General features: G+C 42.1%; 51 protein-coding genes, 1 pseudogene and 1 other annotated feature (2 of these 53 cut by a window edge). Of the genes and pseudogenes, 40 read left to right on the forward strand and 12 right to left on the reverse strand.

Annotated elements, in window-relative coordinates:
- The 14 genes from ilvD to NST31_RS13285 form a co-directional block, all read left to right on the forward strand.
- A protein-coding gene (gene ilvD / locus NST31_RS13220; protein ID WP_339161146.1) for a dihydroxy-acid dehydratase crosses the window boundary here: on the forward strand, positions 1-546 show its 3' portion. Its footprint begins 1,119 nt before the window's first position; the window shows 546 of its 1,665 coding nt (coding positions 1,120-1,665); its start codon lies off the left edge, out of view; it ends in the stop codon at positions 544-546.
- Between the two features lie 3 nt (positions 547-549).
- Positions 550-797, forward strand: a binding site (T-box leader).
- Positions 798-953: 156 nt separating this feature from the next.
- Positions 954-2,675, forward strand: a complete 1,722-nt coding sequence (gene ilvB, locus NST31_RS13225; RefSeq protein WP_077109594.1) for an acetolactate synthase large subunit — start codon at positions 954-956, stop codon at positions 2,673-2,675.
- A complete protein-coding gene (gene ilvN, locus NST31_RS13230) occupies positions 2,672-3,190 on the forward strand; it encodes an acetolactate synthase small subunit (protein WP_077109593.1) in 519 nt (172 codons plus the stop codon). Before ilvB ends, ilvN begins: the two co-directional genes overlap by 4 nt.
- A 17-nt stretch (positions 3,191-3,207) precedes the next feature.
- Positions 3,208-4,242, forward strand: a complete 1,035-nt coding sequence (gene ilvC / locus NST31_RS13235) for a ketol-acid reductoisomerase (protein ID WP_077109592.1) — start codon at positions 3,208-3,210, stop codon at positions 4,240-4,242.
- Positions 4,229-5,776: a 2-isopropylmalate synthase gene (locus NST31_RS13240; protein WP_339161149.1), complete on the forward strand. Its 1,548-nt coding sequence runs from the start codon at positions 4,229-4,231 to the stop codon at positions 5,774-5,776. Before ilvC ends, NST31_RS13240 begins: the two co-directional genes overlap by 14 nt.
- 26 nt (positions 5,777-5,802) lie before the next feature.
- Positions 5,803-6,903 (forward strand): 3-isopropylmalate dehydrogenase, encoded by a 1,101-nt coding sequence (leuB, locus tag NST31_RS13245; protein ID WP_339161150.1) that lies wholly within the window; start codon positions 5,803-5,805, stop codon positions 6,901-6,903.
- Between the two features lie 10 nt (positions 6,904-6,913).
- Complete coding sequence (gene leuC / locus NST31_RS13250; RefSeq protein ID WP_339161152.1) at positions 6,914-8,329, forward strand: 3-isopropylmalate dehydratase large subunit; 1,416 nt, start codon at positions 6,914-6,916, stop codon at positions 8,327-8,329.
- Positions 8,326-8,913: a 3-isopropylmalate dehydratase small subunit gene (gene leuD / locus NST31_RS13255; RefSeq protein ID WP_339161155.1), complete on the forward strand. Its 588-nt coding sequence runs from the start codon at positions 8,326-8,328 to the stop codon at positions 8,911-8,913. The genes leuC and leuD overlap by 4 nt, the downstream gene beginning before the upstream one ends.
- Positions 8,914-9,311: 398 nt before the next feature.
- A complete protein-coding gene (locus NST31_RS13260; protein WP_339161158.1) occupies positions 9,312-9,749 on the forward strand; it encodes a MarR family transcriptional regulator in 438 nt (145 codons plus the stop codon).
- Between the two features lie 22 nt (positions 9,750-9,771).
- Complete coding sequence (locus NST31_RS13265; protein WP_339161161.1) at positions 9,772-10,932, forward strand: bis-aminopropyl spermidine synthase family protein; 1,161 nt, start codon at positions 9,772-9,774, stop codon at positions 10,930-10,932.
- A 58-nt stretch (positions 10,933-10,990) separates the two neighbouring features.
- Positions 10,991-11,407 carry an adenosylmethionine decarboxylase gene (gene speD / locus NST31_RS13270; protein WP_339161163.1) on the forward strand — a complete coding sequence of 139 codons (417 nt, stop codon included), beginning with the start codon at positions 10,991-10,993 and terminating at the stop codon, positions 11,405-11,407.
- Positions 11,404-11,613, forward strand: coding sequence for a flavin reductase family protein (locus NST31_RS13275; protein WP_339161165.1), 210 nt, complete (start codon positions 11,404-11,406; stop codon positions 11,611-11,613). Before speD ends, NST31_RS13275 begins: the two co-directional genes overlap by 4 nt.
- A gap of 221 nt (positions 11,614-11,834) precedes the next feature.
- Positions 11,835-12,398, forward strand: a complete 564-nt coding sequence (locus tag NST31_RS13280) for a TetR/AcrR family transcriptional regulator (protein ID WP_339161167.1) — start codon at positions 11,835-11,837, stop codon at positions 12,396-12,398.
- 89 nt (positions 12,399-12,487) lie between these two features.
- Positions 12,488-13,714 carry an MFS transporter gene (locus NST31_RS13285; RefSeq protein WP_339161169.1) on the forward strand — a complete coding sequence of 409 codons (1,227 nt, stop codon included), beginning with the start codon at positions 12,488-12,490 and terminating at the stop codon, positions 13,712-13,714.
- A 197-nt stretch (positions 13,715-13,911) separates the two neighbouring features.
- On the opposite strand, the gene NST31_RS13290 is transcribed toward NST31_RS13285, so the two are convergent.
- From NST31_RS13290 to NST31_RS13305, 4 genes and pseudogenes are all read right to left on the reverse strand, one after another.
- Complete coding sequence (locus tag NST31_RS13290) at positions 13,912-14,595, reverse strand: hypothetical protein (protein ID WP_339161172.1); 684 nt, start codon at positions 14,593-14,595, stop codon at positions 13,912-13,914.
- Positions 14,592-15,489 (reverse strand): annotated as a pseudogene (locus tag NST31_RS13295) (ABC transporter ATP-binding protein). Before NST31_RS13295 ends, NST31_RS13290 begins: the two are co-directional and overlap by 4 nt.
- The gene (locus NST31_RS13300) at positions 15,489-15,857 is read right to left on the reverse strand and encodes a GntR family transcriptional regulator (protein ID WP_339161175.1); all 369 of its coding nucleotides are present in this window, start codon (positions 15,855-15,857) and stop codon (positions 15,489-15,491) included. The pseudogene NST31_RS13295 and the gene NST31_RS13300 overlap by 1 nt, the downstream one beginning before the upstream one ends.
- A gap of 166 nt (positions 15,858-16,023) precedes the next feature.
- Positions 16,024-16,863: a YheC/YheD family protein gene (locus NST31_RS13305; RefSeq protein WP_339161178.1), complete on the reverse strand. Its 840-nt coding sequence runs from the start codon at positions 16,861-16,863 to the stop codon at positions 16,024-16,026.
- A 387-nt stretch (positions 16,864-17,250) separates the two neighbouring features.
- Here NST31_RS13305 and NST31_RS13310 point away from each other — a divergent pair, with 387 nt between their 5' ends.
- The 19 genes from NST31_RS13310 (at position 17,251) to NST31_RS13400 (ending at position 38,289) form a co-directional block, all read left to right on the forward strand.
- Complete coding sequence (locus NST31_RS13310) at positions 17,251-18,240, forward strand: Gfo/Idh/MocA family oxidoreductase (protein ID WP_339161179.1); 990 nt, start codon at positions 17,251-17,253, stop codon at positions 18,238-18,240.
- Positions 18,241-18,280: 40 nt separating this feature from the next.
- Positions 18,281-19,303, forward strand: coding sequence for a LacI family DNA-binding transcriptional regulator (locus NST31_RS13315; protein WP_205179773.1), 1,023 nt, complete (start codon positions 18,281-18,283; stop codon positions 19,301-19,303).
- Positions 19,304-19,389: 86 nt separating this feature from the next.
- A complete protein-coding gene (locus NST31_RS13320; RefSeq protein WP_339161183.1) occupies positions 19,390-20,595 on the forward strand; it encodes a diphosphate--fructose-6-phosphate 1-phosphotransferase in 1,206 nt (401 codons plus the stop codon).
- Between the two features lie 67 nt (positions 20,596-20,662).
- Positions 20,663-21,667: an inositol 2-dehydrogenase gene (gene iolG, locus NST31_RS13325; RefSeq protein ID WP_339161185.1), complete on the forward strand. Its 1,005-nt coding sequence runs from the start codon at positions 20,663-20,665 to the stop codon at positions 21,665-21,667.
- 19 nt (positions 21,668-21,686) lie between these two features.
- A complete protein-coding gene (iolD, locus tag NST31_RS13330; RefSeq protein WP_339161187.1) occupies positions 21,687-23,555 on the forward strand; it encodes a 3D-(3,5/4)-trihydroxycyclohexane-1,2-dione acylhydrolase (decyclizing) in 1,869 nt (622 codons plus the stop codon).
- Between the two features lie 28 nt (positions 23,556-23,583).
- Positions 23,584-24,393 carry a 5-deoxy-glucuronate isomerase gene (gene iolB, locus NST31_RS13335; protein ID WP_339161189.1) on the forward strand — a complete coding sequence of 270 codons (810 nt, stop codon included), beginning with the start codon at positions 23,584-23,586 and terminating at the stop codon, positions 24,391-24,393.
- A gap of 88 nt (positions 24,394-24,481) precedes the next feature.
- On the forward strand, positions 24,482-25,390 hold the full coding sequence (iolE, locus tag NST31_RS13340) for a myo-inosose-2 dehydratase (protein WP_339165555.1): 909 nt from the start codon (positions 24,482-24,484) through the stop codon (positions 25,388-25,390).
- 28 nt (positions 25,391-25,418) lie between these two features.
- Positions 25,419-26,459 (forward strand): Gfo/Idh/MocA family oxidoreductase, encoded by a 1,041-nt coding sequence (locus tag NST31_RS13345; protein ID WP_339161192.1) that lies wholly within the window; start codon positions 25,419-25,421, stop codon positions 26,457-26,459.
- Between the two features lie 157 nt (positions 26,460-26,616).
- Complete coding sequence (locus tag NST31_RS13350; protein WP_339161194.1) at positions 26,617-28,107, forward strand: sugar ABC transporter ATP-binding protein; 1,491 nt, start codon at positions 26,617-26,619, stop codon at positions 28,105-28,107.
- 69 nt (positions 28,108-28,176) lie between these two features.
- A complete protein-coding gene (locus tag NST31_RS13355; RefSeq protein WP_339165557.1) occupies positions 28,177-29,115 on the forward strand; it encodes an ABC transporter permease in 939 nt (312 codons plus the stop codon).
- Between the two features lie 24 nt (positions 29,116-29,139).
- Positions 29,140-30,123: a sugar ABC transporter substrate-binding protein gene (locus tag NST31_RS13360; RefSeq protein WP_339161197.1), complete on the forward strand. Its 984-nt coding sequence runs from the start codon at positions 29,140-29,142 to the stop codon at positions 30,121-30,123.
- Between the two features lie 35 nt (positions 30,124-30,158).
- Positions 30,159-31,184: an alcohol dehydrogenase catalytic domain-containing protein gene (locus NST31_RS13365; protein WP_339161200.1), complete on the forward strand. Its 1,026-nt coding sequence runs from the start codon at positions 30,159-30,161 to the stop codon at positions 31,182-31,184.
- A gap of 5 nt (positions 31,185-31,189) precedes the next feature.
- Positions 31,190-32,173 carry a sugar ABC transporter substrate-binding protein gene (locus NST31_RS13370; RefSeq protein WP_339161202.1) on the forward strand — a complete coding sequence of 328 codons (984 nt, stop codon included), beginning with the start codon at positions 31,190-31,192 and terminating at the stop codon, positions 32,171-32,173.
- A 289-nt stretch (positions 32,174-32,462) separates the two neighbouring features.
- On the forward strand, positions 32,463-33,488 hold the full coding sequence (gene iolG, locus NST31_RS13375) for an inositol 2-dehydrogenase (protein ID WP_339161205.1): 1,026 nt from the start codon (positions 32,463-32,465) through the stop codon (positions 33,486-33,488).
- Positions 33,489-33,509: 21 nt separating this feature from the next.
- Positions 33,510-33,680 (forward strand): hypothetical protein, encoded by a 171-nt coding sequence (locus NST31_RS13380; protein ID WP_339161207.1) that lies wholly within the window; start codon positions 33,510-33,512, stop codon positions 33,678-33,680.
- A gap of 309 nt (positions 33,681-33,989) precedes the next feature.
- Entirely contained in the window at positions 33,990-34,826 is an 837-nt protein-coding gene (locus NST31_RS13385) for a transketolase (RefSeq protein ID WP_339161209.1), read from the forward strand.
- A gap of 3 nt (positions 34,827-34,829) precedes the next feature.
- Positions 34,830-35,798, forward strand: a complete 969-nt coding sequence (locus NST31_RS13390) for a transketolase family protein (protein WP_339161212.1) — start codon at positions 34,830-34,832, stop codon at positions 35,796-35,798.
- A 264-nt stretch (positions 35,799-36,062) separates the two neighbouring features.
- Positions 36,063-37,256 (forward strand): MFS transporter, encoded by a 1,194-nt coding sequence (locus tag NST31_RS13395; protein WP_339161215.1) that lies wholly within the window; start codon positions 36,063-36,065, stop codon positions 37,254-37,256.
- A 226-nt stretch (positions 37,257-37,482) separates the two neighbouring features.
- Positions 37,483-38,289, forward strand: a complete 807-nt coding sequence (locus NST31_RS13400; protein ID WP_077111958.1) for a cytochrome c oxidase assembly protein — start codon at positions 37,483-37,485, stop codon at positions 38,287-38,289.
- 522 nt (positions 38,290-38,811) lie between these two features.
- Here the strand turns inward: NST31_RS13400 and NST31_RS13405 are convergent.
- From NST31_RS13405 to NST31_RS13420, 4 genes are all read right to left on the reverse strand, one after another.
- Positions 38,812-40,875: an MMPL family transporter gene (locus NST31_RS13405; protein ID WP_339161218.1), complete on the reverse strand. Its 2,064-nt coding sequence runs from the start codon at positions 40,873-40,875 to the stop codon at positions 38,812-38,814.
- Between the two features lie 40 nt (positions 40,876-40,915).
- The gene (locus NST31_RS13410; RefSeq protein ID WP_077112952.1) at positions 40,916-41,323 is read right to left on the reverse strand and encodes a hypothetical protein; all 408 of its coding nucleotides are present in this window, start codon (positions 41,321-41,323) and stop codon (positions 40,916-40,918) included.
- A gap of 74 nt (positions 41,324-41,397) precedes the next feature.
- Positions 41,398-42,774 carry a HAMP domain-containing sensor histidine kinase gene (locus NST31_RS13415; RefSeq protein WP_077112951.1) on the reverse strand — a complete coding sequence of 459 codons (1,377 nt, stop codon included), beginning with the start codon at positions 42,772-42,774 and terminating at the stop codon, positions 41,398-41,400.
- Positions 42,771-43,445 carry a response regulator transcription factor gene (locus NST31_RS13420; protein ID WP_077112950.1) on the reverse strand — a complete coding sequence of 225 codons (675 nt, stop codon included), beginning with the start codon at positions 43,443-43,445 and terminating at the stop codon, positions 42,771-42,773. Before NST31_RS13420 ends, NST31_RS13415 begins: the two co-directional genes overlap by 4 nt.
- 311 nt (positions 43,446-43,756) lie before the next feature.
- On the opposite strand from NST31_RS13420, the gene NST31_RS13425 reads away from it, so the two are divergent.
- From NST31_RS13425 to NST31_RS13445, 5 genes are all read left to right on the forward strand, one after another.
- A complete protein-coding gene (locus tag NST31_RS13425) occupies positions 43,757-44,983 on the forward strand; it encodes a biotin/lipoyl-binding protein (RefSeq protein ID WP_077112949.1) in 1,227 nt (408 codons plus the stop codon).
- Positions 44,967-45,647, forward strand: coding sequence for an ABC transporter ATP-binding protein (locus NST31_RS13430; RefSeq protein WP_339161225.1), 681 nt, complete (start codon positions 44,967-44,969; stop codon positions 45,645-45,647). The genes NST31_RS13425 and NST31_RS13430 overlap by 17 nt, the downstream gene beginning before the upstream one ends.
- Positions 45,644-46,858, forward strand: a complete 1,215-nt coding sequence (locus NST31_RS13435; protein WP_077112948.1) for an ABC transporter permease — start codon at positions 45,644-45,646, stop codon at positions 46,856-46,858. The genes NST31_RS13430 and NST31_RS13435 overlap by 4 nt, the downstream gene beginning before the upstream one ends.
- 510 nt (positions 46,859-47,368) lie before the next feature.
- Positions 47,369-48,670 (forward strand): hypothetical protein, encoded by a 1,302-nt coding sequence (locus NST31_RS13440; protein ID WP_339161227.1) that lies wholly within the window; start codon positions 47,369-47,371, stop codon positions 48,668-48,670.
- Positions 48,671-48,818: 148 nt separating this feature from the next.
- The gene (locus NST31_RS13445) at positions 48,819-49,283 is read left to right on the forward strand and encodes a DUF2628 domain-containing protein (RefSeq protein ID WP_339161230.1); all 465 of its coding nucleotides are present in this window, start codon (positions 48,819-48,821) and stop codon (positions 49,281-49,283) included.
- 354 nt (positions 49,284-49,637) lie between these two features.
- Here the strand turns inward: NST31_RS13445 and NST31_RS13450 are convergent, their stop codons facing one another.
- Genes NST31_RS13450 through NST31_RS13460 form a run of 3 tightly spaced genes read right to left on the reverse strand, consistent with a single transcriptional unit; the run spans position 49,638 to position 53,233 of the window.
- Entirely contained in the window at positions 49,638-50,066 is a 429-nt protein-coding gene (locus tag NST31_RS13450) for a (2Fe-2S)-binding protein (RefSeq protein ID WP_077112954.1), read from the reverse strand.
- Positions 50,067-50,092: 26 nt separating this feature from the next.
- Positions 50,093-50,911 (reverse strand): FAD binding domain-containing protein, encoded by an 819-nt coding sequence (locus NST31_RS13455; RefSeq protein ID WP_339161233.1) that lies wholly within the window; start codon positions 50,909-50,911, stop codon positions 50,093-50,095.
- 3 nt (positions 50,912-50,914) lie between these two features.
- A complete protein-coding gene (locus NST31_RS13460) occupies positions 50,915-53,233 on the reverse strand; it encodes a xanthine dehydrogenase family protein molybdopterin-binding subunit (RefSeq protein WP_339161236.1) in 2,319 nt (772 codons plus the stop codon).
- 423 nt (positions 53,234-53,656) lie between these two features.
- Between NST31_RS13460 and NST31_RS13465 the strand changes: the two genes are divergently transcribed.
- Both NST31_RS13465 and cyoE read left to right on the forward strand, forming a co-directional pair.
- A complete protein-coding gene (locus tag NST31_RS13465; RefSeq protein ID WP_339165558.1) occupies positions 53,657-55,288 on the forward strand; it encodes a methyl-accepting chemotaxis protein in 1,632 nt (543 codons plus the stop codon).
- A 187-nt stretch (positions 55,289-55,475) separates the two neighbouring features.
- The gene (gene cyoE / locus NST31_RS13470; RefSeq protein WP_339161239.1) at positions 55,476-56,387 is read left to right on the forward strand and encodes a heme o synthase; all 912 of its coding nucleotides are present in this window, start codon (positions 55,476-55,478) and stop codon (positions 56,385-56,387) included.
- A gap of 700 nt (positions 56,388-57,087) precedes the next feature.
- On the opposite strand, the gene NST31_RS13475 is transcribed toward cyoE, so the two are convergent.
- A protein-coding gene (locus NST31_RS13475) for a CoA transferase (protein ID WP_339161240.1) crosses the window boundary here: on the reverse strand, positions 57,088-57,671 show its 3' end. Its footprint extends 607 nt past the window's final position; the window shows 584 of its 1,191 coding nt (coding positions 608-1,191); the start codon falls outside the window, past its right edge; the stop codon is at positions 57,088-57,090.

A 57,671-nucleotide genomic window follows, 5' to 3' on the forward strand; every position in this document is an offset into this window, starting at 1 on the left:
TTATCCATCCTTTACGGAAACATCGCTCCAAATGGCGGGGTCATTAAAGTTGGCGCGGTGGACCCGTCGATTACAACATTCCGGGGTAAAGCGATTGTATTTGACTCTCAGGAAGATGCGCAAAAAGGAATTAACGACGGTACTGTACAATCGGGACATGTCGTAGTCATTCGTTACGAAGGGCCAAAAGGCGGACCCGGAATGCCGGAAATGCTCGCGCCTACGTCAGCCATTGCCGGCCGGGGACTGGACAAAGAAGTCGCTCTGATAACAGATGGGCGTTTCTCCGGGGCATCAAGAGGAATCTCGATAGGACATATTTCTCCTGAAGCTGCTGAAGGCGGACCAATCGCATTGGTGGAAAATGACGATGAAATTTTTATTGATTTGGAAAATCGGACTATTCAACTGCTGGTAGATGATGTTATACTTGCCGAAAGGCAGAAGAACTTAAAACCGTTTGAACCGAAGATCAAGAAAGGTTACTTGGCAAGATACTCAAAGCTGGTCACGTCCGCAAGTACAGGCGGCGTCATGAAAATATAAACCTTAAAGGCAATGATGAGGAAAAAGTGGATGAAGCCCTGCATTTACAGAGAGTCGGAACTGCTGGAAACCGGCAATGCAGTCATTCGCGACATCACCTTAGAGCCGGAATCCTGAAAGCGAAAGCGATTATGGATTCACGGGGATTACCCAAAGTTCCCGTTATCAATGAACAGCTTACCTGCTGTTCATGAGTCAGTGATTGTCACTGTAAAGTAGGGTGGTACCATGAAAGTTTTTTCATCCCTGCATAAAAGGTTCTCCTTTTGTGTGGGCTGAAAAAACTTTTTTTATTATAAAAAAAATGACAAGATGAGTTGCTGCCGCACTGGTAAAAGTTCTTATTAAAAATAATCATTCAATTCAAAATGAAAGGAAGGCGCTAAGAGGTGAGTATAGGTTTCCCGATGAAGACAGGCAACCAAAAACAAGACACGGAAACGCAAGAGCAAGTTAAGACTGGAGCAGACTTGTTCATAGAAGCACTGCAAAAGGAAAACGTCGAAATCATTTTCGGATATCCGGGAGGAGCTGTACTCCCGATTTACGATGCTTTATATAAAAACCCGATCAGGCATATTCTGACAAGGCACGAACAAGGAGCCATCCATGCCGCGGAAGGATATGCAAGGGTAACCGGAAAACCGGGTGTTGTCATTGCTACTTCCGGCCCGGGGGCTACAAACCTTGTGACGGGTATTGCCGATGCCATGATGGATTCCCTTCCACTCGTTATTTTTACCGGACAGGTCGGCAGTTCCGTGCTAGGAACAGATGCATTCCAAGAGTCGGACATTGTCGGAATCACGATGCCGATTACAAAACACAACTATCAGGTGAAAAAGCTGGAAGACCTTGGCCGGATTATTAAAGAAGCATTTTACATTGCGTCGACCGGAAGGCCCGGCCCTGTACTCATCGATATTCCGAAAGACATCGCGACGCAAACGGCAGGCGTTTATCCGGAAAAGCCAATTCATCTGCCGGGGTATCAGCCGACCACACGGCCAAACTATTTGCAAATTCAAAAGCTGGTCAATGCCATGGCCAGTGCGAAAAAACCACTTATACTTGCAGGGGCGGGTGTCCTGTTTGCAAAGGCCGCGGAAGCATTCCAGGCTTTTGTTGAAAACACAAGGTTCCCGGTGACGAATACATTACTCGGGCTTGGCAGCATCCCTGGCGACCATCCTCAATTCCTGGGAATGGCGGGTATGCACGGAACTTACGCATCCAACATGGCAATTACCGAATGTGATTTGCTCATCAACTTTGGAGCCCGGTTTGATGATCGCTTGACTGGAAACTTGGAACACTTTGCACCGAACGCAACAATCGCCCATATCGATATTGACCCGGCCGAAATCGGGAAGAACGTTCCCACGGAGATTCCGATTGTGGCTGATGCAAAAGCGGTATTGGAAGAGCTCAACAAAACGGATTTCCATGTTCCGGATATTTCCGAATGGACAGAGCACTTGGATGAGTACCAAACAAAATATCCGTATAAAACGCCGGAATCAAAGGAGAATGAGTTGTCTTCACCGCATGTGATCGAAATGATTCACGAAATCACTAACGGAGAGGCCATTATCACAACAGATGTCGGACAGCACCAAATGTGGACCGCCCAATACTATCGCTTTAAAGGTCCACACAAATGGGTTACCTCCGGAGGACTGGGATCGATGGGCTTTGGTTTTCCATCAGCGATCGGCGCGCAAGTTGCCGACCCTGAAAGGACGGTTGTTTCCATTTCAGGAGATGCGGGCTTCCAAATGTGTCTTCAAGAGTTGTCAGTCGTAAAGGAACTTGGGTTGCCGATCAAGATCGTTATTTTAAACAATAAATGTCTTGGAATGGTTCGCCAATGGCAGGAAAAGTTCTACGAGGAGCGTTATTCCCAGTCGTTGATTCCCGAGCAGCCTGACTTTATCAAACTTGGCGAAGCATATGGGATTAAAGGCTATAAAGTGGAAAACGCCGAGGAAGCGAAAGCCATTTTTGAAAAAACATTTAATACTCCGGAGCCGGTTATCATTGATTGCCGTGTCATCCAGGAAGAGAATGTCTATCCAATGGTTGCCCCAGGCACAGGACTACATGAAATGATTGGGGTGGGACAATGAAACGTGTTGTAACATTAACAGTCAACAATAATAGTGGTGTCCTTAACAGGATTACCGGACTGTTTTCCAAAAGACAGTTTAACATCGAAAGCATCACCGTCGGACCAACGATGAACCCGGGGATTTCCAAAATGACATTAATCGTTCCGATTGAAGATCCGGCGAAGATGGAACAGCTTTTAAAACAACTGCAAAAACAGATAGATGTTTTAAAAGTGACAGACATTACAGATAAGAGAATGGTCACAAGGGAACTGGCATTAATCAAAGTCACTTGCCCGCCGGCAATTCGCAGCGAAGTATACAGCATCATCGAACCGTTCAGGGCAACCGTCATTGATATGGGCAAGAACATTATTACCGTCCAAGTCACCGGCGAACCTTCAAAGGTTGAAGCATTTATCGACCTGTTGAAGCCGTATGGCATTAAGGATATTTCTCGAACAGGCGCTACGGCGTTTGTTCGGGAACATCAAATACAAGAAACATCAGAACAATCAATTTTACAATTATAAAAGAGGAGATGGAAATTATGGCAAAAGTATATTACAACAACGAAATCAACGAGGCAGTACTACAAGGAAAGAAGATTGCGATCATGGGTTACGGTTCTCAAGGGCATGCCCATGCAAGCAACTTAAAAGATAACGGATTTGACGTTATTGTAGGTGTAAGACCAGGAAAATCTTTTGAGCAAGCAAAAGAAGACGGACATGAAGTATATCCGGTAAAAGAAGCGGCTGCCCAGGCAGATATCATCATGATCCTCCTGCCGGATGAAAGACAAACAGCTGTATATGAAAATGAAATCAAACCTGAATTGACTGAAGGAAAAGCATTGGCATTCGCCCACGGATTCAACGTGCACTTTAACCAAATTGTTCCTCCTTCAAACGTTGACGTATTTCTTGCAGCACCAAAAGGACCTGGCCATTTGGTAAGACGTACATTCCAAGAAGGTGCGGGTGTACCGGCTCTATTCGCTATTTATCAAGATGCCACAGGCAAAGCAAGAGATATTGCATTGGCATATACAAAAGGAATTGGAAGTGCCCGTGCCGGCGTATTGGAAACAACTTTCAAAGAGGAAACAGAAACAGATCTTTTCGGAGAACAAGCAGTTCTTTGCGGTGGAACAACAGCGCTTGTAAAAGCTGGTTTCGAAACGCTTGTCGAGGCTGGATATCAGCCGGAATTGGCATACTTTGAGTGCTTGCACGAATTGAAATTAATCGTTGACCTTATGTATGAAGACGGATTGGCAGGTATGCGCTACTCCATCTCCGATACAGCACAATGGGGAGACTTCGTATCCGGTCCGCGTGTTATTGATGAAGGTACAAAAGAGCGCATGAAAGAGATCTTGAACGATATTCAAACAGGGAAGTTTGCAAAAGGCTGGCTGTTAGAAAACCAGTTGAACAGACCGGAATTTAATGCAATCAACCAACGGGAAAGTGAACATCTCATTGAAAAAGTAGGCCAAGAGCTTCGCGAAATGATGCCATTTGTCAAGGCCGGCAAAAAGAAAGCCGACAAGGAAGTGGTGACCAGTGCGAAAAATTGACATCTTTGATACAACACTTCGCGATGGAGAGCAGTCGGCTGGCATTAATTTAAATACAGCCGAGAAGCTTGAAATTGCCAAGCAATTGGAACGCTTTGGAGTAGATGTAATGGAGGCGGGCTTTCCCGCCGCCTCTCCAGGCGATTTGGATGCGGTGCGGCAAATTGCTTCCACCATCAAACATTCATCTGTTACAGGATTGGCCCGTTCAGTAAAATCTGACATCGATGCAGCCTGGGAAGCCCTCAAAGTGGCTGAATGTCCAAGACTTCACGTCTTTATTGCCACTTCACCGATCCATATGACTTATAAGTTAAAGCAAACTCCTGAACAGGTCGTTGAAACGGCAGTTGAATCGATTAAATATGCGAAGCAATTTTTCCCGATTGTGCAATGGTCAGCAGAAGACGCATTTCGCTCTGATCCGGCGTTTCTTGCCCATATCGTGGAACAGGCCATCAAGGCTGGCGCTTCAGTCATCAACTTGCCCGACACGGTTGGTTATGCGACTCCGCATGAATATGGAGTGATGTTCAAATATATGAAAGAGAATGTTCCAAACGTTGAGCAGGTTAAATTGTCTTCCCATTGCCACAACGATCTCGGCATGGCAGTAGCAAACACGCTTGCCGCAATTGAAAACGGCGCTGATCAAGTTGAGGGTACGATTAATGGAATCGGGGAAAGAGCCGGTAACGCGGCCCTTGAGGAAGTAGGAGTCGCTCTTTATACGAGAAAAGATGCTTACAATGTTGAAACAAACTTGACGCTGAACGAAATCAAACGCACGAGTCAGCTTGTCAGCCAATTGACCGGAATGGTCATCCAGGCGAACAAAGCTGTTGTTGGAAAAAATGCGTTTGCCCATGAATCAGGCATCCATCAAGACGGCGTGTTAAAAGAGCCGACCACATATGAAATTATTACTCCGGAGCTTATAGGCGAAACATCCAACAACTTGGTGCTCGGAAAACATTCCGGCCGCCACGCGTTCCATGAGCGCGCGAAAGAAATGGGTTTCCTCCTTGATAAAGAAGCTTTAAACGAAGCATTCAAAGAATTTAAACAATTGGCTGACCGCAAAAAAGAAATTACGAAAGAAGATTTGTGGACTATTTTGACGCACCAGCAGTTGAAAGCCGAAGAGGCAGCTATTTATGAACTTGAGTCTATTCAAGTTCAATACGGTACAGAACATATCCCCACAGCTACAGTACAGGTAAAAATTCCAGAAGGAACGGTCGTAGAAGATGCCTGCACCGGAGCCGGCAGCGTAGAAGCGATTTTTAACGCGCTCGAACGGATTGTAGATGGAAAAGTAAACTTGCTTGACTACAGGGTTTCTTCTATTGGCAAAGGAAGAGACGCGCTTGGAGAAGCCGTCGTTAACTTGACTTTTAATCATACTGAAGAACTAACAGGCAGAGGTACGGCGCAAGATGTATTGGAAGCATCGGCCAAAGCGTATTTGAACGCTATCAACCGTTCGTTGCTGCAAAAGCAAATGGAAGAGCTCGTAAAGTCATCGGTGTAATATAAATATGAAGGAGGAAACACGGGATGAAAAAACGGGTAGCTGTACTCTCTGGAGACGGTATTGGTAAAGAAGTAACGGAAGCGGCAGTTGCCGTGTTAGATTCAATTGGCCGCCGCTTTCACCATAAGTTTGAGTGGGTGTATGGTTTACTAGGAGGGGCAGCCCTAGACGAAGCCGGCCATCCCATTCCGGAAGAAACAATCAAGATTTGTGATGAAAGCGACGCTATTTTACTTGGTGCGATCGGCGGCCCAAAATGGGATCACTTTCCGAAAGAACTGCGGCCGGAAAAAGGACTTCTCCAAATTCGAAAACACTTTGAGCTAAGTGTGAACTTGAGACCCGTGCAAGCATACAAAACGCTTCTAGCCTTCTCCCCATTAAAAGAAGAAGTAGCCGAAGGTGTGGACCTTGTATTCGTAAGGGAACTAACGGGAGGCCTTTATTTTGGAGAACCGAGCTACCATACAGACGATCAAGCCGTCGATACGTTAGTTTACGGCCGTGAAGAAATCGAACGTGTCGTCAGATTCGCATTTGAGTTGGCAAAACAACGGAGAAACAAGGTTTCTTCGATCGATAAAGCGAATGTATTGGAGTCGAGCAGATTATGGCGAAAAATTGTGGAAGAAGTGGCTGCCGAATATCCAGAAGTAGAATATGAACATATGTTAGTAGACTCTGCATCTATGAAGCTAATCACTTCTCCCGCTTCATTCGATGTCATTGTCACCGAGAATATGTTTGGCGATATTTTAAGTGATGAAGCATCCGTTATTGCAGGCTCGCTCGGAATGCTGCCATCCGCAAGCCTTCGCGCAGATGGTTTCGGCTTGTACGAACCTGTACATGGATCTGCGCCCGACATCGCTGGACAAAATAAAGCAAACCCGGTTGGAGCCATCTTATCCGGTGCCATGATGCTTCGCAGTACATTCGGCATGAACCAGGAAGCAGCGGCAATTGAAGAAGCGGTCAGAAACGTTTTTGAAGACGGTTATTTTACGGGTGAGTTTAAAGTTGACGGCAGCAATGTATTAACAACAACAGAAATGACTGAAAAAATCATTGAAGAAATAGAAAAGGAACTTATTTCAGACCATATTTTAGCGGCTTATTCGTGAGGTGTGACAGTTGGGCAAAACAATTATTGAAAAAATATGGGAAAAACATGTAGTACACAGAGAAGAAGGTAAACCTGACCTTCTATATATCGACCTTCATCTTGTTCATGAAGTAACTTCTCCGCAAGCGTTTGAAGGATTGCGGTTAAATAATCGCAAAGTGCGCAGGCCTGATCTCACATTCGCGACGATGGATCATAACGTTCCAACACGCTTGAATGAAGAAGTAACGGACCCAATCGCCCAGAAACAAATGACTACGCTGGAGAAAAATTGCTTAGAATTTGATGTTCCACTTGCTGGAATTGGACATCCGAACCAGGGCATTGTTCATGTTATCGGGCCGGAACTCGGGCTAACACAGCCTGGAAAGACAATCGTTTGCGGCGACAGCCATACATCGACACATGGAGCATTTGGCGCTCTTGCTTTCGGTATTGGAACAAGCGAGGTTGAACACGTACTGTCCACACAAACATTGTGGCAGTCAAAGCCAAAAACAATGAAAGTCGAAGTAAAAGGAGATCTTGGGCCGGGCGTAACGGCAAAAGACTTGATCTTGGCCATCATCGCCAAATATGGTGTGAACATCGGAACAGGCCACATTATTGAATATACCGGGGAAGCGATCCGCAAGCTGACAATGGAACAACGAATGACAGTATGCAACATGTCTATTGAAGCCGGTGCAAGGGCAGGCTTGATCAGCCCGGATGAAACGACCTTTGAATATTTAAGAGGCCGTGAACATGTCCCCGCAGGTGATGCGTTTGATAGATTAGTTGAAGAATGGAAAGGACTCGTGTCTGACCCGGATGCACAATATGATTCAGTCATTGATATTGATGCCTCCGAGATCGAACCCTTTGTTACATGGGGAACAAATCCTTCCATGGGCGTCGCGATTTCAGAACCAATTCCAAAGCCTGAAGATGCCAAAAATGAAGCTGAAAGAGAATCCATTGAGCAAGCGCTCGAATATATGGGTCTTGAAGGCGGAGTAAAAATGACCGATGTGGATATTCAATATGTATTTATCGGATCATGTACGAACTCCAGAATGGAAGATTTACGTTCGGCGGCTAAAGTATTGAAAGGCAGAAAAGTAAAAGGCGGCGTAAACGCCATCGTTGTTCCCGGATCACGAACAGTCAAAGCCCAGGCGGAAAAAGAAGGTTTAGATAAAATCTTCCTTGATGCCGGATTTGAATGGCGCGAGACAGGATGCAGCATGTGTCTCGCCATGAATGCGGATCAAGTGCCTCCCGGCATGCGCTGTGCTTCGACGTCCAACCGGAACTTTGAGGGACGTCAGGGGAACGGCTCCCGTACACATCTCGTCAGCCCGGAAATGGCTGCCGCTGCGGCGGTTGAAGGCCGATTCGTTGACGTGAGAAACTTATTGAAAGGGGAGGTGCTCACATGAAACCCATTAAAGAAGTAACGAGTGTCATCACCCCGCTGGACCGTTCCAACGTAGATACAGACCAAATTATCCCGAAGCAATTTTTAAAGCGGATTGAACGTACCGGATTTGGGAAATACTTATTCTATCATTGGCGTTTTCACGATGACGGTACGGAAAAGCCGGATTTCGTATTAAACAAACCTGAATATAAACATAGCGAGATTCTGGTTGCGCGGGAAAACTTCGGCTGTGGTTCTTCGCGTGAGCATGCTCCTTGGGCATTGGGCGACTATGGATTCCGTGTCGTCATCGCACCAAGCTTTGCCGATATTTTTCACAGCAATTGCTTTAAAAATGGCATTTTGCCTATTCAATTGGAAGAATCAAAAATCGAAGAACTGCTGCAAGCAGGGAAGGAAAAGCCGTTGCAAGTCACAGTCAATCTTGAGACTGAAACAATCAACACAGCGGATGGGAACACCTATTCATTCTCCATTGATCCGTACCGCCGCCAAATGTTGTTGAACGGCTGGGATGAAATCGCCTTGACATTGCAGTTGGAAGATAAAATTGCGGCTTATGAAAAATCAATCGCTAAATAAGTAAGGAAGACTTGACGCTGGCTTGGAGACCAGCGGGCAAGTCTTTTTTTATGTGAGCGCATGGATTGAAATGTTTTATAGTTAAGGTCTCCGGCGGAAAAGAAGTAGTTGCACTCTATATGAGTGAGTGGATTGAAATTTCCAATTGTCTATGAACTGGATAAGCGGTATGAGTGTTGCACTCTATATGGAGTGAGTGGATTGAAATTTGCCGGGGAAGAAGGGGGAAACTTGGACGACGTCGCACTCTATATGAGAAAAAGCACATCTTGGTCATCTTGAAAAAATAGAACCTTCGAGCGGGCAGATGCGGAATAATGTCTTGACTTATTATGATAAAACCATATAATTAAGTATACTAAACACTTTAGGTTACTAACAGGAGATTTTTAAACGAAATGTTAAATGAATACATTCGACATGTCAAAGAACTGCATCAGGCAGAAGAAAATTGTAATTTGGCCATTGTGAATGAATATCGACCGCTCATGAAATATGATTTAACCTCGAAGCAGGAAATGCTATTGAAAATGGTGAGAAAATATAATGGTTTAACAGTGAGTGAGCTAGCCAAGCATATGAAGGTAACTTCCAGTGCAGTTAGCCAGATTATGTCAAAGCTGGAAAAAGATCATTATATTAAAAGGTCCATCAATCCTGCCAACAGGAGAGAAATCATTGTGTCCCTCGCCCAAAAAGGAAAAGAGTACTTTGCGGAAAGGGACCATATTGAAATCAAGATCATTCAAAAATATTATTCAAAGCTCAGTTTGGAAGAAATCATTACATTGAAAAACATTACTATTAAGCTCGAGAAGCTAATGAGCGGGAATTGATCAAAAAGGTGGGAAAAATCCGATGAATTATATTGATAGGGCCTGCCAAAAGATCCAAGTGGAGGAAGGCAGGCAAGCAGTTGAACGATTGCTGATTGAGTGCTATGTAAAGCCCGGAATTTCAACAAAAGAACTTTCCCGCTCTTTACAGATTCCTGTTCCGATCACGGTTGCTATTAGGAATGAACTGGTAAAAGCGGGAGCGCTGACATCCCAACGAGGAACTCGCTGTACTTTCCATGGCAAAAGATTTGTTGAAACGGAGTTGGGATATACCAGTTTTCATAGGGAGTTATGGAACAAAATCAGCAGCAGTCCTTCTTTCCCAACAGATCTCTTTGTAAAAAAATATCGACATATATATGATTCCAGACCACAGATCAACGCTGTAATTGATCAATCAAAATGTACGCCCGAAACAAGTTTTAAGCGGGCCATACATGCTATACGTTCCCACTCCGTGATCGGTAAAAAAGTACTTTGTGTCGGAGATGATGATTTAGTCAGTGTTTCACTTGCACTCATTTTGAAAAAGCTTTTACCAAACAGGAATATACACACAAACATACAGGTCATAGATATCGACAATAAGATGTTGGAACATATCGAAAATATCTCGCGGCAATACAACTTAGAGATTGACTGCCTGCAATGGGATGTAAGAAATCCACTGCCTAAAGAATGGGCGGATCAGTTTGATTGTGTTTTTACAGACCCGCCATATACATCATCTGGTCTTTCATTGTTTCTTTCCAGGGGAATTGAAGCCCTAAAAAACCAAATAGGATTGAAAATATATTTATCCTATGCGCATAAACACCCAAATTTCATGTTACGTATTCAAGAAGAGATAACCAAATTAGGTTTGTCTGCAACAGAAATCATGCCGAATTTTAATGAATATGAAGGAGCGCAAATTCTCGGTGGCAGCGGGCAACTAATGACATTGACAACAACTTGCAAAACAACCCCGCTGTACACAGACACATTTGAAAAACCTTTATATACAGGGGAAATCAAACAAACGCTTCGCCAGTACAGTTGCAAAAAATGCCGAACAACTTATCATGTCGGTTTCGATCAACATTATAAAACAATCGAACAACTGAAAAAGGCAGGGTGCAGTGCCTGCTATTATAAAACATTTGACCTCATCAAACGTGAGGTAAAAAATGTCGAGTGATTGTTTAGATGTCTAAATAATAAAGGTGATTAAAATTAAGGAGGGTTTGAGTGCCTATATGAAATATACAACAGAAGGAATCCATATAACCGCCGATTTATGGTCCATTGACCCATCCATTATCAAAAACAATGTATTGTTGGCCGCTTTGGCGAAAAATGCAGCCAAGATGTCCGGAGCCACGATCGTATCCGCTCAGTGTAAAGAGTTTCAACCGTATGGAATGACTGCTGTTATTTTGTTGTCGGAAAGTCATTTATCCATTCATAGCTATCCGGAAAAATCGTTCATTGCCATTGATTGTTATACGTGTGGAGAAAAAACCGATCCAGAACTTGCCATTCACCATTTCATTTCCAGCCTGAAACCGCTAAAAGCATATGTGCGAAAACTGAAAAGAGGAGCAGGTATGATTCGTGATATGCCTATCAAGATAAAATTAGACCCCGCGGGTTGTGTTAAAAGCCTTACATGAAAAATCAGCAAAAAGAACATGGGCTCCCGATTATGAAAGGTGCGCTTTCAGTTCTGCAATGTGAGGTTTACCAAACAGTTGTAGCAGGAGACCATACGATTTTAATTGGAAAAGTCATTGATATACGTGTAGAGAAGCGGGACCCCATGTTATATCACCGAAGAAATTTTGGTTCAATTCCCGCAACGTTTTATACAAATCAGTGATGCTGTCCCCGAGTAATGGATAATACATCTGTTGCTTGGGGGTTTTTTGTGGTAAGGCATTAGCATCAGAAATGCATTCGATGAGTAAAAACCTTTATAAACGGGCGCTCAGTAATGTTTTTATGGATCTTGCCGCAACGTGTTTTTACCTGTATAATAGACAGTATCAAAAAACCATTAAAACTATTATAGTTTAAATGGTTTTTGTGGAGGGGTATAGGTTGAAAGAAAGAATCATGCAAGCCTTTGTGGATGAAATGAAGGATAAAGGGATTAAATTTACGATGAACGACTTGGCGGGCCGGTTGGGGATCAGTAAACGGACATTGTATGAACATTTCCCGGCAAAAGCGGATATTTTAGATGCCCTGATAGAGTTGACAATCAGCGAATTTGATGAAAGAACAGAGACGATTATTCAAGATAACAGCCTAACCCTGCTGGAAAAAATAAAAGCGGCCATTAAGGTTGTTCCGAAATATGATGAATTCTATGATCTGCACATATTGGAACAGATGAAAAAGTACTATCCAAAGCAATGGGAAAGAATGCACAACTCTTTAAATGAGTGGGAGCCTTTAAAAAAGCTGCTTGAACAGGGGATTGAGGACGGGGTCATTAAAGATCAAAATATTGATTTGCTCATGCGACTCGTTATAGATGCAACGAATCTTACATTGGACCGCCACTTCATTTGGGAAAATAGGATCACTGTGGAAGAGGCTATGAGTGGTATTGTTAATGTTTTATTGTTTGGAATGGTTGCAGAACAGGGTGAACGTTAATCACCGCTGCAACCATTATGTTATTTTTTTGCGTGAGAAAACTTTAAAAACCAAAATGGTTTTCACATTTTTGTAGAGGTGCTAGCTATATGAGTTTTTTGAAACAAATGAGTAGAAGAAAAAAGATCGGCTTAACTTTTGTTGTGATCATTCTATTTTTGGATATGCTGTTATACAGTGTGATCATTCCTTTAACTCCCTATTATGAAGAGACATTTGCCGCTTCACCCACGATGATCGGCGTTTTATTTAGCAGCTATTCTATTACATTACTGATTACGACAACGTATTTTGGAAAGTTGACAGATCGGATCGGCAGAAAAAAACCGATTGTTGGCGGCTTGATTGGATTAAGTCTCTCTACGATCCTTTTTTCCAACCCGATGCAGTTTGAAGTGTTAATTATTGCCAGGGCATTACAAGGCATTGCTGCCGCGGCAACTTGGACGGCGGCGCTTTCTTTGCTTGCCGATTTATTCGTTAAAAAAGAACGGGCTGTTGCCATGGGGCTGGCGATGACCAGTCTGTCTGCGGGCACATTATTGGGAGCGCCAGTTGGGGGCTTGCTTATTGAAGTTGGCAGTTATCAAACACCCTTTTATACGATATCAGCCATCCTCATCGTAGTTGTCATTCTTGCAGCCATCTATTTAAAAGAGGCGAAGCGGAGCAATGTGCAGGAACCAAAAAAAATAACGGAGCTGTTAAAACAACGTCCCGTCATCTGGATATTGACAATTATGTTCATCAGTGAAGGAACATTGACGATGTTAGAGCCTATCCTGCCGATGTATTTATCCAGTACGTTCAGCGGTAATTCCCTCTTTATCGGCTTAATGTTTGGGGTGTTAACATTGGCTTATGGCGTTATGGCGCCCATTTCCGGCTTGTTAATAAACAAATACACACCGAGTCGTGTCGTTTTATTTGGCTTGCTTCTTGTGGGGGTATTTTTGCCGTTCATTGTCTTTGCCAAATCCGGTTTGCAAATGGTCATTGCTTTGTTGCTTGTGGGGGCGAGCATGGGATTGGCGGTTTCACCGACTTTGACAATGCTGGGCAATACCCAAGGCGAAAGTGAACAAAATTCTTATGGGGCTCTATATGGTTTATTTAATATCTTTTTCGCCGTATCGGCCATCGTTGGTCCTTTTTTGGGCGGTGTTCTCGCAGACGCATTTACTTCAAAAATAACGATACTCATCGCAAGCGGGGCTGTTTTCATTTCCACTCTCGGGCTCGCATTATTAAGGAAAAAAAGTATGTGTGACAACGAATATGCGCCCTCGGCAAGCGCTGTTCGAAGAGTGGATTAAAAGGGAAAATATAGATGATAAAAAAGCTTGCTCTTGAATAAAAACAGGGGCAAGCTTTTTGTAATGTGCTGTAAGACTCCTACTTCAAAACGTGAGGGTGATCCAAAAGGTCTAAGTGTGAGAAAACGGCACCTAAATGCCCCGATTGGTTCAACTAACATTCAGTGGATCCCTACTGAATGAAGTTTCACTTATTATTAAACGGACGCTTTTCGAAGTAAGAAAAATGAGCTGGCTATACTGAATAAAATCAGTGGCAAAAGCCAATAGGAAACCCCGGCCGCCGTTTGGGACAAAAACCAGTGAAAGATATCGGTCCACACACGGAAATGATGAAATAAAAATACCGCGATACTACTGGCCAATAACAGGGATAACAATAACAGCAGCAATCCTTTGCCACCAAAACGCTTGGCAAAGCTCATAATCAGAAATCCAAGAAAAAATAAAAAGGTAAACAGAATCATGTACATCACCAATTGTTCCATAAAAATCCCTTCATTTAAATAAGGAAGATGGAAAAAGTATAATCTGTTTCCCCAGCTGTTTAACATGTTTTCAAAGAAGGCAAAAATACTCACGAAAAGGGCGATGATAAAGTTTGCCGTAAGACCCATCAAAGCTGTGCCCCAGAAATAATCTTTGCGCGTGACGGACATCCCGATTGCAAAGGAAAAGGACTGGGCAACGACGATCATCCCCAATGTAAGCACATAGGCAAAGATGGAAATGACACCGCCCGAGTAAATGTTTTCATCATTATTAATCAGTAAGCTGACAATCAGATTGACAAAAAAGCTAAAAGAGAGAATGATTAACGGAATATAGAGCCAAATCCATTTATCTTTCCGGTGAATGCTGAAAACAGCTTTCATGTTCATTTGGTCATCGCTCCTTTTTGTTCACGGCTCTTTGTTGTCAGATATATGCTTAACTGCTGCAGCGAAACAGGGGTTATTTCCAGGCCGATTGTTTCTGCTTGTTTTAGCTCATGGCCATGATGATCCCGAATAACCGTGGCTGATAGCAATCCTCCGAACGGTTCCCGATGGATCACTTCTTTCCCGGAAATGAAACCTTCAACTTCAGGTGCCCGGCCGGTAACCGTAAAGGCCATTCCCCTGAGGTCCTCAGCATCTTGATCGATGATCAGCTCACCGTCCGCCATCATGAATATATGCTCAAGCAAATTGCTCACTTCATCAATCAAATGTGTAGAAAGAATCACTGTACGTGGATGTTCCGCATAATCATCCATCAGCCGATCGTAAAAAACATTTCGGGATACGGCATCAAGACCCAAATAGGGTTCATCAAATATCGTTAAGGAAGCCCGGCTCGCCAGTCCAATGACAATTCCAACCGCTGAATGCATGCCGCGGGGAGAGCTTTTTAATCCGACGCTTGGAAGGGAGGCGAAATTCATCTATTAGCGAAAGAGCAAAATCCTCATCCCAATTCGGGAAAATAGATTTGGAAACAGCAATGGCATCACCTACCGTATAATGATCCGGGTATTTTTGACTCTCCTTTATAAAACAAATTTGCTTCAACACATTCCTGTTTTCATACGGATTTTCGCCAAATACCTTAATGTTGCCTCCAGTTGGAAAAATTTGCGCAGTAATCAGTTTCATTAATGTCGTTTTGCCGGCTCCATTTCTCCCGAGCAAGCCATATATTTTGTCTTTTTCTATGGAAAAGTTAACATCATTTACAGCTTTAAAGCTGCCAAACGCTTTTTCCAATCCATTCGCTTCGACGATATAGCCCATTACTTTTCAGCTCCTTTCCGAATAAGTTCAATCAACTGTTCTGACGTAATTCCCAGTTTCTTTGCCTCTCGGATCACCGTTGCGACATGTTGTTCATAAAATAACTTTTTCCGTTTTTCTTTTAGCTTCGAACGTGCGCCTTTCGCCACAAACATTCCAATCCCCCGCTTTTTATAAAGAATTCCATCATCTACCAACAAGTTGACGCCTTTAGCGGCAGTAGCAGGATTGATCTTGTAAAAGGCCGCGAATTGATTGGTTGACGGGACCTGAGATTCTTCCGACAAACTGCCTGAAATAATGTCATCCTCGATTCGCTCGGCAATTTGTATAAAAATGGGGCGTCCGTCATCTACTAAATGTTTCACCGCTTCACCACCACATTGGTTAGTTACTTATGTAATTAACCATATAACGAAAAGGTGTTCAATTCAACATTTTTTAGATTTGTAGCATCTAAAATAAAAAAAGACTTGCTTCGCTATGATGGACAGCAAGTCTTTCTTCATAAAGGTGGGCACTGGGAAAGGAGTGCTATACCCGTTCATTTTTATTCTTTTTAACGTATTCCTCGAAGTACGCAAAAAGCTCTTTAACTAATTGCTCATTTACTCTTGTTAGTCTGGTCATAATATCATTATAGTATGTCTGATCGGGCAGCCGCTTAAACAATGCCCTGTCTGGAGCTCCTTGTGAATCGTTTGTATTCACTTCAATCAACCACAGTTCTCCTTTGCCATCAACACCGAAATCGATTCCAGCTTCCATGAAAATATCATGTTCATCTAGCAAATGACAAATGTGCATGGCTGATTTGGCGACATTTTCCATAATTTGGGCAGCTCGCTCTTCGCTTTTAAATAAGGTAGATAATACTTTCTTTGTAGGTTCAACAGTTCCATTGCTTTCAAAGTTTGACACAATCGACTCGGGTCCTCCTACACGGACTAAATCTCCGGCATAAACCCATTTCTCATCAAGATCCCGCTGTAAATGGGCCCGAATGTCGATGGGACGTTCTTTGTACATCAACAAAGGTGCCCCTTCCTGTACAATACAAAGCTCATCATTATAAACGCCGGACAGTTCAGCAAACAGTGGTTCGATTTGATCAAAGCCCTTGCCAGGATGTCCCTGCAGTTTCCAAACGAGCTGCCCGTTCTCCTTCGTAATTTTGCTGATTTTTTCACCGCCAAAAGTAAAAACAGACTTTATAAAAATGCATTCATACTCACTTATAAACTGTTCAAAAGATTGCCGAGAAAAAACACCTGTATGAGGTATGCGAAAGTACGGTGCGGGTTTTTCTTTCACAATTTTGTACATTTCCCATTTATTAAAAAAACCACGGACTGGATCCAACTTCGGCTTCACTATTTATCCCACCTTTAGATACTTTATGAGTTTTTCGACCCATTATAAAAATATGCGGAAACCACAAAAATGGTTATATTCAAAAAAACATTTGCTTTTCTTACCTGTACAAAAAATGAGTTAGAGGCTTAAAGTGAATCCAGCTTGAGGTGTTATGACAGTAAAAATAATCATCAGCATTCAGTACACTGGCAGAGAAAAGAAGAGTGGTGATGATAGCCGTCTCGATGTGTGCATGTATCGATATTTTCCTTGCATTTACGACAAAATCTTACTAAACTTCATATTTTTTTAAAAATTATGTTGCGGACTATTCAAAAATAATATATAATTCGGTTTAAAGTAAAGCGCTTTACTTTTGAATCGAGTGAGGAGATTGAAAAGTCTATGAACAGAGTAAAATGGGGAATACTCGGAGCCGCCAATATTGCATACGATCAAGTTGTACCGGCCATTCGCCGTTCTGGTATGGGGGACGTAATTGCTGTTGCTTCTAAAAGCAAAGAAAAAGCTAAGCGCTTTCATATCTCCAAGGTATATGACTCATATGAGGAATTGCTGCGGGACGATCAAGTCGATGCCGTATATATTCCCTTGCCGAACGCACTACATAAAGAGTGGGCCGTGAAAGCCATGGCGGCACAAAAACATGTATTAGTGGAAAAGCCTGCGACCATTTCTGAGGATGATATGCAAGAAATGTGCGAAGCGGCGCAACAGAATCATGTAATCTTTATGGAAGCCTTTATGTATCAATTCCACTCTCAGCATCAGTATGTAAAGGAGCTGATGGATTCAGGGGTAATCGGTGATTATCGATATGTAAAAGCACACTTTTCATTTTTTCTGGAAGATCGGGAGGATATCCGGTTTAACAGAGAACTTGGCGGGGGAGCGTTATGGGATGTCGGATGTTATGGCATACATGCAGTTACCCAGATTGTGGGATTGCAGCCGACACATATTTCCATGATTGGAAAAGTGGATCCCGAGCATCAAGTGGACACGACCTCTGTTTGTTTTTTACAGGATGATAACAATCGTTGCGCGGAAGTCAGCGCCTCTTTTGAAGGATCATTTCTTGATCGCTATGAAATTTTTGGGGAAAAAGGCGCGATTATCGTTGAGTCGGCCTTTAGGCCGGATGTTTCAAAAGATGGAAGCGGTATCGTAAAAATGTTAGATCTCAATGGTCATGAAATACAGAGAAAGTCATTTGAGGATGATCAATATGTAAAACAAGTTAACCACTTTCAAGAGTGTGTCATCCACAATAAAACTCCGATTTATAATGAAAGCGATTCACTGAAAATCGTAAAATATTTAGAAAGTGCTTACAAATCAATGCGGAATGCTTCCAAAGTGATAGAAATATAATACAATATACATATACTTTGGAAAAACATGGTGATAAAAATTGAAAGTAACTATTTATGATGTAGCAAAGGCGGCCAATGTTTCAATTGCGACCGTTTCAAAAGTGATCAATAATACCGGGAACATCAGTGACAAGACGAGACAAAAAGTAAAACGAATTATGAAAGAGTTGGATTATTACCCCAATATGTTGGCTTCCGCATTAATGGGCAAGCAAACGAAAACAATAGGATTGCTCATTCCCGATTTAGTCAACCCGTTTTTTTCTGAATTAGCTAGAAGGATTGAAGATAGAGGGCATGAATTAGGTTATAACATTGTCATTTGCAACACCGATTATGATAGTGCCAAAGAAAACAAATATCTATTGTTATTGAAGCAAAAAAGGGTAGACGGTTTTATACTGGCTTCAGGTTTCGAAGATCTCAAGAAAGTGGAAGAATTAATAAAAGAAGAAATTCCCGTAGTGATCGTCGCCCGCGACTTTCCCATGTTTTCGGTGAATGCCGTAGCAATAGATGACTTTATGGGCGGCTATGTGGCGGCGAATCATCTAATAGAATTAGGGCATCAAAATATGGGAGTCGTCGCCAGAGATTTATGGAGTAACCGGGAAAGGCTAAGAGGCTTTCATTATGCCTTGGAAAGTCATGGTTTGCAGATCAATAAAAACTTTGATTTTATAAAGGACATTAACGACCATATTAAAGCTGGAAGACATATGACTGAAAAGTATCTTACAGGAGATAACCGGCCTACAGCCATATTTGCCTGCAATGATTTGTTGGCCGCCGGTGTCATTCAAATGGCAAAAGAATGGGGCTTACAAATTCCGGAAGATTTGTCGGTTATTGGCTTTGACAACACATCTATTGCCACAGTCATAGACCCGCCGCTAACGACTGTTGCGCAGCCAATTGAAAGTATGGGTCGAGAAGTAATGGATTTGATGGTGTCTATTATCAATGGTGAAAAAGAAGAAAAGAGCCGAGTGACTCTTCTCCCTTCATTGGTCACCAGAAAATCAACCCAAGCTTTGAATGTAGCTTGTAAAACGAATTAAACTTTTAAATTTGAAAGCCGTGCTGCTTGAATGCGTTTTTTGTATAAGTAAAGCGCTTAATCCAATCAATAAGGAAGTGTTCAACGTTGGCAGGGAACTGTCTGATTGTCCAATCGGGCGGACCGACCGCGGTCATTAATAATTCTATGGTAGGACTGCTTGATCAAATGAAACTGACAGGCATGAAAGGGAAGGTGTATGGATCAATTGGCGGCATACATGGTTTAATCAATGAATCGTTTATTGATTTAAGTACGCTGTCAGACAATGATTGCCATCGGTTGCGCTGGACACCGGGAGCTGCTCTTGGCACTTGTCGGCATAAATTGACCGGTGATGAAGTAGATCAGATCGTTAATTTATTGAAGAGAAAGGAAATTCGATATTTCTTTTATATTGGTGGGAATGGTTCTATGAATGTGGCTAAGCTGATAGACGACAGGGCAAAGACGATGGGGTTTGATCTAGTTGTAGTTGGAGTGCCGAAGTCAATCGACAATGACGTAATGGGAACGGATCATTCACCTGGATATGGAAGTGCCGCTAAGTTTCTGGCGACTTCCATATTGGATATGAAGATGGATGTGGCGAGTTTCCCTTATAGTGAGCGAATTACCATTATTGAAACGATGGGGAGGCATACTGGTTGGCTGGCTGCGGCATGTTCATTGGCCACTTGCCAAACGGATGCCAATCAAAATCTGGTATACATTCCGGAAGTTCCATTTCATCTGGAGGAATGCCTGATGAAAGTGATGCAGGCGCACGAAGAAAAAAGAGATACTTTTGTGATTGTCGCGGAAGGAATTAAAAATGATAAAGGCCAGTTGATAAATGAAAAGGATGTGGAATTTGACGCGCTGGGCCGACCGAAACTAGGAGGAGTATCAACTTATTTACAAGCTGTCATTGGGTCTGAAACCGGAATAGAGACCAGATCCATTGCCCCGAGTATTTGGCAAAGAAGCAGCATGTTGCTTTCTTCCAAAACAGATGTCCAAGAAGCGTATGAGCTCGGAAAACAGTCATGGATGTATGCGGAAAAAGGATATTCAAGCATCATGGTCGGCTTGGACAGGGAGGAGAACATTCAACATGATTATGTCATTGCTTATCGTCCCAAACCATTAGCGAGCGCGGCCGGAAAAGAAAAATTTGTGCCAATCGACTGGTACGATGAAAAAGGCAATACCATGACTGCTGAATTTATCAAATACGCAGAGCCGTTAATTCAAGGAGAAGTTTCCCTCCCGATGGAAAGGGGTCTGCCCATCTATCAACATGTAATTTAAGGATTGTTTTTAAGCATTAGTTAAGCGCTATACTGAAAACGATAATCTGTTTAAGGGAAGTGGAATCGTGAGAAAGAAAGTGAGATGCGCAGTCATAGGAGTTGGACGCCTGGGCATGATCCATGCGGCAAATCTCGTTTATCATATACCGAATGCCGAAGTTGCCACAATTGTTGCTTCGCGAATGGAGAGCGCTGAAAAAGCTGCCCGAAAGTTGGGGATTGACAAATTTACAAGCAACCTTCGGGAAGTATTAGAAGACGATGCCATTGAAGCGGTTATCATCGTCACACCAACAAATACACATGCTGAAATCATTATACAGGCTGCCAAACATAAGAAGCATATTTTTGTGGATAAGCCCATCACCGAAACGAGTGAAGAGGCGGACTCGGTGATTGAAGAATTGAAAAAACATCAGATCATTTGTCAGGTCGGTTTTATGAGAAGGTTTGATCCCTCTTATTTGGAGGCCAAAAAAAGGATTGCGCAAGGCGATATTGGTGAACCCCTTCATTTTAAAGGAGTGAGCAGAGATCCCGGGTCGCCGCCTGAGGCATATATAAAAACAAGTGGCGGAATATTCTTGGATTTGTGTATACATGATTTTGATATAGCGAGATTTTTACTTGGAAGTGAAGTGAAATCTATTCAATCCTTCGGCAAAGTACTCGTTCATCCGTTCATGAAAAAATACGATGATGCGGATCAGGCCTTGTCATATCTTGAATTTGAAAGTGGCGTGACAGCTGATATAGAAGGAAGCAGGAATTCTACCTTTGGCTATGATATTAGGGGAGAAGTGTTAGGAACTGAGGGCATGATACAAATTGGCTCGCTGCAACAACATAACAATATTATTTTTACAAAAAATAAGTCTTATTATGATACGATTCCCGACTTTCCCACTTATTTTAAAGATGCCTTTTTAATAGAAATGGAACACTTTATTGAATGTATACAAACCAATACGCAACCGAGTGTGAATGCAATGGATGGAAAGATGGCATTGCAGATTTCTGAAGCGGCCACAAAATCGTATAAAACGAATAAAAAAATATATGTGCGTTAAATAAGGGGAGTTGAAAGTGATGAAAACGATTCGACTAACGATGGCACAAGCATTGGTCAAGTTTTTAGACAATCAATATGTTCATTTTGATGGAGAAGAAAGAAAATTTGTAAAAGGTGTATTTGGAATATTCGGACACGGGAATGTGACGGGAATAGGTGAAGCATTGGAGAATCACAAAGGCGAGCTGACATATATTCAAGGTAAAAATGAACAGGGGATGGTCCATGCCGCCACTGCCTTTGCTAAACAGAAAAACCGGCTGGAGATTTATGCTTGCACCACATCGATTGGACCGGGGGCATTGAACATGGTGACTGCCGCAGCCACTGCGACAGTCAATAGAATACCCGTCTTGTTGTTGCCGGGTGATATTTTTGCCAGTCGTCAGCCCGATCCCGTTTTACAGCAAATAGAAGACCCGCGTGACTATACCGTTTCCTCTAACGATGCGTTTAAACCGGTCAGCAAATACTGGGACTGTATTTCTCGCCCTGAACAGTTGATGACCGCGGCTTTAAACGCGATGCGGGTGCTGACCGATCCAGTGGAAACAGGGGCAGTGACACTTTCCATGCCGCAAGATGTTCAGGCGGAGGCATACGATTATCCAGTCGAGTTTTTTAAAAAGAGAGTTCACTATATTGAAAGGAAAATACCATCAGATGAAGCAGTTGAGCGCGCTGTTCAACTTATCTCGAGAAAGAAATATCCGGTAATCATCGCGGGTGGAGGAGTACATTACTCATTTGCGGAAAAAGAACTGGCCCAGTTTGCCGAAGAGTTCCAAATTCCGGTAGGCGAAACCCAAGCCGGAAAAAGCGCTTTATCATGGAAGCATCCATTTAACATGGGCGGTATGGGAGCAAACGGTTCCCTGGCATCGAATGTTTTGGCGAAAAAGGCTGATTTGGTGATCGCAATTGGAACAAGGTTAACCGATTTTTCCACCTCTTCCAAATGGGCCTTTGAAAATCCGGAAGTCGAGTTTTTAAGCATAAATGTAAGCGGATTCGATGCGATGAAAATGGAATCTCAAATGCTTGTGGCTGACGCTAAAATAGCTCTTGATAAATTAACAGAAGAGTTGAAAAACAAAAGTTATCAAAGCGATTATGACCTGAATAGATTAAAAGATTTGAAAGATGAATGGACAAAAGAAGTGGATCATTATTATTCTCAAACGCTTGAAAGCGGTTTATCGCAAACCCGGGTAATTGGCGAGATTAATAGATTTATTGGTGAAAAAGATATTATCACTTGCGCGGCTGGAAGCATGCCCGGCGACCTTTTGCGATTATGGAGAACAACGGAGCCAAAAACATACAATATGGAATACGGTTTTTCCTGTATGGGTTATGAAGTGGCGGGGGCTCTGGGGGCCAAAATGGCCGCGGATGATGATCAAGAAGTATATGCTTTCGTTGGCGATGGGAGTTATCTGATGCTTCATTCAGAACTCGTGACAAGCATTCAAGAAAAGAAGAAAATAACGGTGCTTTTATTGGATAATAATGGGTTTCAATGTATACATGGCTTGCAGGTCGGTCAAGGAAGTGAAGGGTTTGGCAATGAGTTTCGCTATCGTTCGGAGGAAGACAACCGGTTAAGCGGTCCATATCTGGATATCGACTTTGCGGCCAATGCCAGGAGTATGGGGGCAAAAGGTTATACAGCCCACACAATAGATGAATTGAAAAAGGCATTGGAAATGGCTAAGCAAGAAACAGTCACTACATTGATTGATATAAAAGTTTTACCTGGCACAGGTTCTAGCACTTATGAGTCTTGGTGGCATTTGGGGGTTGCGGAAGTGTCTGAAAGTCCGAAGGTCGAACAAGCACATACGGTGATGGAAGCACATAAAAGCAAAGCAAGAAAATATTAAAACGATTAACAAATAGGAGGAATGCGCCTTGTCTACATTATTAGTAAAACCAAAAGAACAGCCTGCTGAAGATGGAAATATTCTTCGTGTCACACCGGAATCCGCCAATTGGGAATATGTAGGTTTTGAAGTGTACACATTGCGACCCGGAGAAACGTTTGCAAAAGAGACTGGGGATAGAGAGATGGCCATCGTCCTTTTATCCGGCCGTGCCAATGCAGCAACAAAATCCCAATCGTGGGCCAACATAGGAGAAAGAATGAGTGTGTTTGACGAGACCCCGGCATATACCGTGTATATTCCAAATGATGACCAAGTAAAATTGGAAGCTTTGACTGATCTGGAAATCGCTGTTTGCACGGCTCCTGGAAAAGGGACTTACGAAGCACGGCTAATTCGGCCGGAAGATGTCGATGTGGCACAACGCGGCTCTGGTTATATGGAAAGGGAGATTAATGGAATTATTCCAGAGGATAAGCCGGCCGACAGCCTTTTCGTGTTTGAAGTCTATACCCCGGCCGGAAATTGGTCCAGCTACCCGCCGCATAAGCATGATACGGATAACTATCCAAACGAAACGTATTTGGAAGAGACTTACTATCATAAAATCGATCCGGCAGAAGGTGGGTTTGCCATCCAGCGAGTTTATACGGATGATCGCACTCTTGATGAAACGATCATCGTCAACGACGGCGATGTCGTCCTCGTGCCCAAGGGGCACCATCCTTGTTCGGCACCTCCAGGTTATCGACTATATTATCTAAATGTCATGGCCGGCCCCATCCGAAAATGGAGATTTACCAATGACAAAGACCATGAGTGGTTAACAAAGCTATGATGAGGAAAATAAAGTCCATATCAGGCTTGGCTATAGGTTTTTCTATAGCCAAACCTGCAAATTCAATATAGGGGGAAGAGCTATGCCGATTGATCATCTTCCATTTAAACTGGGCATTCATCCGATTAATTGGGTTGGCGAGGATGTTTTGGAGCATGGTGACTTTTTTACATATGAGCAGGTGATGCGGGACATATCTACATTGGGATTTAGAGGGACAGAAGTCAGTAGAAAATTCCCAAAAGATCCAATTGCTTTAAAAAACGCCTTGAACAAATACAATCTTGTTTTAACAACGCAATGGAAATCTGTCTTTTTCACAGACCCAACAAGACATAAAGCCGAATTACAAGCTTATCGGGATCATGTGAAATTTCTGGCATATTTCGGGTGTAAGGTTGTGAGCACAGCCGAAATTGGCGGATCGATGCTTAATCAAGATCCCCGCCGTAAACAGGACGAAACGTTCGTTGAGCGATTGGATGATGATGGTTGGAAGTATTTAGTAGAAGGACTGCATAAAGCTGGAGAAATATGCAAGGAACATGGAATGGATTTAGTGTACCACCACCATGCGGGCACCGTGGTGGAGCAGCCGGATGAAATTGCCAGGTTGATGGAGATGACGGAACCTCATCTCGTTTCATTACTATATGATACGGGGCATGGTTATTATGGCTCCAATGATCCCGTGACATTATTGGATACGTATTTTGACAGAATAAAATATATTCATTTAAAAGATGTCCGGGAAAATATTCTGCAACGCGCTAGAGAAGAATCTTTTAGTATTCGTCAATCAATCCGCAGTGGTATTTTCACAGTCCCGGGAGAAGGTTGTTTAGATTTTGAACCGATTATCACAACGTTAATAAAAAGAGGGTATACTGGCTGGGCGTTAATAGAAGGAGAGCAAGACCCGACAATTTATCAGCCAGTTGAATATGCGAAGCGATCGTTATCATATTTACAAAAAATGGTTCATCCATTCGTTTAAAGCGGAAAAATAGTCTGGAGGGGAATTCATGAAAGAGTTCATCAGGTGTGCGGTTTTGGGACTTGGCCGCCTTGGTTACTGGCACGCTGAAAATCTTGCCACCAAAATCGAGGGCGCCAAATTGGTAAAAGTTGTAGATCCGTTACAAGGAAGAGCTGAGCAGGTTGCGCGGGAGTTGAGCGTGGACAAGTGGTCACATGATCCAATGGCCGCTTTTGAAGACGAACATATCGATGCTGTCATTATCGTTACACCAACCAGTACACATGCCGAAATGATAAAACTGGCTGCGCGACATGGGAAACATGTCTTCATAGAAAAGCCATTGACTCAAAAATTGGAAGAAGCAGATGAAGTATTGCAAGTCATCGCGGAAAACAAAATTACTTGCCAAGTGGGCTTTATGCGCAGGTTCGACCCTGCGTATGTAGAAGCCAAAAGAAGGATAGAAGCGGGAGACATTGGAACACCTCTTTACTTTAAGGCGGTCAGCCGAGATGGCAACGTGCCCCCGGAAGAGTTCATCAAATACAGTGGAGGAATCTTTTTGGATGTAGCGATTCATGATTATGATATTGCGCGCTTTCTGATGAACGATGAAATTTACTCCGTTCAATCAAGCGGGAACATCTTAATGGAGTCCAATCGGTTGATGGAGAAATATAAAGATGTAGATCAGGGCTTGTCACAAATCAGATTCAAATCAGGCGCTGCAGGAGACATTGAAACGATGAGAATCTCTTCATATGGCTATGATATCAGAGGTGAAGTGGTCGGCACCGATGGAGCCATTCAAATAGGGTCCATGAGAAATAATGATGTCAGGATCTTTAAAAAGAATGAGAGCAGCCATGATCTGGTTCAAGATTTTCCAACAAGATTTAAAAACGCGTATTTATTGGAAATGATCCATTTTATTACAGCCCTGCGCAAGGGAGAGCAGCCATTGTGTACGGCTTTAGATGGAAAAAGGGCTCTTGAAATTGCCATTGCGGCTACAAGATCATTTAATAATGGTTGCCCCGTGTTACTAAGAAATCAAGAAAAATATAAAGAAGTGATGTTATGAGTGTTCATATTGGAATATGTCATTGGTCATTACCGATTGAAGGTCCTTACGCAATCAAATTGCGAATAAAAAGAATTTGTATGCGTTTTCAAAAAGGGCAAATGATGAATACTGGGAGTCTATTGCATTACTTTTGAAAAGATAGGGGTGATTTCATATGTTGCTGGAACTAAAAAACATTAGTAAAGCTTTTTCCGGTGTTCAAGTGCTGCATGATATGAATATCGACATCAAAAAAGGTGAAGTCCATGTTCTTTTAGGAGAGAATGGGGCGGGAAAATCAACCATTATTAAAATCATCACTGGCGCATATCAAAAAGATACGGGAGAACTAAAATGGAAGGGTGAAAATCTTGTCATCAATAAACCAAGCGATGCGATTAACGCTGGAATTGGAACCATTTATCAGGAACTGAACCTTATTCCGGAGCTTTCCATAGCGGAAAATATTTTCTTGGGGCATGAAAAAAAGCGAAGTGGCAAGTTTTCATTATTAGACCGTTCGACAATGAAAAATGAAGCAAAGCAGCTGATGGAGCGTTTAGGTCAAGATATTGACCCGGATGAACTGATCCAGAACCTGGGGGTTGGTCAACAACAATTAGTAGAAATTGCGAAAGCCCTTTCTTTAAATTGTGAACTCATTATTATGGATGAACCAACATCAAGTTTAAGTGAACGGGAGGCCGAGCAACTATTAGTAACGATAGAAAGATTAAAAAAGCAAGGAATGACGATTATATATATTTCTCATCGATTGGAAGAAATCAAAAGAATCAGTGACAGAATAACGATTTTACGAGATGGCAGCAAAATTAGGACTGTTGAAACCGCCGCAACATCAATAGATGAAATGATTGCGCTGATGGTTGGCCGTTCGCTTGACAATAAATTTCCCAAAATCCAGTTTGAAAAAGGCCAAGAAGTATTTAGTGTAAAAAACGTTAAACTAACGCCGGATGCGCCAGAAATTAACTTCTCCGCATATCAAGGTGAAATTTTGGGAATTTCTGGATTAGTGGGGGCGGGACGTACTGAATTGGCCAGAGCGTTATTTGGCGCAGACCCCATTTATTCGGGAGAGGTATTTGTTTTTGGAGAAAAGCAACATATTAGAAATCCGATTGATGCCATTAAAGCCGGTTTAGCCTTTATATCTGAAAACAGAAAAGAAGAAGGATTGTTTCTCGACCAATCCCTCACCTTTAATAAGACAATCACAAAGTTAAATAAAGTAAAAAGCAAAGGACTTATTAATGTAAGGAAACAAAAAGAAGTAGCGGAAAAATATATAAAAGATTTGAGCATTAGACCCAATAATATCAACTTGTTTGTAAAGTATTTTAGCGGAGGAAACCAACAAAAAGTCGTCATTGCCAAGTGGCTCTTTACGGATGCCAAAGTGTTTATCTTTGATGAACCGACAAGAGGAATTGATGTCGGCGCAAAAGTGGAAGTATATAAATTAATGAATTCATTGGTTGAAGAGGGTGCCGGGGTAATTGTTATTTCCTCTGAGTTGCCAGAGATCCTTGGCATTTCAGATAGAATCATTGTGATGCACGAGGGAAAAATCACAGCGAATTTAAATAGAAATGAAGCAAATCAGGAAGTAATCATGAAAGCCGCGACAGGAGGTTGTTCATAAATGAAAGATCAATCAGAAGTGATCCAACAAAGCGAAATGCGTATAAAGGATCAAAACAAGTTTCGGGATATGAAATATATGGTGAATAAGTTTGGCGCATTATTTGGATTGGTCATTCTGTCGGCTGTATTTGCGATCCTTTCACCGAGCTTTATGAAATTAGACAATATTATGAATATAGCGAGGCAATTATCTATCAATGCGTTGTTGTCAATTGGCATGTTATTGCCCATTTTAACAGCGGGCATTGACTTGTCGGTAGGTTCTATTCTCGCATTTTCCATTGTGATCACCGGTGTTGTAACGGTCATGTGGGGCATGCCCCCGATTCTGGGAATATTTGTTTGTCTCTTAGTTGGAGCGTTAGCCGGTTTACTCAATGGATTGCTGTTAACCAAATTAAAATTGCCGCACCCCTTTATTTCCACTCTGGGCACAATGAATGTGTTTCGGGGGTTGGCATTAATTATTACTGGCGCGTCTCCCATTTTTGGATTTTCCTACTTAATCAACTTTGCAGGACAAGCCGATGTTGGATTTATCCCTTTTAGTTTTATTTTAGTACTTTTTGTCTGTCTCCTTTTCCATATCTTTTTAACCCGAACTGCAACAGGAAGATATATTTATGCGATAGGAGGTAATAAAGAAGCAGCTCGCTTGTCGGGTATTCCTGTTGATCGCGTATTGGTGATCGTATATACCATTAGTGGTTTAATGGCGGCACTAGGTGGATTGGTTTTGATTGGGAGAACGAATGCCGCATCCCCAATTGCCGGATTAACATATGAATTGGATGCCATTGCCGCAGTCATTATTGGCGGGGCAAGCTTTTTTGGCGGGGTCGGCACCGTATGGGGAACTTTGATAGGAGCAATGATTATTGCGGTGCTTCGCAACGGGCTTAATCTATTAGGCACTTCAACAGATGTTCAAACCGTCGTAATAGGAGTAGTGATCATACTGGCCGTTTTTGTGGATGTATTGCGCAGACGTTCCAAAAATCAGTAAATGATTTAGCGGGGGAGGATTGAAATGAAAAAAAGACTCATCATTATTATGGTTGTATCTGCTTTATTCATGATAAGTGCTTGTTCCGCGAACAATAAAGCAGGCTCAAAAGGCGATTCCGACAAGAGTCGAGACAGTGGACAGGTAAAAATTGGCGTTGTTCTAATGGCGTTAAATTCCGAATATTGGAAACTCCATATGGCCGGAGCTAAAGAGGCGGCGAAAGAATTGGGTGTGGAAATTGAAATACTGGGACCGGCTGAAGAAACGTTATATGAAGAACAAGTAAAAATGGTAGAGGATTTAATTTCCGCTAATGTAAATGGGCTGGTCATTGCGCCAAGTTTACCCGAAGCGATTTTGCCGGCGCTAGAAAAAGCAAATAGCGAAAACATACCTGTTGTTTTAGCTGACGCGAATGTAGAAGCGTTTGATAACCGTGTTACTTTTATTGGAACAGAGAACTATGAAGCTGCCTTCAAAGGTGGAGAATTTATACGAGATCAGTTGGATAAGGGTGATAAAGTCTTGATTGTTCGCGGACAAATGGGGGCGAAAGTTCATGATGAAAGAACCCAAGGCTTCCAGGATGCTTTAAAGGAGAAAAATATTACTTTTATTGTACAAGATGCCCAAAGTGATCGTGTGAAAGCGGTCAATATTGTTGAAAATGCTTTAACGGTTGACTCGAATATAAAAGCGATATTTGCTACTTCCGACGAAATGGCTCTAGGTTCTTTTAAAGGATTGGAAAATAAAGATAGTCAAGACATTCCTTTAATCGGCTTTGACGGCACCCCGGACGGGCTGCAAGCTGTTGCGGATGGAAAATTGATCGCAAATATTGCACAGGACCCTTACCAAATGGGTTACCTGGGAGTAGAATCCGCCTACAAAGCGATAAAGGGAGAAAAAGTGGAGAAAAGGATTGATTCTGGTACTGAAGTGTACACAAAAGATAATGTTGAAAAAAGAATCGCGGAAGTTGATCAGTATTTAAATAAATAGTTACTTCTGATTTTTTTCAGTAAGGAGTTGAATATATGTTAGCGGCAGTATTTGAAGACATAGGAAAATTGACATTACAAGAAATAGAGGAGCCTGACATCACAAGAGATGATGAAGTGAAAATAAAAGTGGAAGTGGCAAGTATTTGCGGGTCAGATATTCATATTTTGGCAAATCCTCCCTCTCATCCCGCAACGAAAGGCATTATTCAAGGACATGAATATGTCGGGGAAGTAATCAAGATTGGAAAAAATGTCAGGAATGTTTCTGTAGGAGACCGGGTTGTTGTTGATCCAACGACTGTATGTGGCCATTGTTATTATTGTCAAACGGGCATTCAAAATGTATGTGAAAACTTCTCGACGATCGGGATTTTTCAAAATGGAGGTTGGGCTGAATATAGTGTGGTTCCTTCCAGAAATGTATGTAACATTTCAAAGGATGTGCCAGTCGAATCAGCCGTTTTAGCTGAACCCCTCTCATGTGTCATAAATGGCTGTGAAAAAATAAGGATCAACCCTGGCGATCGTGTAGTTATACTAGGCGCCGGCCCAATGGGACAGCTATTTACACAAGTACTAAAGGCGTCTGGAGCCGGACAGATTATCGTAAGTGATCTATCTGATTACCGTCTGGAACAGGCGAAGCGATCAGGCGCAACCCATATGTTAAATCCAGCAAATAACGATATAGGGGAGGTAGTAAAAGAGATAACGGGTGTAGGGGCTGACGTCGTTATTGATTGTGTTGGCGTTCTATTTGACCAAGCGTTACAAGTAGTTCGAAAAGGCGGTAAAGTTTTATTGGTAGGGATGAATGAAAGTGCCAATCGTCCCATAAAACAATATGAAATTACAAAAAAGGAAATAACCGTTTTCGGTACGATTATTCAAAACAATCATTTTCCCAAAGTGATCAAAATATTAGAGTCAAATATTTTAAATATTGAAAGCCTTATCACTCATCGGACATCATTGCGAAATATCCATCAAGCAATCGACGCGATGCGAAAAGGAGAGGCAATCAAAATCATGGTATATCCACATCATATGGAGGAGTAAAAAATATGATCAAAAAGTCTTTCCTATCAGTTGGTATGTTAATCGCTATATTATCAATAGTTGGTTGCGGCAATCAGGCAAGTGAGGACCATGCCGAATCCGCCAATACAAAAAAGAATGGCGGCGGGAAGCCACAAGTCGCTGTTGTGTTAAAAGGATCTGATCAAGAGTATTTTAAATTGGCGGAAGCCGGAGCAAAACAGGCGTTTAAAGATTTTGATGTTGAAGGAAAGTTTCTTGCAGCAACAAAGGAAACACAAGAGCAAGAGTTAATCAATTTACTAGAAGATTTATTGACCAATAATCCGGACGCGCTGGTTGTCATGCCAAGTACTAGCGCGGTTATTCCAACCCTAAGTAAATATCACGAAAAAGATATTCCGGTTCTATTAATTGATACGGACTTAGAGTGGGAAAATCAATTAACCTATATTGGTACTGATAATTATACGGCTGGCCAGAAAGCGGCCGAGCATTTAAGTTCCATGTTGTCTGAGGGGGATGAAGTGGCTATTATCGAGGGCGTTTCTGGTGCGGCGCAAAATGAAGCCAGGATTGCTGGCGCAAAGGATTATTTTAAGAAACATAAAATAAAGGTTGCTTCTGTTCAAGCAGCCGATTTTGACAGAACAAAGGCCGTGAACACGATGGAAAATATGATTACAGCTCATCCGAAAGTGAAAGGAGTATTCGCTGCAAATGATGAAATGGCCTTGGGAGCATCCCAGGCGATTCAAACAAACAAACTCGATATACCTATTATTGGGATTGATGGCACAACAGACGGTTTAGCATCTATTGCGCAAGGCGATGTCACAGCAACAATCGAACAGCAACCTTTTAACATGACGTATCTCGCTGTTGAAAACGCATTAAAAGCAATAAAAGGTGATCCGGTAGAGAAAAACATCAATAGTGGGATTGAACTCATTACCATTGAAAATGCGCAAGATAAATTGGAGAAAGTGAAGCAATTGCTCGGAAAATAAAATCATATGATCTGGCATCACTACATGCATCGGTAGTGCCAGTTTTTGATGATCCCGAAAATGAAATAATCGCGGAGTAACTATCCATCGAACAATCGCCGGTCAATCCAATCTAACATCATCCAAGCCAGCCAGATAAAAGAACTTGATGATAAGAAAATAGATAGCGGATTTCCTATAGACAATGATAAAGACATCCAAAAACCGCGGCCCAAAGGGACTACCGTGTAAAAGCTTCCAGAAACGTTTTAATGAAAAATATTTTATTAAAGAAAGATGGTTGAGAACAATGCCTCATGCAATCACGATTGGCATTATCGGTGCAGGGCGAATTGGCAGACTGCACGCTGAAAATATCGTTCATTTTCCCAATGTGAGACTGAAAGCAATTTCCGATTTATTTACAGAACATGTAAAAGACTGGGCAAAAGCAATCGGGGTTGAGCAAATAGTAACTCATTATGATGACATTCTTATGGATAAAGAAATTGACGCTATTTTTATTTGCTCCCCAACAGATACTCATGTGCCGATTATTAAACAAGCTGCCGAACTGGGCAAACATATTTTTTGCGAAAAACCAATCAGTTTTTCAGTAGAAGAAACCAAAGCCGTTTTAGAGTCTGTCAAAAAGGCAAATGTTACATTTCAAGTCGGCTTCAACCGCAGATTTGACCGGAATTTTTTGAAAATACATGAATCAGTGAAAAACGGTGTCATTGGCGCACCACATATCATAAAGATTACATCGCGGGATCCCGAGCCGCCACCGGTTGGTTATATAAAGCAATCAGGAGGGTTGTTTTTCGATATGTCCATACATGATTTTGATATGGCGCGGTACCTTGCCAATAGTGAAGTGGTTGAGGTTTTTGCGACCGGGGCCAATTTGATAGCATCATATATTGAGGATGCTGGAGACATAGATACCGCTATTACTACATTAACATTTGCCAATGGCGCTCTTGGAGTAATAGATAATAGTAGAAAGTCCGTTTATGGTTATGATCAAAGGGTGGAAGTGTTTGGCGAAAAAGGCAACTTAACTTGTGAAAATGATCGGCCAACAACGGTAGAACTAAGTACTTATGGAGGCTGTTACAAAGATGCTTTACAGCATTTCTTTTTGGAACGTTATAAAGATGCCTATATAGCTGAGACTCGGGCATTTATAGAGGCGATTCAAAACGATTGTCCGCCAGCTTGTGACGGAAACGATGGTTTACAAGCAGAGCGAATCGCCCAGGCCGCAAAACAATCATATATCGAAAAGCGCCCTATTAAAATGGATTCGCATATTGGTCAGTTAAGCTAACCCAGTGGGATGTTGCCACCATTGGAAACAAGCGCTTCATTCATTCATGATCCACATCAAAAAGTAGCGATGGTACCGAAGGAACAGTACTATCGCGATCTTTTAAAAACGATCTGGTTCAAGGTTCTGGATGCGTATGCTCTATCCACAAAAATGAGCAACTCTACTGAATGTAAAAAGAAAAGATCATGAGACAGTGATAGACGGAATACGGATGAAAGAAAGCTTTCAGTGTTATTCACTGGACGATGCGAATATACGCTTTTGCTCTCTTTTTTTAAAGAAAGTAAAGCGCTTAACCTTTTTTGAGACATGATCAACTTTATTATATCTGTTCCAATGTGGTTTAAATTAACTGTTTAAGTGCGCTACTTAGAATACAAGTCGAGCACGTTCTTTTTTCCATTCATGATTTATGACTTCATTCACGACAATAACTAATTGGAGATGTACTTTTAAAGAGATATCCGGCAAGTCCAAAATGAAATTGGAGGGATTTACATGGCATTATCAACTGCGGAATTAATCTATAAGGCGAAGAAGGCGAGACGTCACGTTATTGAAACAGTCCATTACGCCGGAGCGGGACACATAGGTGGTCCTATGTCAGCGATTGATCTATTAACTTATTTGTATTTTAACGAAATGAATATCGATCCAACAGATCCACGGGCTGAGAACCGCGATAGATTTGTTCTATCGAAAGGACATTCAGCGATTGCTCTTTATGCTGTAATGGCTTTGAGGGGATATATGCCGGTGGAAGAATTGAAGACTTTTGATTCCTTGAACTCCAGATTACAGGCACATCCCGATATGAACACACTTCCCGGTTTAGACATGTCTACGGGATCTCTCGGTCAAGGAATATCGGCGGCAGTGGGCATCGCATTGGGAGCCAAATTGCAACATAAAGATTTCCGGACTTACTGCATGATTGGCGATGGCGAGTCACAAGAGGGGCAGGTATGGGAAGCGGCGGATATTGCCTCTAAGTATCGGTTGGATAATGTAGTCGTTATGTTAGACAATAATAGACTTCAACAATTTGGCTGGAATGGCGAAAATGGCTCCAGGGAAATTCCTGTTACGAATCCTCAAAAACGCTGGGAGGCTTTTGGATGGCATGTGATCACTATCGACGGACACGATTTTGCCGAGATGTCAGCAGCCTTTCACGAAGCAAAGAAAGTGAAAGGAAAACCTGTGATGATCGTGGCCAATACAGTAAAAGGAAAAGGTGTCAATTTTATGGAAAATGCCTATCTTTGGCATTCAAGAGTTCCAACAGATGAAGAACTAAATAACGCGTTAGCAGAATTAAACATAGGGGGATAAACGATGGATCATTTACTAATGGACAAGCAAGAGACAATGAGAGAAATCTTTGGAGAAACATTGCTGCGGTTGTCAATGGAAGATGAAAGGGTTTATGTTGTGGATGGAGATTTGGCAAATTCAACGAAAATAGATGTGGTAGCCGAAAAAAATCCTCAAAAGTTTTTGCAAATGGGTATCGCCGAACAAAATATGCTTAGTGTTTGTTCCGGATTGGCTACAACTGGTTTGCAACCTTGGGCTGTCACATTTGCCGCATTTCTGTCCAAACGGGCCATTGATCAAATTCAAGTTCAAATTGCCCAACCGAATGTAAACGTCAAGATGATTGGGGGGTACAGTGGCTTGCTTACCGGTTTAACCGGAAAAACACATCAATCATTGGAAGATATCGCCATTTTCCGTTCATTAGCGAATGTGATCGTTCTTGCCCCGGCTGATAGTGTGGAAGTGAAAAAGATGATGCGGTTCGCCCATCAATATGACGGACCGGTTTATATTCGTTTGGCGCGAGATCCTTATCCAGTTATATTCTCCGAGGATGATGAATTCCAAATAGGTAAAGCAGTTTGCCTGAAAGAAGGAAAAGATTTAACCATCATTTCAACCGGTACTCAAACGAGCCGTTCGATAGAAGCCGCGAGACGATTACAAGAAGAAGGTTTTTCCATTGCTGTCCTCCATATGCCATCAATCAAGCCGTTGGATAAAGAAGCAATTGTAAAGGCCGCTGAGACAACAGGATTCATCGTCACCGCTGAGGAGCACAGTATTTATGGCGGGCTGGGCAGCGCTGTTGCCGAAGTTCTAGTTGAGGAAAAGCCTGCTCCTATGCTGCGGATTGGTGTAAAAGATCGAAATGCCGAGTCTGCCCCCAATGAGCAGCTTTTAGATAAATATGAGTTATCGGCAAGCTCCATGGTAAACGCAATAAGAAACTTTTTAAAAAGAAATAACCGGCCAGTAAAGTAAATAAAAATGGTCAATCATTTGTTGCATCACTCCATAGATTGTCTGGTTGTATAGCCAAAAGATGCTCAAACGATCCGGTCTAAAAAATGCAGGAACAAGCCGCAATTTCCGAAGTGAAAAGCAGGGTGGGGAAACCTCATTGGAAACAGTGGAGATTTTTTGTTGAAAACTTTTCAAAAGCGTTATAGAGCTAAAGCGGGAAGCAAAGCGGCAATAGAAACATAGGAATTCGTTCTGCGCCATAACTCAGGTGCTGGAGGTTTTATGATCGAACAAATCAAGGAATTAAACGCACAGCAAAAAATCACCAGGAGCAATCACCTTCATTTTCATGCAGCGGTTTTTTGCTTCTGGTTTTCTATTTATACTTACGCGCCATTATTTAGTGTTTATTTAGAATCCATTGGTTTTTCCTATGCCGAAGCGGGCATCATTTTAGGAGGTTACGGGATTTCTCAAATTCTTTTGCGTTTTCCATTAGGTATTTTATCCGATATGTTACTGAGCGTTAGAAAGCATTTGCTGATAGGCGGTTTTGTTTGCGCTTTCGCCAGCTGTCTGATATTGATCTTCTTTAAAGATTTTTGGGCTGTATTGTTCGCTAGATTATTGACCGGCATTACGGCTTCTATGTGGGTAATGGCGACTGTCCTATATTCAAATTATTTCACTCTTGAAAAAGCCACAAAAGCAATGGGAGCCATGCAATGTAACACGGTTGCCACCCAGCTTGTCTGTATGACCACAAGCGGTTATTTTATTCATGTCGGAGGCTGGGATTTTCCTTTTTGGTTAGGAGCCACTTTCTCCATAATGGGGATCTATTTTGCTTGGCATATAAAAGAAGTTGAGGGACAGCCGTTTAGCCGCCCCCATTTACATACCGGAGAGTATATAAAGAAGACATGTAGCATATCCGGCCTAAAAATAGTCACTTTTCTTTCTTTAGTGGCTCATGCGATTTTGTTTATAACCATTTTCGGATTCAGCCCTATTATCGCCGAGTCGATTGGTCTGAAAAATACACACGTTTCTTGGTTAATGGGAGCCTTTTTTATTCCACATGCCTTAACTTCATTAGGGCTCACCTTCTTACATTTAAACAGGAAAAATCATAAAGTGATTTTAATCATCTCTTTTGGATTAACCGCCTTTTTTCTGGCATGTATTCCATTTGCGAAGTCGTTGGTAGCGATCAGTATGTACCATGCAGGCTTGGGGCTTGCGCTCGGTTTTATTTTTCCTTTGTTGCTGGGAGAAGTAGTGAAGATTAGTCCCAGTCATTTAAAAACCTCGGCAATGGGCTTTTATCAGTCGTTTTATGCAATCGGGATATTGATCGGTCCTATGATTGCCGGGATCATTGCCGAAAAATCAGGGGTACATGAAGTGTTCTTTATGACAGCAATCATGTCTCTTTTATCAATAGCCAGTATAGGTTTTTACCAAACAAAATAACCTTTCATCTGTTCATACAGCCCCGTAAAAGCAAGCGATTTATGGAAGCGAAAAAGTTGCGATATCGAAAAAGAGGTTGTGTTTTGCCATCCGAGATTCCAATGGTTCATCATATCCGGGTCTAAAAAGGCGGTCATTCCTTCTTGGGCCCGTACAAAAAACTTAAAAGGATAACCGCTCAACCGAGGCATAAAATGAATCAAGACCATTGATCTGGAGGGTTATCATGAGTATACTCGCAGGAGAACTTACATGGAATATGTTCCTCTTGTCTGTCCTTATCATAACGGCCATTGTGTATGCCACATTCATCCACCGAAAGGAACAAGCAAAATGGCATGACAAGCGGCCCGTTCTTTTTTATACAGGCCTCGGCCTTTTTTTCTTGGCGGGAGGAACTCCTTTCACGCAGTTAAGCCATGTTTCTTTTACTCTCCATATGGTAAACATGAGTATTCTGTATTTCTTAGTCCCGCCGTTATTGCTGCTGGGCATTCCCCGCAAATGGTTCAATCCCAAAACAGGACCTCTCATTTCCGGCATCTTTCTCACTGTATTCGCCGCATTATTTCTTTTATATCACCTGCCCTTTTTGATCCAATACTTGCTAAACCGCCCAACCATCCACTCCCTATTTAAGTTCGGCCTTTTTGTCGCAGCAGCAGGGATGTGGTGGCCGATTATTTTTTCAGTAAAAAAAGAAGAGACGAAACGTTATGCCGTTTTAAGCGGAATATTGTTGATGCCGGCCTGTCTGCTTTTTATTGTAAATGGATTTATGAGCGGGGGAATCGGAGCGAATACGAATCCATTTCTCAAACAACTCTCCGCTCAACTATGTATCGCTCCCGAGCAAATCGACCATATTTTTCCTTATCAATTGAAATACGATCAGGTGATTGGTGGAATCGCCATGCTGGGTCTTCATAAATGCTCGATAATGTTGGTATGTAATCTTAAAGGCCGAGCGATGAGAGGGAACATAGGGAACTCCGAAAAGGATGTGTCCTTTAAAAGGTCAAATTCAAAATAGCAAAGGTCGCTTTCCTGCGGGATCTTCAGCTCGAGCTATTCCCGCAGGAGCCTACCTATTTTGCCGACGCTAAAAGCTTTCGTATCATACACTGGGATAATTTATCCCGCATGTAAGGTGCCGTAAAAAAGACTCCCACTTCAAAATCTTGGGTGAATACAAAAGGTCCAAGTGTGAGAAAACGGCACCTAAATGCCCGATTGGTTCAACTAACATTCAGTAGGGAAAACGCCTACTGAATGAAGTTTCACTTTATCCCGCATGTAAGGTGCCGTAAAAAAGACTCCCACTTCTGAATGAAGTTTCACTTTATTGTTTGTTTTTTAATCAACTGATTTAGTTGTGTCCCAGACTCGCGCCAACCCTTTATAGGAAATCGGGATTATGGCAATGACCCACAACTTCCTGAAAGGCGCGGGCCCCTGCCAGCGCGCATCCTATAGATGTTAAATAGGGACGGAGAAAACGATTTGTTGCCTTTCTCCTGGATTGATGTGCAGGAGATTTTTAGACAGTCTCCTGTCAAATTTTTTGAGGCCAAAAACTCCATTTGCGAAGGAGCGCCAAGGTAGCTGGAATCATGAGTGGCCGGACGATAAAGGTATCCATTAAAATCCCGACGGCCATCATAAATCCAAACAACTTTAGCTCGTAAATGGGCATTGTAGCCAAAACAAGAAATGTCGCAGCCAGGATCAATCCAGCCGAGCTGATGACGCCGCCGGTTTTATCTACGCCTCTTTTAATGGCCTCTTCAAACGGCATTGATTTCAATTCCTCACGAATCCGGGCAATGAGCATGATCGAATAATCGACTCCAAGGGCAACAAGAAATACAAAAACATACAATGGAATTCTGTAATTAATCGCATCAAGCTCCAAAAAAACTTTGAATAACCATATTGAGAGCCCAAGCGTGGCGGCGTAGGAAAGGACAATCGTACCGATCATATATAAAGGCGCAATGATGGAACGAGTCTGCCATCCGAGCATGACTGAAATGAAGATCACCATCAAGACCATTACAACGATTGTATCCCGATCATTGATATCTTGAAGATCCGCATTTACCGCACTTTCACCCGCAACGTACAGTTTTGTCTCGGATAATCCTGCGTCTTTTACAATGGCCTCACTGTTCTCACGTATTATGTTTACTGTTTCGAAGGCTTCGGTTTCATATGGATTTCCTTCTACAATAAACGAGAACTTGGCGCTTTTTCCATCTTTGGAAAGCGGATTTCCCTGAGCCGTTATTTGTTCAACGCCTTTTATATCGCCAACTTCTTTCAGGACAGATTGGAGTTGTTGCATGTCAAGTTTTTCCTCGGAAACGAGTAACAATGTTCCTGGAGCAAGACTTCCTTCCGAAAAGTCTTTGCTTAGCTGTTCGTAGCCTACGCGGGATGACAAATCTTCCGGGAATGACGCAATCAAATCATAAGATTCCTTTAAATGGGTTGTATTCCAGGCGCCAACCCCCATGACCACAATCAGAGGCAAAAGAAAGAACAGCGGGCGCTTTACCACAACTTCTGCTATTTTTCCCCATATCGATTTTTGATCAGTATTCTCTTCCCCAAATTTCGGAATAGACGGCCAGAATGCTCTTCTTCCAATCACGGCAAACAGGGCGGGCAGCAATGTCAATCCGGCAATTAGCATGGCGCCAGCCGCGATCGCAAAGGCAGGGGCGAAATTTCGATACGGTTCGTATAAGGTGAAAAATAAGGTGGCCACTCCGAGCAAAATCGTGCTTCCACTGAAAAATATCGGCTCTTTTACGTGACGCATCGTTTCGCGCATTGCCGCGTCTTTTAATTCATGTTTCCGAAGCTCCTCCCGGTAACGGGAGAAAATCAGCAATGAATAGTCCGTGACGACCGCAAACAGCAAAATCGTCATGATCGATACCGCCTGGCTGTCGATGGCAAAAAGTCCGGCTTTTGAAGCCAACCCTATGACTCTGTCCACGACTGCATAAACAATAGCCGCACCGATAAGCGGAATAAAAGTGAGCAAAGGAGAGCGATAAATAAACAATAATAACACAACAATCAAGCCTACCGTTGACAACAGCAAAATGATATCAGCGCGGCTGAACAATTCCACTGCATCCGCGGCGATACCGGCTGGACCGGTCCATGATAATGTCACATTCTCAGGTACAGAGATTTGCTTTTTAACTTTCCGAACCGCTTCGTACAGATCATTTCCTTCCAACTCTTCTGAAAGTGTAATCGGGATGAAAAAGGTTTTGCCATTTTCTGAAACAAAAGATTGCACTACTTCTGGCGGCATGTTGGATAATGGCAACAGTCCGACTTCTCCATACTGATCATCCAACTTGATTGCTTCCACTTTTTTTGAAAATCCAATGACTTCCTCTTCGGAAAAACCTTCTTTCTTGGAAAAAACAGCAAAAAGCGGTAATCCTTTGTCTTGAGGAAAGTGTTTTTCCAGCTGCCGGTCTGCAATGATGGATTTTGCATCAGCTGGCAATCCTGCGTTTTTATTCGCCGCGACAAACTCTTTTGCCCCGGGAGCAAAGCTTGATAAAATACCCGCGACCAACAGCCAGAGCACCAAGAAGAACCACCAGCGGCGATTATTTTGTATCGGCTTGTTAACCAATCTGCTTCACGTCTTTCTCAATCATAAATGTGATGAAGATAAACAAGGCAAAGCTGATAAGCAGGATAGCTCCGCCGCAAATATAAAAAACCAAAGAGAAAACTTCATTGATCCCAAAAGGCTTAATAAATTGGAGCCACATGCCGGCTGTTAAACCAATAGATCCCAAAATGGCCGTCCATCCATGAGCAGTGAGTAATTTTTTTGCACGCACTTTGTAGATTTTGTAAAATGCTCCCCAGGCAAACATCGATAACCATCCTACCAATAAAATATGCGCATGGATAGGGCGGAATGCATATGATTCGGCTCCCGCCATATGGGAACCTATTAACGCCCCAATCAACCCAAAAATAGCCGCAATTCGAATAAAGCGAAGGCTCCATTTTTCTTGTTCCATGTAAAATTCCTCCATCCAGTTCATGTGTTAGCCTAATGATAAGCTCCCAACATAAACGGAACATGAACGGATCATTACAATTTCGGTAATGAGATGATAAAAGTCATGCCTTGCTGTCCGTTTCTCTTTGCTGTAATATTGCCGCCATGCAGTTCGACGACCTGCCGGACGATGGCCAAACCAAGCCCGCTTCCTCCAATTTCTTTTGTCCTTGAATCATCCACCCGATAAAAACGTTCAAAAATGCGCCCTATTTTTTCTTCTGGAATACCGATCCCTGTATCACAAAACGTTGCTATAACGGTATTGTCCTGTTCCGTCAAAGTAATTTCGATGGAGCCGCCTGTCTCGGTATACTTAATGGCATTGGAAAGGAGATTGGCCCACACTTTTTCCAAAAAAGCCGGATCTCCTTGCAATTCAATCTCATCCAGCTCCAACGATAATGACATTTCTTTCTCTTCGAGTGCCCACCTGTAACGGCGAATCGTTTCTTTTAATTGCTCGTCCAGCCTGAATGTTTTGAGTTGAAGAGGTGATAAAAGCTGGTCAAGTGAGGTCAAGAGCATAAGCTGTTTCGTCAGTGCGGAAAGCCGTTCTGTTTCAGCTTGAATGACCTTGGCGTAATTTTTTCGTTCAACTGCTGGCGGGTCATTTTCGATCAGGTTGGCATATCCTTTTATATTTAACAGCGGTGTTTGAAAATCATGAGATACATTATTGATAAATTCCTTTCGGATCCGGTCATTTTCCCCAAGCCGCTCCGTCATTAATTGAAAGCTTTGTGCAAGCTGGCCAATTTCATCTTTCCGATCAATTTGCAGCGGGTCGGTGAATTTCTCTTCGCCAACCCTTTTCGTTGCTTCAGTCAACTTTACAATCGGTTCAATCAGTTTTTTCGCCATAAACAGCATGGCCAGCAAACTGAGTATCGCCATCGTTACGATCATTCCCGCAAGCAGGAAGTGAACTTCTGTAAACAGGAACTTAATGTCCGGTCGCAGAAATAGTGCGTAATTCATCCCGTTATAGGTGAAGGAGGTCCCAACCGTATTGGCCGACTCGTCGGCAAAAAAGCCGGTCATAAACGTTTCTGTTGGAAAATGTTTCATTCCATGATAGTCTTCGCCTTTCAGAACACGGTCAATGTTTTGCGGGGACAGATTATCGACACGAAAAGGAGTGCCATACGTTTCTTTTTCCCGTTTTTCATTGATAGCGATCAATTTATAACCGGCATCCGCTTGTGTTTGAAGAAATTGTTTCAAGTCATTCTCCTTCGTGCTTTCAACATAAGAAACGAATGATTTCACAATCTCCATATTTTTTTCATCATTGGCCGCTTTTAATGTTTGGTGGTAAAAAGTGTTGACTGCCAGAAAAGCAACCAAGGCACTTGTGAGCATGATAACGAGTGTAAAAATGAGAAATTTGCTATATAGTGACTTCATTTATCCAGGACCTCTAGTTTATATCCGACACCCCGGACTGTTGAAATGACAACATTCTTTGCCAACTTTTCCAGTTTATCGCGAAGTCTTTTAATATGGACATTCAATGTTTGTTCATCACCTTCATAATCAAACCCCCATACCCTCTCGAGCAGCATTTCCCGTGTAAGCACCTGGTTGGGACGGGAGGCAAGTATGGAAAGAAGTTCAAACTCTTTTAAAGGAAAGAGATAAATCTTTTTTCCAGCGGATACTTCATAACTTTTCCTGTTGATTGTCAGAGGACCGGCTTCAATCAGCATATCGATCGCTTTTTCGTACCGCCGTAAAATCGCATTCACACGAAAAAGCAGTTCTTTCGGCTCAAAGGGTTTTACGACATAATCATCCGAGCCGGCGAGAAATCCTTTTTCTTTATCTTCCAACTCGCCTTTGGCAGTCAGCAACAATACGGGGATATCGGCTCTGGCTCTTAATGTTTTCGTCAATTCATAGCCATCCATTCCGGGCATCATCACATCGACAATCGCCAAGTCGGGTATGTCGTTTTCAATCAGTTCAAGTGCTTGATAACCGTTTGCCGCTTTTTCAACCGCATAGCCCGCTTGGGACAAGTGAATATTCACAAGCTCCAAAATATATGGATCATCATCTACAACAAGGATTTTCATATTTCGCCAGCTCCTTCCCCTTTTTTCTGAAAATGATATTTATGCTTGTTTCATTATAAAAGATTGGCGGCGGGGAAGCGAGTGTATGGAAGATCATTCTAATTCAGGCCCATATAGGAAAAAGAATTTTTTGTATTTTGTAGTATTTTTGCTTCCGGAATCGTCTAATTAGGAGGAAAGGAGGAAAGTTTTATAAAAAAAGTTGAAACCTTTTCTGTTATCGTACGTAGAAGGAGCGACAATCTTTTTTTCTTTCAAAGGTAATAGAATAAACAGAAGAAAGCATGATTAGTAAAATCGGGGGGAATATCGTGAAGAAAAAAGTATGGATCTGGATTTTGTCTATTGTCGTAGGACTGGGGATCATAGCGGCCATTGTCTTTTTTTTCATTCAAAACAGAATCGCAAGTGTCTCGGAAGAAATGTCGGAGGAAACATTCACCGTTCAGAAGGCAGCGGAACGGGAATTGTCTGAAACGATACTTGTTACGGGAAAAATCGTTCCTGAAAGTGAACAGAAAGTCTTTATTGAGCCGGATAAAGGGAGCATCATAGAATATTCCGTAGCGGAAAACCAAAAAGTGAAAGCGGGAGATCCTCTATTTAAATATGATGCTTCCAAACTGCAAAGCGAGTTAAATAAAGCTGTTAGGGAAAGAGATTTAATTCAAAAAAGAGCGAAAGCAGAAGAAAAGCAAATAGCGGACATGAATAAGCGAATAAAGAATGCAAAGGCGAATTCCGGGTCTGCGTCTGCATCAAGTGAACAGGAAGCAGAAGTTCCTATAGAAAGCGTCGATGACCTGACGAAAGAAAAAACGGAAATAGAAATCCAACATGAAACCACAAAGGCAGAAATTGTTGCTGCCCAAGAACAAATTAATGATTTGGACAAGCAAATCAAAGAGATGACTGTCGTCAGCAAAATAGACGGAATGGTCGTTAAGGTAGACAAAAATGCTGTAAGTACAGAAAACGCATCACCTGAGCCTGTCGTACATATCATTTCGAACCAACCGTTTAAGGTCATTGGAACGATGAGTGAATTTGATGCGGTTAAAATTAAAGAAAAACAATCCGTTATTATCCGTCCAAAAGTTTATAAAGATAGGGAATGGAAAGGGGAAATAGAATCTGTCTCACAATTTCCAAATGAGGAAGGAAGCGGCGGCGGTGAGGACTTCTCCGGCGGTGGAGGTAGCGGCGGCAGTGTAACGATGTATCCGTTCAAGGTAAAGATAACGGACGATACATCTGAATTAAGGCAAGGATTTCACGTCTCTCTGGAGATTAATGTTGCCGCTGAAGGAAAGTCTCTTGCTATTCCACATGCCGCGTTGCACGAAGAAGACGGCGCGGATGTCGTATATGTATTAAAAGACGACAAACTTGAAAGGCGCGAGGTTCAAAAGGGCGCGATGAATGATGAGTTTGTTGAAATAAAAGAAGGCGTCAAAAAGGATGAACTAGTCGTCATTGAGCCAACGGAAGGATTGCATGATGGAATGGAAGTGACCTCTTTTGATGAAGTTGAGTAATATTACAAAAGTGTATGGAAACGGGTCACTGAAAGTTCCTGTATTGCATGATATTAATATAACCATTGAAGATGGCGAATTTATTTCGATCATGGGCCCGTCGGGTTCGGGAAAATCCACATTAATGAATATTATTGGATTTTTGGATTATCCGACAACAGGCACGTTTGAATTAAATGGTGAAAAAATCAGTTCCGCCAGTGAAAAAAAACTGGCGGAATTAAGAAACAAGCATATTGGATTCGTGTTTCAGCAGTTTTTTTTACTGCCGAGATTAAATGCTTTGAAAAATGTCGAGACGCCGTTAATCTATGCGGGTGTTTCAAAAAGAGAAAGATCGGACAGGGCGATGCAAATGTTGACGAAAGTCGGGCTGAAAGACCGGGTAAAGCATTTGCCGAGCGAACTTTCGGGAGGTCAAAAGCAGCGTGTCGCCATTGCCCGTGCTTTGGTGAATAATCCTTCGATCATATTGGCAGACGAGCCGACGGGAGCGCTTGATTCCACAACGAGCAAACAAATTATGGAACTGCTCGTCCAACTGAATAATGAAGGAAAAACAGTCATTATTGTTACCCACGAAGATGAAATTGCAGAATATACGAACCGAAGGATTATGTTAAAAGACGGCAGGATTACAGATGACCGGAGGAGAACGCCATGAGTATATGGGAAAGCTTTAAAATTGCGTTATCCTCGATTTGGAACCATAAGATACGCTCACTGTTAACGATGCTCGGCATTATTATCGGGGTGGCGGCCGTTATCATCATCGTGGCCATTGGACAAGGTGCCAAGACAGAAATGACAGACGAGTTATTCAGCATGGATAAAAATATTGTGGAACTGTATTATGAGGAGGATATGTCAGAAGATGGAATGGCCATGATGACGGGGGAACAGCCGGAATTATCTACGGCCGATATAGAAACTCTTGCCGAAGTTCCGGGGGTAGAAGCCGTTTTGGCAACAAACATGGCTTCGGGAAGCCTGTTGGTGGATGATGAGCAGGTTGACCTGGAGATTACGGGTGTTGGAAGCGAGTTTTTTTCGGCAAGAGATATTCAAGTTGTTGAAGGGCGGCCCCTGAACCAACTGGATAATGACGGGATGAACCGGGTACTCATGATTGATACCGTAGCCAAGAAAAAGCTTTTTAAAGACAGCGATGAAGTCGTCGGAGAAGTGGTTGATGTAAACGATAATCCATATAAAATTGTCGGTGTTTATGAGTCCCCGGTTCCGGAGCAATTCCGATTTTCAGAAAATGGGGAAGCGTTAATGCCGAGGTCGGTTGTTTCCATGATGTTTGGAACGATGGAAATAGAAAGTCTGGCGGTTATAGCCAATAATCCCGAGAGAATATCGGAAATAGGGCAGGAAGCGGCAGACACACTGACAGAAGCGAAAGGATTGGAAGAAGACCAAGGCCGGTACGCTATCTTCGATTTCTCCGAATATGAAAAAGAGTTTAATACGGTTATTACAGTAATGACATTGTTTATCGGCAGTATCGCGGCCATATCCTTGCTCGTTGGCGGGATTGGTGTCATGAATATTATGCTCGTATCCGTGACGGAACGAACGAGGGAAATTGGTTTGAGAAAGGCGCTTGGAGCCACACGCGGGAAAATACTTCTACAGTTTTTAATTGAGTCGATTACGCTAACCTCGTTGGGCGGTTTGTTGGGAATTAGTTTGGCTTTCTTTGTCTCAATGCTGATTTCCATTTTTGCGCCGATAAACGCCATTGTGAGTCCGCTCGTCGTCCTAATCGGAGTTGGATTTTCTGCATTCATCGGGGTTATCTTTGGAATTCTTCCAGCTAATAAAGCTTCCAAATTGAGCCCGATCGACGCATTGCGTTATGAGTAACAACTAAATATACGAATATGAGTAGCACAGACCAAGACCAAGGTTTGTGCTACTTTTTGTTAAAGCAGAAGTGAAAAAAGGCAAAACAGCTCATGAACAGTTTATATCTCTATTTAAAAGAGACGGCCTCTAACGTCTCAGATGCGGAACTGGCAATACCTGCTCTTGGAAAATGTTTAAATTGGCTAACCATACAAGAAGCTTTTCGGGAAGAACTATTGTACTTAATCCTAAATTGTCATAAAAATACAAAAATATCAAACGTGGGAAAATATAGAAAATTAAAGCGATTTATGTTATTATATATGCTGTTAGATGTAAGCGTGTTATCGGTAAATTTTATAAAAAGGGGAGGCATTTTATAGAGCAGCATAATCTTAAGTACCATAATAAATATTAGTTGTTAAGCTTTGAAACCAAATAGGCGCAAAATAATATCTATAGTGATAACGCTGGTGAAGAGTGAGATATTAAACTTCGCAAGCAAGTTAAAAAGAGGAGAAATGAAAATTGAAAAAAATAAATTTTTGTTTTTTTACTGTGCCTTGTTTTTTAAAAGTAATATTGCTCTTTCCCAATTTAATCATTGCTGAAAATAAAGACCAAGAGAGGGATATCCTTTTCTTAGGAAAATATTCTAAAGACGAAATACACCAAATCACGGAAACTAGAAATTCAATAAAAAAAGTAGAAGGTGCGGATATAATTCCTAGTTTTAGTGATGATATTAGTTCAGAAAATATAAACAAATATGATTCTATAGCTGTTTCATATGAAGTAGTTAAAAACAACAAATCACTATCAAAAAAGTTAAAAGAGAATCTGGAGAATGGAAAGAAAGTATATTTATATGGGGATCTTACTTTTGAGGATTATAGTAAAGTTTTAGAAGTTGATATATCGTTAGACACAAAGACTAGAAATAATGAAGTGAAGAAATTGGTATTTGGAAATAATAATAACAATGGCAACGATAGTAAAACTTTGGAAATAGAGGCTATTGATAAGTTGCAAATAATTGGGTATTCCCTAAACAAAGAAGATAATATTAAAGTTCTTGGTTTAAATATAAGTCACCATGATGAGAATGGAAAAACAGAAATTATACCGGACTCACTTTACTTAAAAGGAATATTAAGATATGAACAAAAAGATATAGAAAATGACTCAGTTACACTAAATAATGTTCCTGGTGAGCCAGTTTTACGAAATGATGTGTTACTTGTTGGAGAAGCATTTTATATAACAGATATAGTAGGAGAAATTCAGTCGAATTGGTATTTGTATAAATTACTTGACGAACAAGACCCTGATTGGGATTATTTTTTACTTGATAATGCTGTAAAACCAAAAATCATGAAACATAATGGGAGTTTTTTTGGATCCACATGGAGAGCAACCTTTATGCGTATAAATCATATCTTACCATCTCACCTAAAAAGTAGATTGATAGAATCTACTCCAAAAGATACTGAAGGAGATGATTATGGAAATTACTCTCTATCAATTTCTTTTCCCTGGCAGATTTCATTTACAATACCTTACAGAAGTAAGCCCACTATACAATTAGATGAAGATTTGAAACTGAATCAATCTGATTGGTATGTTGAAGCACAAATGTTTGGTAAATACAGAGGGCTTGAATCGAGTAGAGAGCAGTATAGATTTATTACTGCATGGACAGCTGGAACTGACCATCCTGTAGGTAATAATATAACAGAAATGATAGTTAGAAACTATGTTGAATTTACATCAGGAATAGATGCTTCAACAGATACGGGAAATCAGTTTTTAGTTAGGTATAGGCACTAAAATTAGAATTAACTAAATTTTAAATATATATTTTTTTCTGCGCTTGAACCTTTTTCAAGTTCGTTGTTGGCTTGTTGAAGGTTTTTTCTTTTTTGCGAACTGGAGATGAAGAAGCATTTATGGTAAAAAGCAAAGGAGGACAAACCAATTGAAAACTGCTTTAGAAGCTTTTGTAGAAAGAAACATAGAGTACTATGAAGAAAAATGGAAAAATGAATACAGTTGGAATTGGGCAGCTTTCTTTTTAACATTTTTATGGTTAGGTTATAGAAAAATGTATGGGGTTATCTTTGGTTTCGTGGGGTTAAACTTATTGATTGATTTTATATTATACTTTGTTACACACGAGATTTATTCGACTACTAGTAGTACCATAATGAGCATTATATTTTTCATAATTCCCTCAACTGTTTTAGGCTATACAGGTAACTATTTTTATAAAAGACAAGCTGAAAAAAATATAATCTATCTAAATAAGTTGAATTATGATACAAGTGAAAGCATGAGCGAACTAAGAAAAAAGGGAGGGGTGAGTTCAATTGGATTAATGTTAGCCATTAAAATAATGATGATGTATTATTTTCTCTCACAGATTATGTATGTGATACTATGAGATTTGAGCGCTTATCATAGTAATGCAATGGTAGAAAATAAATGATTGTAATCTAAAGGAAGTCGATGTTCCCTAAGGTTTTTGGTTAGTAATGAATGTAGTATCCTGTCTCATTATCCCGAATGGGGAAAATAAGTTACTGACCATTCATGTAAAGCTGGATGGCAAAAACCTATAACCTCGCATATATTTCAAGAGGCGGGGCGACGTAGAGGATGCACAAAGTGCAAGCGAAGTGTCAGACAAGGAAAGCACGGACTACATCGCCTACGCCCAAAGATAAAGCGCAAGCTTTTTCAGGGACGTTTGCTGGCTGGCTTGTAAACAGAGTTGCGGATTCGTTGTTGCATTCCGTCATTTGATCGTTGATATGACGGCTTTTTCGATTTCCTGGTAACTTGTACATCGGCATATATTGGATGACAGCCAGTTTTTCATCACATCTTTTGACGGGTTGCCATTATGTTGAAGGAGCGAATGGCAATTGAGGATGAAGCCCGGTGTACAGTAGCCGCATTGGAATGCGAAATGCTCGACAAAAGCCCGCTGTATGGGGGCATCCCGCAAACCTTCGATTGTTGTGATGGTATGGCCGGAAGCTTCGACAGCAAGCATAATACATGATTTAAAAGGCAGAGTGTCAACGAGTACAGTACAGGCCCCGCAATCACCATTCAGGCATCCTGGTTTCGCGCCCGTCAAGCCAAGCTTTTGGCGAAGAACGTATAAGAGCGTTTCCCCTGCGAGTACCTCAACTTCAACGATTTCCCCGTTTATGTCCATCTCGACTGTAAATCTTTGTTTTTCCACTAAGCTCCCTCCATTTCCATGATAAAATCCATCAACATGTTTCGCAAAACGAACAGGCGATATTCTCTTGATCCTTCAATGTCATCAAGGATAGGATCAGGTACTTGTTGCAAGGTGTGTTCAACTCTGCTTGCAAACGATAAACCCGTCCTGTTGATGGCTGTTTCCATTGCGGATGAGCGAAAAGGAAAGGGGCAAAGCCCGCTGAATGCCAGTCTGAGTTGTCCATCCGCTTTGACAGCCGCTCCGGTAATGAGGGGATAGCCGGTATCCCATTGCTTTCGTATTTTTCGCGAAATGTAGGGAAGCTGTAGAAAGTCTGTATCTGTTAGAATTTGGACGAGAAGCCGCCCTTCTTCCAGAATTAGTTCTGTGATCGGCACTTCTTTTACCCCTTGCATATCTGCGACTAGAACATGGCTGTTCGCCAGCAGAAAAGGCAAAATCGCTTCCCGGTAAAATATTTTTCCGCATATATTTCCTCCAATCGTAATCTTGTTTCGGGCGGTACGGTCGGCCACTTCACTGGAAACATCCGCTAATAATGGAAAGATATTTCGATTTTCAAGAGCGGTCAAAGGAACGGACGCGCCAATCGTTAAAAATGGAGATGATGTTTGTAAAACCATACATTCCGGAATTCCTTTTATATCAATAATGGAACCTGGCGTATCTATGTTCAATCGGCCAAGTGTTAAAATTTCGGTTCCTCCGGACCAATACATCGGCTGTTTATCGTCCTGTTTTAGTGTTTGGAACAAATTCACGGCTTCCTGTAATGTTGTTGGCTTGTAATACTTTACATAGGCTGGCAGCACTGCTTACATCCTCCTTTCTTTTGTTCTCCATAACAATTCAGGGGTGAGAGGCAAATGGTGAAGATCCACTTGCAACGCCGTGGACAAAGCGTTTGCCAACGCGGCCGGCATGCCGATGAGGCCATGCTCGCCAACTCCCCGCGCCCCATACGGCGCATCTATTTGAAGGGATTCTACAAAGTCGACGATATACTCGGGCTGTTCCCCGTACCGAATCGGCTGGTATGTTCGCAATTGCGGGTTAAGTACTCGCGCGTGTTGATCAAAAATAAAGGTTTCCCGGCCTGCAAAGGACAGGCCCATGCTCATGGCTCCCGTTACTTGCCCTTCTGCGGACTTTTGATTTAATACTTTGCCAATGTCGATGACGGATATCGCTTTTACTAAACGGTATTCGTATGTTCTTGTATCGACTTCAACTTCGACACCTTGGGCTCCGACAGTCCACTCAGGCCCGTGTTTGCCTGCGCCGGTTTCTTTATTGAGCTTCGTCATGTGTCTTAAGGTGTATGTTCCGTTTCCGATAATCTGTCCGCCAATTGATATGCCGCTGGGAAACGTATAGCCGTAGGCTATCTCTTTTACCGCAATATGAATCGTTGGGTCATCTCGTAAAAATATTTTTTCATAACCGACTTCCAAATCTTCAATCGGGGCAAGCAAAATGCAGGAAGCTCTCTCCTTTAATTGAAAAATAACATCATCCGCCGCATTCAAAAGGGCTCTTCCAGCCATGAAAGTTCCCCGGCTGGCAACGGTTTTCCAATGTTCCGGTGTATGTTGCGTATGAACGGTCATTTGAACGTGGATGTTCTCAACCGGCATTTTTAATTTTTCCGCTAACATCTGTGCCAAGATCGTTTTAGTTCCCGTGCCGATTTCAACAACGCCGGAAATGATATTGATGCTTCCATCCGGATTGAACGTTAAAATGACTCCTGAACTAGAATTTGTGTCGATCGTGGAGTTTTTCCAAAGGCAGCTGATCCCTTTGGCTCTTACTTTGTTCTTGCCAACGGCGGTGATCCGTCCTTCATCCCAACGGATCAGTTTCTTCAATCTGGATAGGCACTGTCGTACATTTCCGACATTGCTCGTATTCAGTTTTACTTGGGAAGGTGACGTATCGCCGGGCCTGATCGCATTTTTATATCTGAACTCGAGGGGATCCATGTTCAATTTATTGGCGAGCATATCCATCGTCCGCTCAAAGGCAAAGTGGACTTCCGAGTGGCTGAATCCTCTAAACGGACCGGGATACGGATGGTTCGTGTACATGCTAAGTGAGTCGCAATAAATATGTTCAATCCGGTAAGGCCCCGTACAATCGACGGCACCCGCCCGAGCCAAGTCAGTCGATTTATCGGAATAGGCTCCGCTGTCCCATAAATACAGCAATTCCGCCGCCTTTAATATTCCATTTTTCGTGCATCCAAGTTTTATCGTCGCGTCCAGCCCGATATGCCCCGGAGCCGTGACCATATCTTCTTCCCTGTTGTTGGCGATTTTCACTAATCTGCCGTTTACCGCTTTGGAGGCGATATACGCCAGAATCTCTAGTTGTATGGACGCTTTTCCGCCATATCCTCCTCCGACCAAGGGTGTTTTGACAATGATGTTGCCTGAGGGAATTTGAAAATACGCGGCAATCAGTTTTTTGATCATAAAGGGGGCCTGCGATGACGAAGTAATTTCAATGATCCCATTATCATGAATTTGAGCGAGGGAACAACGTGTTTCCATTGCGGCATGGTCTGAGGGATGGAACGAATAGGAGGCAAGTACAGTGACATCGCTCTCTTCCCAGCCCTTTTGCATATTTCCTTTGCGAATTTTTATTTTTGATGCGATGTTTGTTCCGGGTACGGGATACACGCCCTCTATTTTGTGATAACTGCCAAGCTGTTCATGAAGGAGCGGGGCGGCTCGGTGCAGTGCTTCGCGCGGGGAGTTTACAACTGGAAGGGGATCATATGCAACTTGGACTTGATTGGCCGCAAGCTGAGCGGTTGCCATGCTATCCGCGACAACAATCGCAACAACTTCTCCGTAATAACGCACCCGGTCGACAGCGACTGGCGGACGATCCCGAATCTCTTCACCGGTGAGCGGTAAGTTATCGCCTGTAATAATCGCTCGGACCCCTTTTATTTTGAGGGCATCGGATATGGTAATCTGGACGATTTTTGCATGAGCGTAGGGGCTTGTAACCAGTTTTCCGTGCAACATGCCCACTGTTTCATCATCATTTGTATATTTCGCTTTCCCGGTCACTTTTTCCCAAGATTCTTTACGATACACACTTTTCCCAATAACATTCATCGTTCAGTCACTCCATCCGTTTTCGGTTATAGTAACATCTTATGATGATGGTAACCGGTAACATTCATCAACCTTAAGGGAATTAACCAAGACTTGATGATCCGTTGAAATGGATGGGGCGTAAAGGAAATAAGGGATTACCATATTTTTGTTAAATGGCGAAAGTCGGCTAGTCGTATTTTCGGTTCTTTCGTTATGAAGCTGGTGTATAGGTTGTACCGGTCAGATTGCTTTGTTAATTTTTTGTAAATATCCTTTGTTTTTATGTTAAGTTCCTGTAAATGCGCTTAAATTGTAACGATTTATGTCGATTTAATGTATAACAAATTGGAATTCCGGAGTTGATGATCTATTTGAGTTGACGAACGTGCAATGCCATTGTTCAAAATTTTATCGGATAAAAAAGTGGGCGGTGTATGAGTGATGAATTGGTTTTTCAATTTAAAAGTGGGAGTGAAGTTGACCTCGGCTTTTCTCATTATCGCACTCCTTCAAGCCGGTACAGGTATGATCGCACTATCGCAAATGAGCAAAATCAATCAAGAGGCAGAAATGATGTATCGTGAAAGCCTTATCCCCACTCAAGAACTGGGGGAAGCCCGGAACCTTGTTCAGCAATTAAGATTGGCGAGCCGGGACTTATATTTATACCCGGAAGAAGCGGACAAGAAAGTGGAAGAAATAAAAAAAATGAAAGAACAAGTTGCGGCACACATTGAGGCATACAGTTCAAGTCAATTAACAAAAGAGCAACAAGTGAAGTTGGCGCAATTCAATAATAAATGGGAATCCCATAATATTTCTTATGATCAAGCCGTTCAGTTAATACTTGAAGGCAAACAGGCCGATTACTTGTTAACCATTAATGCGGGTTTGCTCAAATTTCAAAATGAGATGTTTGATGGGTTGAATGAGTTGATGAAATCAGAGATAGCATTGGCTGAAAAAGATCAAAAAGATGCCGAATCGGCTTATGAAACGACTCTGGTCATAATGAATGGCATTATTTTTTTCATTTTTATACTCAGTATGGTGTCTGGTATGTTCATTGCCAGAATGATTTCCCGTCCGCTGCGGCAAGTAGCTCGTTTAGTTGAAAATGTGGCTGATGGCGATTTATCGGAGACAACCAAAATACAGACAAAAGATGAAGTGGGAGTTCTTGCCCAATCGATCAACAAAATGATCTTAAACTTGAGAGCCACAATCCAACATATTTTAAGTGCGGCGGAAAATTTATCCGTTTCTTCCGGGCAGGTTTCCGCAAGCACTGACGAGGCTGCAAGAGCCAGTACGAACCAGGCAAATGTTGCACAAACGATGAACGAGTTGTTGAAAGAATTATCGGACGCTATCAGCTCGGTTGCACAAAACACGGAAGAAGCTGTAAAATTGGCCCATGAGACAATAGAGATTGCTGAAGATGGAGAAAAAGTCGTTCAATCTTCTGTAGAAGGGTCCGAAAAGGTTAGTGCGCAAATATCCAGCTTGGAAGATGGATCAACAAAAATCGGAGAAATCATCAAAGTGATGGATGAAATTGCTGAACAAACGAACCTCCTTGCTCTGAATGCGGCCATTGAAGCAGCCCGGGCAGGTGAACAGGGACGGGGATTTGCAATCGTTGCAGAAGAAGTTCGTAAATTGGCAGAAAGAAGTGTTGAAGCGACAGATGAAATCTCAAGGATCGTAAAAACGATGCAAGAAGCGATTATCCGCAGTGTAAAGTCTGTTGAAGAAGGAGTCATCAAAACGAAACAATCAGGTGAGGGTTTTGAAAAAATCATTACCATGATTCATCACACGAGAGATAAAGTAACAGAAATTGCGAGTGCAAGCGAAGAGCAAGCCGCACAATCTTCAGAAGTCCTTTCTTATATAGAAACCATTTCGGCCACAACCGAAGAAACGGCTGCCAGCAGTGAAGAAACGGCATCAACGGCAAATAACTTGACCAATTTGGCGACGAAATTAAATGCTTCAGTCGCAGCGTTTACTTTACACAAAAAAGACCGTATTTCTTCTTCAATTGAAAACCCCAAAGCGGCTCCATAATGATTTTCAACAGCGGCATAACGGTCTGATCCCGAAGCAACAGCGGGTTCAGGCTTTTTTTCTGAATAAAGGGCTGTAGTTATTAACAATTAGTGAAAATTCCCCGATATGTAGGTTTTAGACGAAAATCATATTATAATGGAGGGAGAATATTACGATCTGATCATTGTTAAGGGGACGATAGAAAATGAGTCAACAGAAGACAGGTGCAGAGCATGCATCTTTTGGAAATCAGCTTCAAATCACTTCTTTTTTAGCTGATGTAATTGCTCTTTTTAAAGGGGTTGTGTTAATAGCCAATGTACTGCCTGTCTTTACGGGTTTTTGGCTCGCCGCCCACTTTACAAATACAGTCATTGATCCCAATTTATTTTTCTTGATAATCATTGGAAGCACACTAGTCATGGCCGGGGCGCTCGTCCTTAATAACTGGTATGAGGCCGATATAGACAGAGTCATGGCCAGAACCCAAGTGCGACCGACAGTGACAGGCAATATTTCATTAAAAATGGCGTTGGGGTTGGGTATCGCATTAAGCGTCCTGGGATTTCTTCTTTTGTTTTTTACAACGATGGAGGCTGTCCTTTACGCTTTTATCGGGTGGTTTACGTATGTCGTCATGTACACGATGTGGACAAAGCGAAAATATACATTTAACACGGTGATCGGAAGCATCTCAGGAGCAGTCACACCGTTGATTGGATGGGGAGCAATTGATTCTGCCATGCATATTATCCCAATCGTTTTATTTATGATTCTGTTTATTTGGCAAATGCCTCATACATTCGCGATCGCGATGAAGAGGTATGACGAATACAAAGCGGCAGGCGTTGCCATGCTCCCGGTGATCCGGGGCTTTGAAATGACAAAGCGACAAATTTTTGTGTATGTAGCCTGCTTGTTGCCTCTGCCGTTTTTTCTGGTGTCGCTCGGGACCACCTTTATTGTGATTGCGACTTTACTAAACCTCGTCTGGCTGGTACTTGCGATCCGGGGCTTTTTTGTAAAAGATGATGTGAAATGGGCTCGTGCCAACTTTGTTGTTTCTGTTAATTATATTGCGATTTTGTTTATCACGATGGTGATTGTGACGATCTAATGTTTGGAAAGCAGTTAAAGGCTGCGACATAAGCAAATACGAAGTAGCAAAAACCGAACATTTTATTTATAATTGTTCGGTTTATTTGTGTAAAAAAAATCCCTATCATCGCTACGTCAACATATTTCGCTTTCCGCAGGTCTCTTCAGCTTCCTCGGAAAGCAAAGATCGCTTTCCTGCGGGATCTTCAGCTCGAGCGATTCCCGCAGGAGTCTACCTATTTTGACTACGCTAAAAGCTTGCATATTATACATCAGGACAATTGATCCCGCATGTAAGGTGCCATATACACCACTTCAAGACATGAGTTGATACCAAAAGGTCTAAGTGTAAGAAAACGGCATCTAAAAGCCCGATTGGTTCAACTAACATTTCTTGGAAAAGGCATACCAAGAAATGAAGTTTCACTTTATCCCGCATGTAAGGTGCCGTAAGCCTCCCACTTCAAAATTTTGAGTGAATACAAAAGGTCCAAGTGTGAGAAAACGGCACCTAAAAGCCCGATTGGTTCAACTAACATTCAGTAGGAGATGGAAGAAAACTCCTACTGAATGAAGTTTCACTTTATGGTTCGTTTTTTACTCGGCTGATTTTGTTGTGGCCCAGACTCTTTTTCGTGATTTCTAGGAAACGTTTAGGCCGGATATTGATGATTAAACTCGTGCTTTGCAAAAGTATGGCATACCCCAAATTTTTTTAACTAATTCAAAACACTTTCTTGCTTTAGTCTCTTATAGTCTCCACTGGAATAACCTGTTTCCAATAAGACCTCCTCATTATGCTGTCCAAGAAGGGGAGCAGGTTTTGTCAGTTCTCCGGGTGTTTCTGAAAATTTGGCAGGAAAGCCCAATGTTTTGACCGCCCCGGCAGCCGGATGTACATATTCCAGTATCATTTCCCGTTCTAGAATATGGGGGTCACTCAAGGTCTGATTGTAAGTATAAATCGGACCGCAAGGAATTCCGTGTTGTTCTAAAAGCTCCAGCCAATACACGGAATCGCGCTTTGATAATGTTTCTTCAATATCTTTTTCAAGTTCTTTGAGATGAAGCGTGCGCAGGCTGTTTGTCAAATAACGCGGATCTTCCATCCAATTTGGCCGATCGACGACATGCAAACAAAATGTTTCCCATAACTTTTGATTGGCGGCCCCGATTAAAATGAAGCCATCCTTTGTTTTAAAGCCTTGATAGGGTGCGGCGGCACGGTGGGCTGTTCCGGTTTTTCCCGCTACTTGTCCGCTGCCAAAATAAGCTGCTGCTTCCCATACCGTCCAGGCAAGCC

The organism is Siminovitchia sp. FSL W7-1587 (genome assembly GCF_037963795.1).
Classification (GTDB): domain Bacteria; phylum Bacillota; class Bacilli; order Bacillales; family Bacillaceae_C; genus Siminovitchia; species Siminovitchia thermophila.

What these genes read in the sequence shown, in the direction of transcription:
- leuB (WP_339161150.1), top strand. Translation starts at nt 5,803, where the DNA reads ATGAAAAAACGGGTAGCTGTACTCTCTGGAGACGGTATTGGTAAAGAA.
- NST31_RS13415 (WP_077112951.1), bottom strand. Translation starts at nt 42,774, where the DNA reads ATGAAGTCACTATATAGCAAATTTCTCATTTTTACACTCGTTATCATG.
- cyoE (WP_339161239.1), top strand. Translation starts at nt 55,476, where the DNA reads ATGAGTCAACAGAAGACAGGTGCAGAGCATGCATCTTTTGGAAATCAG.
- NST31_RS13390 (WP_339161212.1), top strand. Translation starts at nt 34,830, where the DNA reads ATGGATCATTTACTAATGGACAAGCAAGAGACAATGAGAGAAATCTTT.
- NST31_RS13400 (WP_077111958.1), top strand. Translation starts at nt 37,483, where the DNA reads ATGAGTATACTCGCAGGAGAACTTACATGGAATATGTTCCTCTTGTCT.
- iolG (WP_339161205.1), top strand. Translation starts at nt 32,463, where the DNA reads ATGCCTCATGCAATCACGATTGGCATTATCGGTGCAGGGCGAATTGGC.
- ilvB (WP_077109594.1), top strand. Translation starts at nt 954, where the DNA reads ATGAAGACAGGCAACCAAAAACAAGACACGGAAACGCAAGAGCAAGTT.
- NST31_RS13290 (WP_339161172.1), bottom strand. Translation starts at nt 14,595, where the DNA reads ATGAACATGAAAGCTGTTTTCAGCATTCACCGGAAAGATAAATGGATT.
- NST31_RS13260 (WP_339161158.1), top strand. Translation starts at nt 9,312, where the DNA reads ATGTTAAATGAATACATTCGACATGTCAAAGAACTGCATCAGGCAGAA.
- NST31_RS13435 (WP_077112948.1), top strand. Translation starts at nt 45,644, where the DNA reads ATGAGTATATGGGAAAGCTTTAAAATTGCGTTATCCTCGATTTGGAAC.
- NST31_RS13460 (WP_339161236.1), bottom strand. Translation starts at nt 53,233, where the DNA reads ATGAATGTTATTGGGAAAAGTGTGTATCGTAAAGAATCTTGGGAAAAA.
- NST31_RS13450 (WP_077112954.1), bottom strand. Translation starts at nt 50,066, where the DNA reads ATGGACATAAACGGGGAAATCGTTGAAGTTGAGGTACTCGCAGGGGAA.
- NST31_RS13350 (WP_339161194.1), top strand. Translation starts at nt 26,617, where the DNA reads ATGTTGCTGGAACTAAAAAACATTAGTAAAGCTTTTTCCGGTGTTCAA.
- NST31_RS13410 (WP_077112952.1), bottom strand. Translation starts at nt 41,323, where the DNA reads ATGGAACAAGAAAAATGGAGCCTTCGCTTTATTCGAATTGCGGCTATT.
- NST31_RS13345 (WP_339161192.1), top strand. Translation starts at nt 25,419, where the DNA reads ATGAAAGAGTTCATCAGGTGTGCGGTTTTGGGACTTGGCCGCCTTGGT.
- NST31_RS13265 (WP_339161161.1), top strand. Translation starts at nt 9,772, where the DNA reads ATGAATTATATTGATAGGGCCTGCCAAAAGATCCAAGTGGAGGAAGGC.
- NST31_RS13355 (WP_339165557.1), top strand. Translation starts at nt 28,177, where the DNA reads ATGAAATATATGGTGAATAAGTTTGGCGCATTATTTGGATTGGTCATT.
- NST31_RS13360 (WP_339161197.1), top strand. Translation starts at nt 29,140, where the DNA reads ATGAAAAAAAGACTCATCATTATTATGGTTGTATCTGCTTTATTCATG.
- NST31_RS13365 (WP_339161200.1), top strand. Translation starts at nt 30,159, where the DNA reads ATGTTAGCGGCAGTATTTGAAGACATAGGAAAATTGACATTACAAGAA.
- iolD (WP_339161187.1), top strand. Translation starts at nt 21,687, where the DNA reads ATGAAAACGATTCGACTAACGATGGCACAAGCATTGGTCAAGTTTTTA.
- NST31_RS13310 (WP_339161179.1), top strand. Translation starts at nt 17,251, where the DNA reads ATGAACAGAGTAAAATGGGGAATACTCGGAGCCGCCAATATTGCATAC.
- speD (WP_339161163.1), top strand. Translation starts at nt 10,991, where the DNA reads ATGAAATATACAACAGAAGGAATCCATATAACCGCCGATTTATGGTCC.
- leuD (WP_339161155.1), top strand. Translation starts at nt 8,326, where the DNA reads ATGAAACCCATTAAAGAAGTAACGAGTGTCATCACCCCGCTGGACCGT.
- NST31_RS13385 (WP_339161209.1), top strand. Translation starts at nt 33,990, where the DNA reads ATGGCATTATCAACTGCGGAATTAATCTATAAGGCGAAGAAGGCGAGA.
- NST31_RS13370 (WP_339161202.1), top strand. Translation starts at nt 31,190, where the DNA reads ATGATCAAAAAGTCTTTCCTATCAGTTGGTATGTTAATCGCTATATTA.
- NST31_RS13420 (WP_077112950.1), bottom strand. Translation starts at nt 43,445, where the DNA reads ATGAAAATCCTTGTTGTAGATGATGATCCATATATTTTGGAGCTTGTG.
- ilvC (WP_077109592.1), top strand. Translation starts at nt 3,208, where the DNA reads ATGGCAAAAGTATATTACAACAACGAAATCAACGAGGCAGTACTACAA.
- NST31_RS13395 (WP_339161215.1), top strand. Translation starts at nt 36,063, where the DNA reads ATGATCGAACAAATCAAGGAATTAAACGCACAGCAAAAAATCACCAGG.
- NST31_RS13465 (WP_339165558.1), top strand. Translation starts at nt 53,657, where the DNA reads ATGAATTGGTTTTTCAATTTAAAAGTGGGAGTGAAGTTGACCTCGGCT.
- NST31_RS13275 (WP_339161165.1), top strand. Translation starts at nt 11,404, where the DNA reads ATGAAAAATCAGCAAAAAGAACATGGGCTCCCGATTATGAAAGGTGCG.
- ilvN (WP_077109593.1), top strand. Translation starts at nt 2,672, where the DNA reads ATGAAACGTGTTGTAACATTAACAGTCAACAATAATAGTGGTGTCCTT.
- NST31_RS13285 (WP_339161169.1), top strand. Translation starts at nt 12,488, where the DNA reads ATGAGTTTTTTGAAACAAATGAGTAGAAGAAAAAAGATCGGCTTAACT.